Origin of the sequence: Reyranella sp., from assembly GCF_965279465.1 — a bacterium.
Lineage (GTDB): Bacteria > Pseudomonadota > Alphaproteobacteria > Reyranellales > Reyranellaceae > Reyranella.
In genome coordinates this window covers 5580979-5637082 of record NZ_OZ257242.1, presented here as the reverse complement: position 1 = coordinate 5637082, position 56104 = coordinate 5580979, and the positions used below count along the sequence as shown (strand labels likewise).

At 66.5% G+C, this 56104-nt stretch carries 50 protein-coding genes and 1 tRNA gene (2 of these 51 running past the window's edge); 27 read left to right on the top strand and 24 right to left on the bottom strand.

The window, feature by feature from the left end; all coding sequences use genetic code 11:
- Positions 1-1021 carry the 3' portion of a pyridoxal phosphate-dependent aminotransferase gene (locus ACQY8M_RS27555; RefSeq protein WP_428662535.1) on the top strand. Its footprint begins 131 nt before the window's first position, so only the last 1021 of its 1152 coding nucleotides appear in the window; its start codon lies beyond the left edge, outside the window; the stop codon is at positions 1019-1021.
- Positions 1018-2007, top strand: a complete 990-nt coding sequence (locus tag ACQY8M_RS27550; RefSeq protein ID WP_428662532.1) for a DUF3298 domain-containing protein — start codon at positions 1018-1020, stop codon at positions 2005-2007. Before ACQY8M_RS27555 ends, ACQY8M_RS27550 begins: the two co-directional genes overlap by 4 nt.
- Positions 2008-2144: 137 nt before the next feature.
- Here the strand turns inward: ACQY8M_RS27550 and ACQY8M_RS27545 are convergent, their stop codons facing one another.
- Complete coding sequence (locus ACQY8M_RS27545) at positions 2145-2618, bottom strand: nuclear transport factor 2 family protein (protein WP_428662529.1); 474 nt, start codon at positions 2616-2618, stop codon at positions 2145-2147.
- 77 nt (positions 2619-2695) lie between these two features.
- Here ACQY8M_RS27545 and ACQY8M_RS27540 point away from each other — a divergent pair, with 77 nt between their 5' ends.
- The 4 genes from ACQY8M_RS27540 to ACQY8M_RS27525 are packed head-to-tail and all read left to right on the top strand — an operon-like array spanning position 2696 to position 6630.
- Positions 2696-3853: an acyl-CoA dehydrogenase family protein gene (locus ACQY8M_RS27540; protein WP_428662526.1), complete on the top strand. Its 1158-nt coding sequence runs from the start codon at positions 2696-2698 to the stop codon at positions 3851-3853.
- Between the two features lie 55 nt (positions 3854-3908).
- Positions 3909-4964: an acyl-CoA dehydrogenase family protein gene (locus ACQY8M_RS27535; RefSeq protein ID WP_428662523.1), complete on the top strand. Its 1056-nt coding sequence runs from the start codon at positions 3909-3911 to the stop codon at positions 4962-4964.
- 20 nt (positions 4965-4984) lie between these two features.
- Positions 4985-5926 carry an isopenicillin N synthase family dioxygenase gene (locus ACQY8M_RS27530; RefSeq protein WP_428662520.1) on the top strand — a complete coding sequence of 314 codons (942 nt, stop codon included), beginning with the start codon at positions 4985-4987 and terminating at the stop codon, positions 5924-5926.
- Positions 5923-6630, top strand: coding sequence for an ABC transporter ATP-binding protein (locus tag ACQY8M_RS27525; protein WP_428662518.1), 708 nt, complete (start codon positions 5923-5925; stop codon positions 6628-6630). The genes ACQY8M_RS27530 and ACQY8M_RS27525 overlap by 4 nt, the downstream gene beginning before the upstream one ends.
- Positions 6631-6721: 91 nt before the next feature.
- Here ACQY8M_RS27525 and ACQY8M_RS27520 read toward each other — a convergent pair whose 3' ends face one another.
- From ACQY8M_RS27520 to ACQY8M_RS27500, 5 genes are all read right to left on the bottom strand, one after another.
- Entirely contained in the window at positions 6722-7444 is a 723-nt protein-coding gene (locus tag ACQY8M_RS27520; RefSeq protein WP_428662515.1) for an ABC transporter ATP-binding protein, read from the bottom strand.
- Positions 7441-8391 (bottom strand): branched-chain amino acid ABC transporter permease, encoded by a 951-nt coding sequence (locus tag ACQY8M_RS27515; RefSeq protein ID WP_428662512.1) that lies wholly within the window; start codon positions 8389-8391, stop codon positions 7441-7443. The genes ACQY8M_RS27520 and ACQY8M_RS27515 overlap by 4 nt, the downstream gene beginning before the upstream one ends.
- Complete coding sequence (locus ACQY8M_RS27510; RefSeq protein WP_428662509.1) at positions 8388-9263, bottom strand: branched-chain amino acid ABC transporter permease; 876 nt, start codon at positions 9261-9263, stop codon at positions 8388-8390. Before ACQY8M_RS27510 ends, ACQY8M_RS27515 begins: the two co-directional genes overlap by 4 nt.
- Positions 9264-9369: 106 nt before the next feature.
- Positions 9370-10596, bottom strand: coding sequence for an ABC transporter substrate-binding protein (locus ACQY8M_RS27505; protein ID WP_428662507.1), 1227 nt, complete (start codon positions 10594-10596; stop codon positions 9370-9372).
- A 153-nt stretch (positions 10597-10749) separates the two neighbouring features.
- On the bottom strand, positions 10750-11640 hold the full coding sequence (locus tag ACQY8M_RS27500) for an NAD(P)-dependent oxidoreductase (RefSeq protein ID WP_428662504.1): 891 nt from the start codon (positions 11638-11640) through the stop codon (positions 10750-10752).
- A gap of 50 nt (positions 11641-11690) precedes the next feature.
- On the opposite strand from ACQY8M_RS27500, the gene ACQY8M_RS27495 reads away from it, so the two are divergent.
- The 4 genes from ACQY8M_RS27495 (at position 11691) to ACQY8M_RS27480 (ending at position 14150) form a co-directional block, all read left to right on the top strand.
- A complete protein-coding gene (locus ACQY8M_RS27495; RefSeq protein WP_428662502.1) occupies positions 11691-12473 on the top strand; it encodes a 3-hydroxybutyrate dehydrogenase in 783 nt (260 codons plus the stop codon).
- Between the two features lie 32 nt (positions 12474-12505).
- On the top strand, positions 12506-13597 hold the full coding sequence (locus ACQY8M_RS27490) for a TRAP transporter substrate-binding protein (protein ID WP_428662499.1): 1092 nt from the start codon (positions 12506-12508) through the stop codon (positions 13595-13597).
- Positions 13598-13671: 74 nt separating this feature from the next.
- Positions 13672-13746, top strand: a tRNA-Val gene (locus ACQY8M_RS27485).
- Positions 13747-13859: 113 nt separating this feature from the next.
- Positions 13860-14150, top strand: coding sequence for a tripartite tricarboxylate transporter substrate-binding protein (locus ACQY8M_RS27480; protein ID WP_428662496.1), 291 nt, complete (start codon positions 13860-13862; stop codon positions 14148-14150).
- A gap of 56 nt (positions 14151-14206) precedes the next feature.
- Here the strand turns inward: ACQY8M_RS27480 and ACQY8M_RS27475 are convergent, their stop codons facing one another.
- Both ACQY8M_RS27475 and ACQY8M_RS27470 read right to left on the bottom strand, forming a co-directional pair.
- Complete coding sequence (locus tag ACQY8M_RS27475; RefSeq protein ID WP_428662493.1) at positions 14207-16132, bottom strand: alpha-amylase family glycosyl hydrolase; 1926 nt, start codon at positions 16130-16132, stop codon at positions 14207-14209.
- A 217-nt stretch (positions 16133-16349) separates the two neighbouring features.
- On the bottom strand, positions 16350-17249 hold the full coding sequence (locus ACQY8M_RS27470) for a LysR family transcriptional regulator (protein WP_428662490.1): 900 nt from the start codon (positions 17247-17249) through the stop codon (positions 16350-16352).
- 104 nt (positions 17250-17353) lie between these two features.
- Here ACQY8M_RS27470 and ACQY8M_RS27465 point away from each other — a divergent pair, with 104 nt between their 5' ends.
- The 3 genes from ACQY8M_RS27465 (at position 17354) to ACQY8M_RS27455 (ending at position 20791) form a co-directional block, all read left to right on the top strand.
- Complete coding sequence (locus ACQY8M_RS27465) at positions 17354-18973, top strand: FAD-dependent monooxygenase (protein WP_428662487.1); 1620 nt, start codon at positions 17354-17356, stop codon at positions 18971-18973.
- 8 nt (positions 18974-18981) lie between these two features.
- Positions 18982-19812 (top strand): alpha/beta fold hydrolase, encoded by an 831-nt coding sequence (locus ACQY8M_RS27460; protein WP_428662485.1) that lies wholly within the window; start codon positions 18982-18984, stop codon positions 19810-19812.
- Between the two features lie 97 nt (positions 19813-19909).
- Positions 19910-20791, top strand: a complete 882-nt coding sequence (locus ACQY8M_RS27455) for a Bug family tripartite tricarboxylate transporter substrate binding protein (RefSeq protein ID WP_428662482.1) — start codon at positions 19910-19912, stop codon at positions 20789-20791.
- A gap of 11 nt (positions 20792-20802) precedes the next feature.
- Here ACQY8M_RS27455 and ACQY8M_RS27450 read toward each other — a convergent pair whose 3' ends face one another.
- From ACQY8M_RS27450 to ACQY8M_RS27435, 4 genes are all read right to left on the bottom strand, one after another.
- Positions 20803-20967 (bottom strand): hypothetical protein, encoded by a 165-nt coding sequence (locus tag ACQY8M_RS27450; RefSeq protein WP_428662479.1) that lies wholly within the window; start codon positions 20965-20967, stop codon positions 20803-20805.
- Between the two features lie 77 nt (positions 20968-21044).
- The gene (locus tag ACQY8M_RS27445; RefSeq protein WP_428662476.1) at positions 21045-21341 is read right to left on the bottom strand and encodes a hypothetical protein; all 297 of its coding nucleotides are present in this window, start codon (positions 21339-21341) and stop codon (positions 21045-21047) included.
- Between the two features lie 91 nt (positions 21342-21432).
- Complete coding sequence (locus ACQY8M_RS27440) at positions 21433-21741, bottom strand: hypothetical protein (RefSeq protein ID WP_428662473.1); 309 nt, start codon at positions 21739-21741, stop codon at positions 21433-21435.
- Positions 21738-22739 carry a fatty acid desaturase gene (locus tag ACQY8M_RS27435; protein WP_428662470.1) on the bottom strand — a complete coding sequence of 334 codons (1002 nt, stop codon included), beginning with the start codon at positions 22737-22739 and terminating at the stop codon, positions 21738-21740. Before ACQY8M_RS27435 ends, ACQY8M_RS27440 begins: the two co-directional genes overlap by 4 nt.
- Positions 22740-22960: 221 nt before the next feature.
- Here ACQY8M_RS27435 and ACQY8M_RS27430 point away from each other — a divergent pair, with 221 nt between their 5' ends.
- From ACQY8M_RS27430 to ACQY8M_RS27420, 3 genes are all read left to right on the top strand, one after another.
- A complete protein-coding gene (locus ACQY8M_RS27430) occupies positions 22961-23173 on the top strand; it encodes a cold-shock protein (RefSeq protein ID WP_428662467.1) in 213 nt (70 codons plus the stop codon).
- Between the two features lie 111 nt (positions 23174-23284).
- A complete protein-coding gene (locus ACQY8M_RS27425) occupies positions 23285-23974 on the top strand; it encodes an alpha/beta fold hydrolase (RefSeq protein WP_428662464.1) in 690 nt (229 codons plus the stop codon).
- A 130-nt stretch (positions 23975-24104) separates the two neighbouring features.
- A complete protein-coding gene (locus ACQY8M_RS27420; protein ID WP_428662461.1) occupies positions 24105-26930 on the top strand; it encodes an autotransporter outer membrane beta-barrel domain-containing protein in 2826 nt (941 codons plus the stop codon).
- Positions 26931-26940: 10 nt separating this feature from the next.
- Here the strand turns inward: ACQY8M_RS27420 and ACQY8M_RS27415 are convergent, their stop codons facing one another.
- Entirely contained in the window at positions 26941-27903 is a 963-nt protein-coding gene (locus ACQY8M_RS27415) for a Bug family tripartite tricarboxylate transporter substrate binding protein (protein ID WP_428662458.1), read from the bottom strand.
- Positions 27904-27950: 47 nt separating this feature from the next.
- Between ACQY8M_RS27415 and ACQY8M_RS27410 the strand changes: the two genes are divergently transcribed.
- On the top strand, positions 27951-29144 hold the full coding sequence (locus ACQY8M_RS27410) for a pyridoxal-phosphate-dependent aminotransferase family protein (protein ID WP_428662456.1): 1194 nt from the start codon (positions 27951-27953) through the stop codon (positions 29142-29144).
- A 113-nt stretch (positions 29145-29257) separates the two neighbouring features.
- On the opposite strand, the gene ACQY8M_RS27405 is transcribed toward ACQY8M_RS27410, so the two are convergent.
- From ACQY8M_RS27405 to ACQY8M_RS27395, 3 genes are all read right to left on the bottom strand, one after another.
- Positions 29258-29617 (bottom strand): hypothetical protein, encoded by a 360-nt coding sequence (locus tag ACQY8M_RS27405; protein WP_428662453.1) that lies wholly within the window; start codon positions 29615-29617, stop codon positions 29258-29260.
- A 707-nt stretch (positions 29618-30324) separates the two neighbouring features.
- Positions 30325-31539, bottom strand: a complete 1215-nt coding sequence (locus tag ACQY8M_RS27400; protein ID WP_428662450.1) for a tetratricopeptide repeat protein — start codon at positions 31537-31539, stop codon at positions 30325-30327.
- Positions 31540-31774: 235 nt separating this feature from the next.
- Positions 31775-34879, bottom strand: a complete 3105-nt coding sequence (locus ACQY8M_RS27395) for an Rne/Rng family ribonuclease (protein WP_428662448.1) — start codon at positions 34877-34879, stop codon at positions 31775-31777.
- A 362-nt stretch (positions 34880-35241) separates the two neighbouring features.
- Here ACQY8M_RS27395 and ACQY8M_RS27390 point away from each other — a divergent pair, with 362 nt between their 5' ends.
- Positions 35242-36033: an N-acetylmuramoyl-L-alanine amidase family protein gene (locus ACQY8M_RS27390; protein ID WP_428662445.1), complete on the top strand. Its 792-nt coding sequence runs from the start codon at positions 35242-35244 to the stop codon at positions 36031-36033.
- A 3-nt stretch (positions 36034-36036) separates the two neighbouring features.
- On the opposite strand, the gene ACQY8M_RS27385 is transcribed toward ACQY8M_RS27390, so the two are convergent.
- Positions 36037-37455, bottom strand: coding sequence for a M20 family metallopeptidase (locus tag ACQY8M_RS27385; protein WP_428662443.1), 1419 nt, complete (start codon positions 37453-37455; stop codon positions 36037-36039).
- A 47-nt stretch (positions 37456-37502) separates the two neighbouring features.
- Here ACQY8M_RS27385 and ACQY8M_RS27380 point away from each other — a divergent pair, with 47 nt between their 5' ends.
- From ACQY8M_RS27380 to ACQY8M_RS27370, 3 genes are all read left to right on the top strand, one after another.
- Entirely contained in the window at positions 37503-40049 is a 2547-nt protein-coding gene (locus ACQY8M_RS27380) for a penicillin-binding protein 1A (RefSeq protein WP_428662440.1), read from the top strand.
- Between the two features lie 130 nt (positions 40050-40179).
- A protein-coding gene (prfB, locus tag ACQY8M_RS27375) for a peptide chain release factor 2 (protein WP_428662438.1) occupies positions 40180-41302 on the top strand; the annotation gives its coding sequence in 2 pieces (ribosomal slippage) (positions 40180-40248 and positions 40250-41302; 1122 coding nt in all).
- Positions 41303-41328: 26 nt separating this feature from the next.
- Positions 41329-41865: a dihydrofolate reductase family protein gene (locus ACQY8M_RS27370; protein WP_428662435.1), complete on the top strand. Its 537-nt coding sequence runs from the start codon at positions 41329-41331 to the stop codon at positions 41863-41865.
- 584 nt (positions 41866-42449) lie between these two features.
- Here the strand turns inward: ACQY8M_RS27370 and ACQY8M_RS27365 are convergent.
- Positions 42450-43484 (bottom strand): TIGR03617 family F420-dependent LLM class oxidoreductase, encoded by a 1035-nt coding sequence (locus tag ACQY8M_RS27365; protein ID WP_428662433.1) that lies wholly within the window; start codon positions 43482-43484, stop codon positions 42450-42452.
- Positions 43485-43888: 404 nt separating this feature from the next.
- Entirely contained in the window at positions 43889-44974 is a 1086-nt protein-coding gene (locus tag ACQY8M_RS27360) for a M23 family metallopeptidase (protein ID WP_428675506.1), read from the bottom strand.
- A 240-nt stretch (positions 44975-45214) separates the two neighbouring features.
- On the opposite strand from ACQY8M_RS27360, the gene ACQY8M_RS27355 reads away from it, so the two are divergent.
- Positions 45215-45682 carry a DUF4142 domain-containing protein gene (locus tag ACQY8M_RS27355; RefSeq protein WP_428662430.1) on the top strand — a complete coding sequence of 156 codons (468 nt, stop codon included), beginning with the start codon at positions 45215-45217 and terminating at the stop codon, positions 45680-45682.
- Between the two features lie 54 nt (positions 45683-45736).
- The gene (gene leuC / locus ACQY8M_RS27350) at positions 45737-47122 is read left to right on the top strand and encodes a 3-isopropylmalate dehydratase large subunit (protein WP_428662427.1); all 1386 of its coding nucleotides are present in this window, start codon (positions 45737-45739) and stop codon (positions 47120-47122) included.
- A 97-nt stretch (positions 47123-47219) separates the two neighbouring features.
- Here leuC and ACQY8M_RS27345 read toward each other — a convergent pair whose 3' ends face one another.
- From ACQY8M_RS27345 to ACQY8M_RS27335, 3 genes are all read right to left on the bottom strand, one after another.
- Positions 47220-47522, bottom strand: coding sequence for a hypothetical protein (locus ACQY8M_RS27345; protein ID WP_428662424.1), 303 nt, complete (start codon positions 47520-47522; stop codon positions 47220-47222).
- Between the two features lie 254 nt (positions 47523-47776).
- Positions 47777-50041, bottom strand: coding sequence for a xanthine dehydrogenase family protein molybdopterin-binding subunit (locus tag ACQY8M_RS27340; protein WP_428662421.1), 2265 nt, complete (start codon positions 50039-50041; stop codon positions 47777-47779).
- Between the two features lie 92 nt (positions 50042-50133).
- Complete coding sequence (locus ACQY8M_RS27335; RefSeq protein WP_428662418.1) at positions 50134-51738, bottom strand: GMC family oxidoreductase; 1605 nt, start codon at positions 51736-51738, stop codon at positions 50134-50136.
- Positions 51739-51798: 60 nt separating this feature from the next.
- On the opposite strand from ACQY8M_RS27335, the gene ACQY8M_RS27330 reads away from it, so the two are divergent.
- The 4 genes from ACQY8M_RS27330 to ACQY8M_RS27315 all read left to right on the top strand — a co-directional run bounded on the left by ACQY8M_RS27330 (position 51799) and on the right by ACQY8M_RS27315 (position 53829).
- Positions 51799-52077, top strand: a complete 279-nt coding sequence (locus ACQY8M_RS27330; protein ID WP_428662415.1) for a hypothetical protein — start codon at positions 51799-51801, stop codon at positions 52075-52077.
- 92 nt (positions 52078-52169) lie between these two features.
- The gene (locus ACQY8M_RS27325) at positions 52170-52454 is read left to right on the top strand and encodes an antitoxin (protein ID WP_428662412.1); all 285 of its coding nucleotides are present in this window, start codon (positions 52170-52172) and stop codon (positions 52452-52454) included.
- Positions 52455-52459: 5 nt separating this feature from the next.
- The gene (locus ACQY8M_RS27320) at positions 52460-52849 is read left to right on the top strand and encodes a PIN domain-containing protein (RefSeq protein WP_428675504.1); all 390 of its coding nucleotides are present in this window, start codon (positions 52460-52462) and stop codon (positions 52847-52849) included.
- Positions 52850-52857: 8 nt separating this feature from the next.
- Positions 52858-53829, top strand: coding sequence for an aldo/keto reductase (locus ACQY8M_RS27315; RefSeq protein WP_428662409.1), 972 nt, complete (start codon positions 52858-52860; stop codon positions 53827-53829).
- Positions 53830-53938: 109 nt separating this feature from the next.
- Here ACQY8M_RS27315 and ACQY8M_RS27310 read toward each other — a convergent pair whose 3' ends face one another.
- Both ACQY8M_RS27310 and ACQY8M_RS27305 read right to left on the bottom strand, forming a co-directional pair.
- Entirely contained in the window at positions 53939-54622 is a 684-nt protein-coding gene (locus tag ACQY8M_RS27310; protein WP_428662406.1) for a CBS domain-containing protein, read from the bottom strand.
- Between the two features lie 30 nt (positions 54623-54652).
- Positions 54653-56104, bottom strand: the 3' portion of a protein-coding gene (locus tag ACQY8M_RS27305) for an inorganic phosphate transporter (protein ID WP_428662403.1). Its footprint extends 174 nt past the window's final position; 1452 of the gene's 1626 nt are visible here — the last part of the coding sequence; the start codon falls outside the window, past its right edge; the stop codon is at positions 54653-54655.

Below are 56104 nucleotides of genomic sequence, written 5' to 3'. Positions count from 1 at the left end.
GCCTGCACCCAAAGCCGCATTGACCGCGGCGCATGCCGCGCTCGACAGCGACCGCATCGGCTATGTCGCCGCGCTCGGCATGCCGGCGTTGCGCGAGCGTATCGCACGGCACTATCGCGACACCTACGGTGCCAACGTGTCGCCCGAGCGCGTGATCGTCACGACCGGCTCTTCGGGTGGCTTTCCGCTCGCCTTCCTCGCAAGCTTCGACGCGGGCGACAGGGTAGCGCTCGCGGCACCGGGCTATCCGGCCTATCGCAACATCCTGGCGGCACTCAACCTCGAAGCCGTCGACCTGCCTACCTCCGCGGCCGATCGGTTCCAACCGACGGTCGCCGCGCTCGAGAAGGCAGGGCCGATCGCCGGGTTGATCGTGGCGAGCCCGTCCAATCCGACCGGCACGATGGTGAGCCGCGCGGAACTGAAAGCCCTGGCCGACTGGTGCGACACCCGGGGCGTGCGGCTGATCTCCGACGAGATCTATCACGGCATCGTGTACGAGGGCGAAACCACGTCGGCGGTCGAGGTCTCCGACCATGCCATCGTGGTCAACAGCTTCTCCAAGTATTTCTCGATGACCGGCTGGCGGGTCGGCTGGCTGATCGTGCCTGACGAGCTGGTACGGCCGATCGAGCGGCTGACCCAGAACTTCTTCATTTCGGTGCCGACACTCAGCCAGCATGCGGCGCTTGCGGCGTTCAACGGCCGCGACGAGCTGGACGGCCACGTGCGGCGCTACAAGGTCAATCGCGATCTGCTGATGGCGGGTCTGCCGGCGGCCGGTCTCGACCGGCTCACACCGCCGCAGGGCGCCTTCTATATCTATGCCGACGTCTCCCACCTGACCAACGACAGCCGCGACTTCTGCAAGCGAATGCTGGGCGAGGCGGGGGTGGCGACGACGCCCGGCGTCGATTTTGATCGGGCGCGCGGGGCGGGGACACTACGCATCTCCTTTGCCGGTTCGACGTTGGAGATGGAGGAGGCGGTTCGACGCCTGAAACAGTGGAGGCGCGTGTGATCGTTCGAATTGCGACCGCGGCCATCGTATTGCTCTGGTCCGCCGCCGCCGCCGAAGCGCAGCCGAGCTTCGACTGTGCAAAGGCATCCACTGCCGTCGAACGGGCGATCTGTGACGATGCCAGGCTGGCCCAGGCGGACCGTGAGATGGCAACGGTCTACGGCACCCTCTGGAACCGACTGTCCGGAACGGCCAGGGATCACCTGAGCCAGGACCAGCTGCGCTGGCTCGCCAACCGGGCGAAGGCCTGCACAGGTGGCGCGGAGGACGTTGCCCGCTGCGCGAGGCAGCGCTACGTCGCACGCATTGCGACACTGAAGGCCGAGAGCGAAGGACCGTATCCCTTCGTAAGCGAGCAGGCGCTGGTGCGGAGCGGCAAGGTCGGGACGACGCGCTACGAGATCGATGCCAGCTATCCGCAATTCGATGGTCCGAACGTCGATTTCTCGGCGGTCAACAGAGCCTTTGCCGCTGCGGCGGAAAAAGGCGCCCAGGATGCCGTACCGCCAAAAGATGCCGGGTATCACGGTATCAATCAGGTCTGGACGTATCTCCAGAGCTTCCAGCTTTTTCGCCCAAGCCCACATAGCATCTCGGTGGCGACGACCTTCTACATCTTCACCGGCGGCGCCCATGGATCGAGCGGCGTGACGGCAACGCTGGTCGACTTGCGCACCGGCCACCGCGTGCCGCCTGCCGGCGTCTTCGCCGCAGGTTCGGACTGGAAGCGCATCATCACCGACATCGCCCGTGCCGATCTCAAGCGGCAGTTCGTGGAGCGGCCGGGCTTCGCCGAAGCGCTCGAGCCCACCGCCTTCGACAAGCTCATGGCCGATCCCGATCGCTATCTCTTCAAGGCCGATTCCCTCGAGATCATCTTCAACCAGTACGACGTCGCTGCGTACGTGATGGGACGCTACACCGTCGAAATCCCTTACAGCCGCCTTAGCAGCTTGATCCGCAACGACGGCCCGCTTGGGCGCTGACTATCTTGATCTGAAACGGGAAAGAGCGGTTGTGTCGCTTTCTCCCACCCCGCCTTCTCCGTCTGACGGGGAAGGTGCCCGAAGGGCGGAGAGGGAAAGCCCCACTGAGCCACCGGCAAGCCTCAGATGATGATCTTTCAATGCAGCTTGCGGCGGTCCCGCGTCGGCGCGACGGCCGCTGCGGCCGTCGGCCTCCGGTCGACCGTCGGGACCGGGCCTGAGTGGTGGCCTACGATGTGCCAGCCGCTGGCCAGCCGCGCGAAGGTGTTGGTCGCCATGAGCTGGCCGTTGGCCAGAATCTCGCGGCAGACCACGATGGCGAGGCCGGATCGCCCGACCACCCATTCGTCGGTGCAGCGCACCTTGGGCGACTCGGGATGGCCCAGGATGCCCTGCCAGCTGCGCAGGATCTCAGACCTTTCATGCAGCGGCCCCTGGCCGGGATGCAGGCAGACCATGGCACCGGTCGGGGCCCAGAGCTGTTCCATGGCCTCGTAGTCGCGCTCGTTGAAGGCGCGATAGAAGGCGCGGTTGGCCGCGAGCACGGCTTCCCGCTCGTCGTCGTCGAATTCCGCCATCATCGGCGGCAGGCGGGGAGGACGGCGCGGCATTCGACCCTCGAAACTCCTCTGTTGCGCGGGCTAGGATTAGCCGACACAGAGGAAGCGTCCAACCGCCGAGAAGGCCAATGTCCATACCCAAGCTCGAGTTCCCGCCGTTCCATCTGCCGCCGGAAGCGGAAGAGTTGCGCGTCGAAGTCCGCGCATTTCTTCACGAGACGCTGCCCACGGTGAAGTCGGAGGACCGCTTCGCCAGCTGGAACACCTTCTCGCCGCAATTCAGCCGCGAGCTCGGCAAGCAGGGCTGGATCGGCATCACCTGGCCCAAGCAGTACGGCGGCTCGGAGAAGAGCTTCCTCGAGCGCTACGTCGTCACCGAGGAACTGCTCGGCAACAGCGCGCCCGCCGGCGCCCACTGGGTCGCCGACCGCCAGTCCGGCCCGCTGCTGCTGCGCTTCGGCAGCGAGGAGCAGCGCCAGGCGATCCTGCCGCGGATCACCGCGGGCGAGTGCTTTTTCTCGATCGGCATGAGCGAGCCCGACTCGGGCTCTGATCTTGCCTCTGTCCGCACCCGTGCCGAGCCCGTGCCGGGCGGCTTCCGCGTCAACGGCACCAAGGTCTGGACTTCGGGTGCCCATCGCAATCACTACTGCATTGCCCTGGTCCGCACATCGGGCCAGCACGGCGACCGTCACAAGGGGTTGAGCCAGATCCTGGTCGACCTCAAGACGCCGAACATCACGATCCGGCCGATCATCAATCTCGCGGGCCGGCACGACTGGAACGAGGTCACGTTCAGCGACACCTTCATTCCCGAGAGCTGCCTGATCGGCAATGAAGGCGACGGCTGGCTGCAGGTCACCAGCGAGCTGGCCTTCGAGCGCTCCGGTCCCGAGCGCTTCATGCAGAATTACTACATTCTCCGCGAGCTGGTTCGCGTGCTCGGCCGCCAGCCGGCGAAGCGCGCTGCGGCGATCCTGGGCCGCATCATCGCGCGGCTGTGGACCTTGCGGCAGATGTCGGTTGCCGTCGCGGGCATGATGCAGGGCGGCAAGTCGCCGGCGATCGAGGCGTCGCTGGTCAAGGACCTCGGCACGATCTACCAGCAGGACCTGCCGGAGATCGCACGCGTGCTCGCCGAGAGCGATGCCACGACGGAAGAGGACATGGCTGATTTCCTCGACGTGGCGCAGTACGCGACGATGATGGCGCCAAGCTACACCATCCAGGGTGGCACCACTCAGGTCCTGCGCGGCATCGTTGCCCGCGGGCTGGGGTTGAGGTGACAGCGCGCCAAGGACGACGGATCAGAAGACAGCCAGGATTGTGACGGAGAGTTCAATGGACCGCGAATCGCGCGAGATGCTGCTGGAGACTGCCGACCGCTTCTTCACCCAGCGCTGCGGCAAAGGCATCGTGAACGGTGTCGAGAAGGGCGTGTGGCCCGTCGATTTCTGGAAGGACATCGAGGAGATGGGCCTGCCGATGATCGCTGTCCCCGAGGACAAGGGTGGTGCGGGCGGGACCTTGGCCGACATGCTGGCGGTGCTGCGGCTCGCAGGCTCGCACGCCGTGCCAGTGCCGCTCGCCGAGACCGCGCTCGCCAACCTGCTGGTGTCCGCCGCCGACGGCGTGCCGGCGACCGGGACCAGCACGTTGGCGCTCGGCAAGGTGACGTTCAACGGCAATCGCCTCAGCGGCAAGGTGGACCGCGTGCCGTTCGCCGCGGTGGCCGACCGCTTCGTGACCGTGGCCAACGCCAACGGCAAGCCGATGGTCGCTGTCGTCGCGGCGGGCAACGTCAGCATCAACGAGGTTCCGACCCACGCCGGCGAGCCCTACGGCACGGTGACGTTCGACAACCCCGCGTGCGAGTTCGCGGCCGCCTCGCCGGTCAGCCTCGAGCGTGCGGTCGAGCTGGCCGCGCTGGTGCGCGCCATGCAGATGGCGGGCGCGGCCGACAAGGTGCTGGCGATCGCCGTCGAATATTCGAAGCAGCGCGTTCAGTTCGGCCGGCCGATCTCGACCTTCCAGGCGATCCAGCACATGCTGGCCGAGCTCGCGAGCTGCGTCGCGGCGACCATCGCTTCGGCCGAGGCGGCGGCGCGCGATGCCGACGAGGGCGGGCTGGCCGAGGGCGGCCGCTTCTCGATCGCCGCGGCCAAGAGCCAGGCGTCGGAATTCGCGCAGCGCATCGCCGCCATCGCCCATCAGTCGATGGGTGCGATGGGCTTCACCCACGAGCACATCCTGCATCACTACACGCGGCGGCTCTGGGTGTGGCGCCGAGACTTCGGCAGCGAGAGCTTCTGGGGCGAGAAGATCGGCACGGCGTTCGCCAAGGCCGGACCGCAGGCGCTGTGGCCGGCCCTCACGTCGAGCCAGTACGCGGCCTGAGTCTTGCTTGAGGTCGACTGATGAGTGCCCAGATGCTCCCGGTCATCGATTTTGCCGGCGCCACCGACGAGGCGCTGGCCCGCCAGCTCGACCAGGCCTTCACCGACATCGGCTTCTGCTATTTTCGCGGCATCGGCGTCGACCGGTCATTGGTCGACGGCGTGTTCGAGGCATCACGGCGCTTCCACGCCCAGCCGCGCGCGGCCAAGGACGCGATCGCGATGAACCGCTTTCATCGCGGCTACATGGCGCCCAAGACGTCGATCATCCAGACTTCGTCAGTCGCGAAGGTCACCAAGCCGAACGATTCGGAATCGTTCATGCTGATGCACGAGGTGGCGCCCGACGATCCGCGCTACGGCCGACCGCTCGACGGCCCGAACCTGTGGCCCGACCTGCCGGGTTTCCGCAAACCCGTCGAAGCCTACGAAAAGGCGATGCACGCCTTCTGCCTGCGCCTGCTGCCGCCGATGGCGCTCGCGCTCGGCCTCTCGCGCGACTGGTTCGCGCCGCATTTCGTGCAGCCGACGACGTTCCTGCGCCTGCTGCATTATCCGCCGCATGCCAAGGACGCGCCCGATGATGCCTTCGGCTCGGCGCCGCACACCGATTATGGCTTCGTCACCATCCTGGCCCAGGACAGGCAGGGCGGCCTCGAAGTGCGGCGCAAGGACGGCACCTGGCTGGCCGCGCCGCCGCTCGAGGGCACGTGGGTGGTGAACGTAGCCGACATGCTGTCGCGCTGGACCAATGGACGCTGGCAGTCGACACCGCACCGCGTGACGAACCTGTCGGGCAGCGACCGCTATTCGTGCCCGTACTTCTTCGACATGGCGATGGACAGCATCGTCGAGGTGCTGCCGACTTGCCGGCCGGCGAAGCATCCGGCCGTGCGCTACGGCGACTATCTGATGGAGCGGCTCGACAAGAACTACTCCTACCGGCAACAGTCCGCGGCATGAGCGCGCTCGAAGTCACGAGCCTGGCCTTCGCCTATGACGGTGCGCTGGCGGTGCGGGACGTCTCGATCAGCGTGCAGCCCGGCGAGATCGTGGCGCTGCTGGGCGCCAACGGCGCGGGGAAGTCAACCACGGTGCGCATGATCGCGGGCGTGCTCAGCCCGCAGAAGGGTGCCGTCCGCTTCGGCGGCGAGACGCTGACCGGAACGCCCAGCCATCATGTCGTGCGCCGCGGCATCACGCTGGTGCCGGAAGGCCGGCTGGTCTTCCCGCAGATGACGGTGATGGAGAATCTGCAGCTCGGCGCGCACATCAAGCAGCGCCATGAGGTCGCCGCGCTGGTCGAGCAGGCGTTCGCCCTGTTCCCGCGCCTTGCCGAGCGGCGCAGCCAGCTCGCGGGTTCGATGAGCGGCGGCGAGCAGCAGATGCTGGCGATCGCGCGCGGCCTGATGGCCGAGCCCCGGCTTATCATCCTCGACGAGCCGTCGCTCGGCCTGATGCCGATGGTCGTCCAGGAGGTGTTCAGGCTGATCGAGGCGGTCAACAAGCGCGGCATCAGCGTCCTGCTGGTCGAGCAGAACCTGCACCAGTCCCTGCGCATCGCCCATCGCGGCTACGTGCTGGAGAAGGGTGCCGTCGTGCTCGCCGGGACAGGTCAGGAGCTGCTGGCCAACGACTACGTCCGGCGGGCCTTCCTCGGGCATTGAGCTGGGAGCGCGGCTCTCCAGAGCCGCTCATGGGATGTGTCGATCTGAAGAAGAGCGGCTCTGGAGAGCCGCGCTCCCAGCATAAGAGAGATCAAGCCGCGTCGGGCGTGCCGAGATAGGCGGCAATGACCTTGGGGTCGTTGGCGACTACTTTCGGTGCGCCGTCGGCGATCAGGCGGCCAGCATCGAGCACCAGCACGCGATCGGAAACTTCCATCACCGAGGGCATGTCGTGCTCGACCAGCACGACCGTGACGCCGTTGGTGCGGACCTGGCGCAGCACGTCGATCATCGCCGCGGTTTCGGTCGGGTTGAGGCCGGCGCAAGGCTCGTCGGCGAGCAGCAGGTCGGCCCGCGTGGCGATGGCGCGGGCGACCTCGAGATGGCGGAGTTGACCGACGGTCAGGCTGCTCGCCGGCTGCTCGGCGAGCGAGGCGATCGCCGCCAGCTCCATGGCGCGGCGTGTCGTGGCGTCCACATCGCGCGGTCCGGCCTTGCCGAACAGCGCGCCGACGCGGACGTTCTCGAAGACGGTGAGATCGCGAAACGGACGGGCGATCTGGAAGGCGCGGGCGATGCCGAGCTCGGCGATGCGGTTGGTCGCCATGCCGGTGATGCGCTTTTCGCGGAACCTGATCTCGCCCGCCGTCAGCGGCAGGTAGCCGGTGATCAGGTTGAACATCGTCGACTTGCCGGCGCCGTTGGGGCCGATGATGCTGGTGATCGAGCCGGCCGCGATCGCGAACGAGACGTCGCTGATCGCCGCCAGTCCGCGGAAGTTCTTCGACAGGCGCTCGACCGTGAGGAGGCTCATGGTGCGGTCCGCTTTCGCTTCTTCAACAGTCCCGCGACGCCGCCCGGCGCGGAGAGCACCAGGACCACCAGCAGCAGGCCGGTCGCGAACAGGTGGAAGTCGAGCAGGCGGCCGAGGATCACCTGCGTGACGAAGACCAGCAGGAAGGCGCCGATCACCGGCCCGAACAGCGTGCCCATGCCGCCAAGTAGCGAATAGACAATCAGGCTGAGATTGGTGTCGTCGCGATAGACCGAATCGGTGGTGATGTAGCCCAGCGAATGGGCGTAGATCACGCCCATCACGCCGGTCAGCACCGCGCTCACCACGAAGGCCAGGCGCTTGTAGCGCTCGGTCGGCACGCCGAGCATGCGCGCGGTGTCCTCGTCCTCGCGGATGCTGAGCAGGCCCGCGCCGAAGCGGCTGCGGCGGATCTGCCAGGAGACCAGCAGGATGAAGAGCGCGGCCACGAGGTAGATCTCGTAGAAGAAATTGGCCGGATCCATGCCGGCCGGCGCGATCGGCGGGAAGTTGAGGCCCATCGAGCCCTGGAAGAAATCGATGTTGTTGGTGACCTCGGCGCAGACGTGGCTGACGCCGAGCATGGCGATGGCGAAGAAGGTGCCGCGCAGCCGCAGGATCGGATAGGCGAGCAGGGCCGCCAGGGCCGCGCAACAGGCCGCGCCGGTGAGCAGGCCGATCGGCAGCAGCAGGGCTGGCGACAGATGGGACAGCTTGTCCTCGACAAGGCCGGCGGTGAAGGCGCCGACCCCGATGAAGGCCGCATGGCCGAAGCTCGCATAGCCCGCGAAGCCGCCGAGGATCGCCCAGGCGAGGCCAAGCCCCGCCGAATAGAGCATCAGCTGGCCGACACGGACGTAGAACGGCGGCAGGAACAGGGGACCGGCCGCCAGCACGACGACGATGGCCGCGACCAGCAGGAAGATCAGCGTGGGATTGCGCTTCATCGGGACGGCGCGAAGGCGTTGCCGAGGAGACCGTTCGGCCGGACCAGCAGCAGGAGCACGAGCAGGAGAAACATAGTCACGTTGGGGAAAGCGGGACCGACATATTGCGCCGTGAGGGTGCTCACCAGGCCGAGCAGCAGGCCGCCGATCAGCGCCCCGGCGGGGCTGCCAACGCCGCCCAGCACGACCACGACGAAGGCGTTCAGCGTCCAGCCGCCTTCGTCCATGGGCGAGAAGGGCAGGATGATGCCGATCACGATGCCGGCCGCGCCGGCGAACGCGGCCGACACCGCGAAGGTCAGCGCATAGACATGCCGCACGTTCACGCCGCACAGCCGCGCGGCCATGGTCTGCTGCGCCGTCGCCCGGATGACGCGGCCAAGCGGCGAGAAGCGCAGCAGGGCGGCAAGGCAGGACAGGAGTATCAGGCTCGCCGCCAGCGCGCTGAGCCGCACCGCGTCGAGATTCACGGGACCGAGCTTCAAGGACGTGAAGGCATAGCTCGGCGTGATGCTCTTCATGTCGGGCGAGAAGACCCAGATCATGGCGTTCTGCAGCATCAGCGCGACGCCGAAGGTCAGCAGCATCGAATTGACCGAAGCGCGGTCGACGGCGTGCTGGATCAGGAAGCGCTGGTAGGCATAGCCGACGCAGAACAGCACCGCCATCACCGGCGGGATGCAGAGCAGCGGATCGATGTGCAGCGCCTCGGAGAAGATCAGCGCGAGGTAGGCACCCATCAGCACCAGGATGCCGTGGCTGAGGTTGATGACGTGCAGCACGCCGAAGATCAGCGAGAAGCCGACCGCGGCGAGCGCGTAGATGCCGCCGAGGACAAGGCCGTCGGCGAGCGTTTGCGCGATCAGGTTCATGTCACATTCATGATCTTCGCTGGGAGCGCGGCTCTCCAGAGCCACTCTTCCTCGCATTGCCCCACCCCATGAGCGGCTCTGGAGAGCCGCGCTCCCGGCAAACCGATCAAGCCTTCTTGTCCCAGGGCTGAGCCGGATAGATGGCCGCCGCGGACTTGGCCGCTTCCGGGAACACCGTCTCGAGCTTGCCCTTCTGGACCTGGCCGATCATCCCGCCCAGGGTCAGCGGATCGCCGTCGCCGTCGGGCGTGAATTTGATGCGCGCATAGAAGGTCTCGTAGTCGGCCGCGGCCAGCGCATCCCGCACGGCATCGGGCTTGATGCTCTTGGCAGCCTGCATGGCCATCACATAGGTCTCGATGCAGGCGGCGGCGCCGGCGACGTGATAGGCGATCGGGCGCGTGAACTTGCTGCGATAGTATTCGGTGAACTTCTTCGCATCGCCGAAGAACTTGTCCTTGTAGGGCACCGCTTCGTCCCAGTAGGTCGAGCACAGGATCGACTCGGAATACTTGCCCAGCGCCTCGCGATAGGAGGCGAGCTGCGGGCCGAGCCCCTGGTACAGCAGCTTCACGTTGGTGTTCGTCGCCACCATCTGGCGCGCGATCAGCAGCGAGTTCTGGTCGTGCACGACGCAGAGCAGCATGTCCGGCGTGTTGGCGCGCACCGAGGCAAGGACGCTCGAGACGTCGGTCACCTTCGCCGGCAGCTCGAAAGTGTCCAGCAGCTTGAAGCCGGCCTCGTTGCACGAGAGCTTCACACCCTCGGCCGCGGTCTTGGAGAAGGCGTCGTTGTTGTAGATCACGGAGTAGCTCGCGGGCGTCGGCTGCAGCGTCTTGAACAGCGCCGATGCGGCCGCGAACTGCCGGGTGGCGCGCGGGAACATGCCGAATACGTATTTGTAGCCGCGGGTGAAGATCGCGTCGGAGCCGCCGCCGGTCTGCACCATGGGCTTCTTGGCGCGCTCGGTGATCGCCACCGTCGGCAGCACGATGTTGGAGCCGAACGAGCCGAGGAAGAAATCCGTGCCCTCGTCGATCTGGCGCTGGATCAGCGTCGTGGCCCGCGCCGGGTCGCTCGCATCGTCGAACAGCTTCAGCTGGATCTTGTACTTGTCTCCGGCGATCTCGACCCCGCCCAGCACGTCGTTGATATAAGTTGCGGCGGTGATGTAGCCGTTGTTGACGTTGAGGCCGGTCTCCGCGGCGGCACCGGTGAGCGGCACCGAACCACCGATCGTCAGCGTCTTGGTCTGGGCCCGGCTCGACCGAAGAGCCGGGGCGGTGAGGGCGACCGCGCCCAGTCCTGCTGCCAACACATCACGACGCTTCATGAATTTCCCTCCAGTTTCCGTATAGCAGTCGGCCCCGGGCCGACCGATCGTCCCAAACGGCCATTGCGGTGCAAGATGCATGCCCTGCATAGCGGATGACGCTGCGGACATCTCATGAATTCTTCCCCGCGCGGCGCGAAGTTAGGAACATGATCAGCCCTTGATCTCTACGCCGGCCCATTCCTCCAGAACTTTCGCGATGTGGGTGAAGTCGGAGTCGGCGCCGAAGCGGGCTCGAGTGATGGCGAGCATCTCGCGCACCGCGCCGCCGACGACCATCGGCACGCCCATAGCCTCAGCTTCCTCGACGCAGAGACGGACGTCCTTGTAGGACAGGCCGGTCGCGAAGCCGAAATCGAAGGTGCGGGGCAGGATGGCGCGCGGGAACTTGTCCTGCGTGGCGCTGTTGCGGCCGCTCGAGGCATTGATGATGTCGATCAGCAGCTTGGGATCGAGGCCGGCCTTCACGGCCATCGCCATGACCTCGGACGTCGCGACCATCGCCGTCGCCGCCAGCAGGTTGTTGGCGAGCTTGGCGGTCTGCGCCATGCCGGGCTTCTCGCCGGCGAAGAACAGCTTGCCGAAGGTCTTCATCATCGGCTCGATCTCGCCGAAGATCTTCTTCGGGCAGGACACCATGACCGCGAGCGTGCCGGCCTTGGCGCCGGTCATGCCGCCGCTCACCGGCGAATCGACCCAGCCGATCTGGCGCTCGGCGAGCTTGCCGGCCACTTCCGCGGCGACGCCGGGCCCGGTGGTCGACAGGTCGATCATCTGGCGCACTTTCGAGCCGTTGATGATGCCAGCATTTCCGCCCAGCGCAACCTGGCGGACGATATCGGGCGTCGGCAGGCTGACCAGAACGATCTCGGCCTGCGAGGCGACTTCGGCAGGCGAGGCGGCGACCCGGGCTCCGCGCTCGGCAAAGGGCTTCAGCGCTTCCGGAGAGACGTCGTAGATACACAGTTCATAGCCTGCATCGAGCAGGCGCGAGGCCATCGGTCCACCCATCCGTCCCACGCCGACGAAGCCCACCACTGCCATTATTTCCTCCACATTCGCACCGGCTGCTAAGCTAGCATCCGGGAGGAACCATGCTGAAAGGCAAAACCGCACTCGTCACCGGCTCGACGCAGGGGCTCGGGCTCTCGACGATCGAGCGGCTCGCGTCGCACGGCTGCAACATCGTCATGAATGGCCTCGGCAATGCCGAGACGATCGAAGCCAATCGCCGGCGGATTGCCGACGCGCACGATGTGCGCGTGGTGCATCATGGTGCGGATCTCTCGAAGCCCGCCGAGGTAGCGTTGCTCGTCGAGGCAGCGCTGGCGGAATTCGGCGGCGTGGACATCCTGGTCAACAATGCGGTCGTCCGTCACTTCGCGCCGATCGAGGACTTCAAGACGGAGGACTGGGATCGTGCGCTCGCAGTCAATCTCTCCTCGGCTTTCCACACCACGCGCCTGATCCTGCCCGGAATGCGCCGGCGCGACTTCGGTCGCATCGTCAACGTCGCTTCGATCTTCGGCTTGCGCGCCGTGGTCAACCGGGTCGACTACGTGACGACCAAGACGGCGCTGATCGGATTCACCCGCGCCGTGGCACTGGAGACCGCTGCGCAAAACATCACCTGCAACGCCATCTGCCCCGGCTCGTCGCCGACACCGGCGATCGAGCAGCGTCTCGCCGACTTCATGGCCAGGGAGAAGCTGTCGCTGGACGAAGCCGTCAAGGCCTTCATGGGATCGCGTCAGCCGTCGGGCCGGTTCGTGTCGCCCGAGCGGGTGGCGGGCTTGGTCGCCTTCCTGTGCGGACCGGACGGCGATGACACCACAGGGTCGGCCATTTCCATCGACGGCGGTTGGAGCGCAGCGTAGTCTCCCCCCAACAATCTTGGAGGAGATGACCGATGACCGTTCGCCGCCGTAAATTCCTGCCTGCCGCCGCCGCTACCGTGGCTGCCAGCACGCTCGCTGCGCCCGCCATTGCGCAGACTGATCCCGTCATCAAGTGGCGCCTGACGGCCAGCTATCCCAAGAGCCTCGACACGCTGTTCGGCGCGGTCAACACCGTCGCCAAGACGGTGAGCGACCTGACCGATGGCAAGTTCGAGCTGCAGACGTTCGCTGCCGGCGAGATCGTGCCCGGCCTGCAGGTGCTCGACGCCGTGGCGAACGGCACGGTCGAGTGTGGCTTGACCTACATGGGCTACTACATCGGCAAGAATTCGGCGGCGATCTTCGATGCGTCCTTGCCGTTCGGTCTCACGCCGCGCCAACACGCCGCCTGGCTGAATTTCGGCGGCGGACGCGCGCTCGTCGACGAGGTCTACGATGGCTTCGGCGTCGTCGCGATCACTTCGGGAAATACCGGCGGCCAGATGTTCGGCTGGTTCCGCAAGGAACTGAAGACGCCCAAGGATCTCGAGGGGCTGAAGATGCGGACGGCCGGGTTTGGCGGCAAGGTCATGGCAAAGCTCGGCGTGGTCGCCCAGCAGATCGTCGGCGGCGAAATCTATCCCTCGCTCGAGCGCGGCACGATCGACGCCTGCGAATGGGTCGGCCCGTACGATGACGAGAAGCTCGGCTTCAACAAGGTCGCCAAATACTACTACACGCCGGGCGTTATGGAGCTCGAGGCGACCAACCAGCTCATGATCGGCAAGAAGGCCTGGGCGACGCTGCCGCCGCGTTACCAGGCCGCGATGCGGGCCGCCGGCGCCGTCGCGAACCAGGAGATGCTCGCCTCCTACGACGCCAAGAACGCCGAGGCGATCGCGCGCCTGGTCGCCGCGGGCACGCAGCTCTCGGTTCTGCCGGAGGAGATCATCAAGGCGCTACGGGTCGCGCTCGAGCAGGTGCTCGACGAGGAGGCGGCGGCGAACGAGCAGTTCAAGAAGATCCTGACCAACTGGCGTGCGTTCCGCGCCAACCAGCACCGCTGGTTCTCGATCGCCGACACCCGTGCGGAAAACGCGGTCTATCGGTCGACGCCGTCTTAGGGGTAGGAGGGCTGCTTCTGCCGTACTCCGCAAGAGTGCGAGCGATGCAACGGCCAATCCGCTACATCAGCCGTGGGCGCTTAGCTCAGCGGTAGAGCACACCCTATACATGGGTGAGGTCGCACGTTCGATCCGTGCGGCGCCCACCATCGCCCTTCCGGATGGGGACGAGAGTGAGATCCTTCTCGTCCCGCTCATCGACGACATGGTTTGCCCGGTCCACCGGCCAAGGCTCCGCGATAGGCCCAAAGTATTACTCAAAGTGCGCTTCCTCATCATGCAAGTCCCGACGGTGGCCGAGCAGGGCTTTCCGGGCTTCGAGGCCGTCGCCTGGTTCGGGCTGATCACAAGAAGTGGTGTCCAGGGCGAGCAAGTCGCCCGCGTTCATCAGGATGTGGCCAAGATCCTTGCGGACCCGACCTTCGTCGCGCGTCTGGAAGAGTTCGGCCTGATTCCGGTTGGATCGGGGCCGCAGGAGTTCGGAGAGTTGATTCCGAGGGAGATCGTTCGCGTGCAGGCTGTCCTGGGCACGCTCGGCTTGAAGGCTCGATGAGGTTGGGGATTTACGTCGGTTCGGCCTGACAGGACGCCATGGCCGGCTCATCTCGTTCAACCGTCATAGGTGAGCACGACGAAGCCGTTGGCCGGAAGGACGATCTCCGCCGATGTGGGGAGGCCATGCATCGCAGCGCCATCCGCGCGAACGCCGCCGCCGTTGCCTTGGACGTCGGGATTGACCCATTGCTCGTAGACATCGCTGTTGAAACGCTCTCGCCACTGACCGGCGCGTGGCATCCCGATGCGGTATGCGAAGTGGGTCGTCTCGCGCAGGTTGGCGACGATCAGCACATCCGATCCGACGCCCTCTATCCAGCGATGCTGCGCCAGCACCCGATCGGCATTGTTGACATGGAAGACGTTGAGCGAACCGCGCCGCAGCGCTCGCAGGTCACGGCGGAGCGAGATAAGCTCGCGCGTGAAGCGGAAGAAGTCGCGCATGGACCGGTCGGTGGCAAGGCCGTCCCACCAGATTAAGGAGGTCCGGAAGTAGGAGGGGTTGTCGCTCCAATATTTGTCCTCGTAGATCTCCTCACCCATGAACAGCATCGGAATGCCGGGCGCCGTCAGCAGCAAGCCGGTCGCAACGCGCGCGCGGCTGCGTGCAAACCATGAGCGCGAGTTGGAGGGATCCCCTGCCAGGGCGATCCGCGGCTGACGATCGGTCTCGTTGTCGACTCGCACGACGTCCTGGTTCTCGAGATGCTGGACCTTGCGATAGCCCGCATCGCCTGCGGCCCGCAGCGCCTGCGCGAGAGGCATGAGGTCGATCTTCGCATCGTTGCCAGCCGCGACCTGGCCGAGCAGGTTCCGGATCGCTCCGCGCAGATCCGCCGAAAGGGCGCTGTCGAAGCCGGCACCTCCCTCGGCGTGGGTGCGGATTACCGCCGATTGATCGGCCCAGTACTCGGCAATCAATAGCGCATCGCGACGTTGGCCGCGCAGCCTGTCGGTGAGCTCCTGCAGGAAGCTCCAGCCGCCGTGCCGGTCGATCACGGTGACTTCGTCGAACCGGAAACCGTCGACGTGATACTCGTCGAGGAAGAAGCTGGCATTGTCGATCAGGAATTGCCGAACCTCCGGCTTCCAATAGGCGAAGACCAGGCCACCGGCCCAGCCCTGGTCGGTGAAATAGAGGCTGCGGTTGTTGTCGCCGGGAACGTCGCGATCCAGGAAATACAGGCTCTTGTCGCCGAAATCGCCGCCGGCGTGGTTGTAGACGACATCGAGGATCACGGCGATGCCGTGCAGGTGGAGGATGTCGATGACGGCCTTCAGCTGCCGTGTCTGGCCATCGAGCGCATCCGGCGCGAGCGGAGCTTGGCCCTTGCGGGCGAGCAGGGCGTTCGCCTGGTCGACGTAGCGCGGATAGTCCGGGTCCGTCGGCGCCACGGTGTAGTCCATCTCGGGCGAGAAATAGTCGACGCCATTGTAGCCAAGCGAGCGCGGCCCGGCGAACTCCTGGACGGGCAACAGCTGCACCGCGGTGACGCCGAGCTCCACCAGGTGGTCCATGCGGAAGAGCAGATCCAGGAAGCGTCCCGGGCGATCGGCCCGACGGTCGCTACCATCACGATCGGTCGACCAATAAGCGCCGATGTGCAGCTGGTAGAGGATCAGGTCGCCGAATTGAGGGCGCACGAAGCCGGCGTCGTGCCACGAATAGGCGTCGGACCGCGTGACGATGCAGCGGCTGTCGGGGAAGGGCGGCTCGCGAGTCAGTTCACGCGCGCGGGGGTCGCGCTTCTCACCGCTGGTGCCGGGGCCGTGCACGAAGAAGATGTATTCGTCTCCCTCGCGGACACCATCGATCGAGGCGGACCAATAGCCGTTGCCCTCGCTTGCGAGCGGATGGTCGGATCCGCCGTCGAAGCTGCCGCGCACGCTCACGTCCCGGGCAAGGGGAGCCCAGACGCGAAAGGTGGCGCCTCCATCTGTCAATTGTGCGCCCAGCGGAGCGCCTGCGACCCCAGGCACGTCAGCCGTCCCGGCTGAACATCGCCAAAAGGGTCCGCCCGCCGGCCGTAACGCTATGGCCGTGAACGATGATGTCCATCGCTTCTTCCCACCAGCTGCCGAAGGCATGCCCGAGCGCATGCTGTGCTGCATATCAGTCTCGACGGGAATGCCGATCGTGGCAATCTTCGTTCCAGTCGGGGCGACGTACCGAGAGGCGAATTTGATTTTGCAGGTGTCAGACCCGGCCGGACCGCGTTGTCGTCAGGATCTTTCTGTTGGCGATGAGGCTGCGGCAGATCGATTTCAGCGCCGTCACCGTCTCGCGCGTGGCGCGGCTCACCGGGCGGCCGCGCGGCAGGGCGAGCACGCGATCGGCGCGCATCCAGGGCACCAGCGCGGCCGACAAGGTGCCGTTCGTGACCTCCTGATGGATGCCGGAGAAGGGTAGGAGGCCGTAGCCCAGCCCGTCCATCACCATCTGCTTGAGCGGCGTCATGCTCTCGACGCGGAAGGCCGACGGCGTCGTGAGCGGAAAGGGATTGCGGCTGAGCGGGCGGACAACCGCAGGCAACGCATTGAACGCCTTGCGCGTGATCGTGCCGGACCTGAGCAGCGGATCGCCCGGCGGCCCGATCACGAACACCTGCTCGACCACCAGCGTCTCGTAGTCGAGATGATCGTTGGGCCGCGGCGCCGAGACGAGGGCGACGTCGATCTCGCCGCGAAGCAGCCGGTCGGTCATCTCTTCGGTCAGCCCCTCGCTCAGCTCGAACTGCACGCGCGGGAAGCGCGCGGCGAACACGCGGGCGAGCGGCGCGTAGAAGATGTCGGCCAGGCTGGAGGGCGCGCCGAGCCGCACCGTGCCGCTCGGCTCGCGATTCTCGGTCTGCACCTCGGCCTTGATGTCGTCGAGGCTGCCGAGCAGCCAGCGGCTGCGGTCGAGCAGCACCTTGCCCGACTCGGTGACGGAGACGCCGCGCGTGCCGCGGACCAGCAGCGCGCCGCCGAGTTCCTCCTCCAGCACGCGGATGTGCCGGCTGAGCGCCGACTGCGCGACGTTGAGCGCGCTGGCAGCCGCGCCGAAGCCGCCGCGTTCGGCGACGGCCAAGAAGTAGCGGAGCTGGCGCAGATCCATCGAGCCCTCCCGATCTCGAAACGAGATCACGAACATATCAAACATATTCTGGTGAGATAGAGCGCGGGCGCGGAAAGTCTCCTCAACAAGGCAGGAGGAAGCGCATGGCCGAAGCCACGGACGTTCAGCGGCGCACGTCGGTCTTCATCGTCGGCGGCGGCCCGGTCGGATTGGCAATGGGCCTGCTGCTCGATCGCTTCGGCATCGATGCCGTGATCGTCGAGAAGAGCCCGACTACGACCGACCATCCCAAGTCGCGCGGCTGCTGGGTGCGCACCATGGAGATCTTTCGCCAATGGGGCATCGAGCAGCGCATCCGCGATCGCGGCCTGCAGGACAATTCCGACATGTTCGTCCAGGTCGAAAGCATCGCCGGACGGGAGATCGGCCGCTCGCGGCCGGAGCCCAATCTCGGGCAGACGCCGGCCTGGAAGTGCCTGGTGGCGCAGGATGCGGTCGAGGAGGAGATCTACCGCGTCATCGAGCATTCGAACCGCGTGCAGGTGCGCTTCTCGACCGAGTTCGTCGGCTTCGAGGAGACGGATGACGGCGTAGAATGCGAGATCCGCTCGGTCGAGACCGGTGAGACCGAGCGCTGGCACGCGAAATACCTTCTGGCGTGTGACGGCGCCGGCAGCCGGACGCGCCAGAAGGCGGGCATCGACATGGTCGGGCCAGCGTCGATGGCAGTGCTGCTCAACGAATATTGGCGCGCCGACCTGTCGCGCTTCCCGCTCGCCCGCGAGGCCGCGGGTTACCAAATCTATTCGGATACGCCGGGCGTGCCGCGCGCCGGCATCCTCAACACCAACGGCCGCGACCGCTGGCTCAGCATCATCCAGATCGGCCAGGAGAAGGACGACCGTCCGCGGCCCTGGACCGACGCGGAGACGATCGAGATGATCCGCCTGCACGTCGGCGTGCCCGACCTCGAGGTAACGCTGCTCAACCGCTCGATCTGGCGGATGAGCCGGCAGGTCGCGGCGACGTTCCGTAGGCGGCGCGTCTTCCTGGTTGGCGATGCCGCCCATCGCTTCCCGCCGACGGGAGGCTTCGGCCTGAACTCCGGCGTGCAGGATGCGCACAACCTGACCTGGAAGCTGGTCTATGTGCTGCGCGGCTGGGCGTCGGACAAGCTGCTCGACAGCTATGACGTCGAGCGCCGGCCGGTGGCACAGTCCAACGCCGACTTCAGCGTCGGCAACCGTACGCGCTTCCTGCGCATGGAACAGGCGATCCGCTCCGGCAACGAGGATCACATCGCCTTCTGGATCAACGACCTCGACAACCACCTGCACAGCATCGGCCAGGCGCTGGGCTTCACCTACGAGGAGGGCGCGGTGATCCCCGACGGGACGCCCAAGGGCGGCCACCTCACGCGCTACTACACGCCGAGCGACCGGCCGGGCGGGCGCTTCCCGCACCTCTGGCTCGATCCCGCGCGCAAGCACTCGACGCTCGACTGGTTCGATCAGGAGTTCACCGTGGTCACCGGGCCGCTGGGCAACGCCTGGCTCGAGGCCGGTCGCGACGTGTCGGCCAAGCTCGGCATGCCACTTGGACTGCGTCAACTGCCCAACGCTCATCCCGCCGATGGCATCGAGATGGGATTGCGCGGCGCCGTGCTGGTGCGGCCCGACGGGCACGTCGCCTGGCGCATGCCCTACATTCCGGCCGACCCGGCGCGCGAGCTGGCGGGCGCGGTCGGCGCGCTGCTGCAGTGAGTGCCGCCGTGCGCCGCATCGATGCCAACGGCACGTCGATCGCCTGCGAGGTGAGCGGCACGGGCGCGCCCGTCGTGCTGATCCACGGCGCGGAGGCCGACCATTCGATGTTCGACGCGTTCGGCGCGCTGCTTGCCGAGCACTTCACCGTCGTCGCCTACGACCAGCGGGATTCGGGCGGCACGCGCAATCCGCCGCTGTCGTACGGGCTTACCGAGATGGCCGACGATGCGGCTGCGCTCATCGCGGCGCTCGGCTACGAGCGTGCGCATGTCTTCGGCACGTCGCTCGGCGGCGTGATCGCGCAGGTTCTGGCCGTGCGCCATCCCGCCAGGATCGACCGGTTGGTGCTGTCGAGCACCTTCCGCGCCGGCGTGCCGCCGCTCTCGATCAATCCGGATGCTTTCCCCAGGCTCGCCGCCTTGCGCGCCGGCCTTCCCGGCACGGCGGCGGAGATCGCGACCTTCTTCTTCCCGGTCGCGCATATCGCGGCCCATCCCGAAGTGGTCGACATCTTCAACGGCACGAGTCGCACGGCCGAGCAGAGGCAACGCCGCGCCGGGATTCTTGCTCAGGCGGTCGCCTGCGATCTCGCGGCGATCACGGCGCCGACCCTGGTGCTGGTCGGCGCCGACGACCGGCTCATTCCGCCGGCGCACACGCTCTCCCTGGCGCGCGCCATCGCCCATGCGCAGACCGCGACCCTGCCGGGTCTCGGTCACGTCGCCACCTTGCAGGCGCCCGACGTGGTGGCGCGCGCAGTCATCGCGTTCCTGAAAACAAGAAGCGGAGGAAACGATCATGTGGATGCAATGGAGGGAATTGCGCGGGCGTCGTGATGCATCATCGCGACGGCGTGCGCTGGGCCTGATCGCTTCGGCACCGTTTCTGTTGCCAAAACGCGGTGAAACGCAGGCAGATTGGCCGTCGAAGCCGGTGCGCGTGGTGTCGCCGTCGACCGGCGGCATCACCGATACCCATTGCCGCATCGTGTTCGAGGCGCTGTCGGAGAGGCTCGGCCAGCGCTTCTATGTCGACGGCAAACCGGGCGCGGGCGGCGGCATCTCGGCACAGATCGCAGCGCGCTCGCCGGCCGACGGCTACACGCTGCTGTTCTGCATCGCCAGCCTGATTGTCACGAATCCGTTCGTTTACGCCAACAACCTGTACGACACCGACCGCGACTTCGATCCGGTCGCTCTCCTTGCGTGGGCACCGTTCGCGATCCTGGTGCGCGAGAGTCTGCCGGCACGTTCGATGCCGGAACTAGCCGACTACATCCGCGCCCATCCCGGCAAGGTGACCTTCGCCAACGTGTCGCCGGGCAGCCTGGCGCATCTCGTCGGCGAGCAGTGGTTGCAGACGATTGGCGGCCGCGCGGAGATGGTACCGTACCGCAGCGTGCCGCAGACCATCCTGGCTTTGTCGGGCGGCGAGATGGATGTGTTCGTGGCGCCGATCGGCGAGGCCAAGGCGGGCATCGCCGGTGGCAAGATCCGCGGCCTCGGTGTGACGACGGCAAAGCGGCTCGAGGTGTTGCCCGACGTGCCGACGCTGGAAGAGCAGGGCTTTCCCGGCTTCGACGTGGCGGGCTGGTACGGCGTCCTCGCGCCCAAAGGCACGCCGCGGCCGATCGTCGACAAGCTTAATCGCGAGCTCAATGCGGTGATCACCAATCCGGCCTACCGCGAGCGCGTAGCCGGTATGGGTGCCGTTGCGGCCGAACCGCTCTCTCCGGAGGCTTTTCGCGAGTCCTATCGCGCCGAGGCCGACCATTGGGCGGCATTGATCCGAAAAATCGGACTGAAGCTCGAATAGGTTGAAGCGGCTCAGTCCTTTCGCTCCCGGGCGTACTGCGGGCGCTGCAGTTGGCGCTCGATTGCGCTCAACAGGCGCATCACCGCCGCGTCGAGGTCAGGATCGGCGTCCAGCGGCTGGCGCCACTCGGCGAGTTGCCGGCCGAGGGCGGCGGGGTGTGTTTGCTCGATGCGCATACTGCACTAACACCGGACGGAGCCCGCAGTTGCATCGGTTAAAAAAGCCGAGCAACTTTTTGTTAAGAAGGGGAAAATCAGCGCTTTACGTCGCGTAGCGCATTGCTGAGCGCACCAATCAGGTCGTCCTGCTGTTTGTGCCGCACGGTGCCCAGGGCACGCGGCAAGCCCGCGTGATGGGCCTTTCCCCTAGCGGTCAGGACCGGTCCGTCCTTGCCGTCCTCGATCAGGCGCAGGGCGCGCAGATGGGTGAGATCGGCGGCGCGCAACGTATGCACCGGAGATTCGCCATAGGCGACACGGCGCAGGGTGACTTCCTCATCGCCGCTCAGCACGTCGACGCTGTTCTTCTTGTTGCTGCTGTCGTCGGTCATTGCATCTCCTGGGGACGTCGCAGCAGCGCGATCTCGTCGCGAAAGTCCACCTTAGATGGTGTCTGCGCCTTCCGCCCACAAGGCGCCATGGTTAGTGCCGCCATTCCTTGGCCGGAGGCAGGCCCTCCGTCACGTCGACGTGGGCGGCATCGGCGTGCGAGTCCGACGGCTTGCCGCTGAAGCGGACATGGAACACCTTGCCGTCGGAGGTCAGCAGCCGGAGGTCGCGCCGGCCGAAGGAGCGTTGGAGGTCAGCTGGCGGCATGCGCAGTTCGCCTGACGCCACCACCTCGCCGGGCCGCGTCGTGTAGCCGTCGAGATCGTAGTCTGCCGGACCGATCGTCTCGTCGCCGCACACCAGTGTGCCTTTGCCGCGCAGCTTGCCAAGGAAACGCATCACGCCAGGTTCCGGGCGTCGCGGAAGCGGACGAGGCGACCCGTGGCTTCGTCCCACAGGGTGAGCCAGGGCGCCGTCAGCGCGCGGCCGAGGTCGAGCGGCGGCGTTGCGCGCAGAGACTGCATCGCCTCGTGCGCGGCGCGGAGGCGATAGTTCGGCACGCGCGGATCGAGGTGGTGGACGTGATGGAAGCCGATATTGCCGGTGAGCCATTGCAGCGTCGCGGGCAGGCGCAGCCACGACGAACCGCTGAGCGCCGCGTCGACGAACTGCCAGTCGCTGCGCGGCGACCAATGCGCCGTCTCGAACCGATGCTGCACGGAGAACAGCCACACGCCCAGTACCGACGACACCGCGATCACCGGCACATGGATGAGCAGAACCTCCTGCCAGCCGAGCAGCGCGACCAGGGGGGCGAACAGAGCGAGCAGCGCGAGGTTGGTGAGATGCACCGAGAGGCGCTCCCGTCGCCACTCGCGCGGCGTGTCGAACGGCACGCGATAGAGCAGCAAGAACACCAGCGGCGGCAGGAGCAGGTTGGCGACCAGCGGGTGGCGCGGCAGGCGGTAGAGCAGGCGCTGCCAGGGTGACAGTGCCAGATACTCCTGCACGGTGAGGCAGGCGGAATAGATGTCGGCGCCGCCGCCGCTGCGGTCGAGATTGTTCCAGTCGCCGTGATGCCGTCCGTGCTGGCGGCTCCAGTTCGCGAACGGCGTCAGCGTGACGAGGCTGCACAGTCGACCGACCGCGACGTTGGCGCGCCGCGATGCGAAGAACGAGCCATGGCCGCAGTCGTGCTGAATGATGAACACGCGCACCAGCAGCGCACCGGTCGGTAGCGCGAGTGCGAGCGTGAGCCAAGGCGACAGCGGATAAACGAGATACATTGCCACGCACGCGGCGAGGAAGGGACCGAAGGAGGTCGCGAGCTGCACCACGCCGGAGCCCCACGACGACCGCGCAAATGTGGCGGCGGTGCGGCGAATCTCGGAGTCGGACACTTGCATTCCCTTACATGGTGCCGGTGCACCAGACTTGCAAATCTGCGGGCCGGGGCTCATACAGTCGCGGTCGATAGACGGATAGATGATTTGGCCGCGGCTTGCGTAAGTGGGCGCGGCCCCCGACTCCATCCCGAAAATCAATGCGCCTTCGACGATTGGCGTTCCGCCCCCCAAGCGGCACGCTGATCAGCATTTCTACGTTCGTGAAAGGTATTCCCATGACCACGGGAACCGTCAAATGGTTCAATGCCACCAAGGGCTTCGGCTTTATCCAGCCCGATAACGGCGGCAAGGACGCCTTCGTCCATATCAGCGCGATCGAGCGCGCGGGCCTCGGCACTCTCAGCGAAGGCCAGAAGGTCGAGTTCGAGCTCGTGACCGACCGCCGCAGCGGCAAGCAGTCCGCTGACAATCTGAAGGCCGTTGGCTGATCAGACGTGAAGACCCGCCCTGGCAGCAGGGCGGGTCGCTTCCGTCGCTTTGACGGCGCGCGCCCCGCGTAAGAGACTTCCTCCCAGACAAAATTGGGGGAAAGCGGGCAAATGAGCACATTCGTATTGGTACACGGCGCCTACCAGGGTGGCTGGATCTGGAAGCGGGTTGCTGCAGAGCTGACCGGCGCCGGTCATCGCGTGCTCGCGCCTACGCTCGATGGTTGCGCCGAGCATAAGGGCCAGGTGCGCGCGGGCATCACTACGGAGACGCATGCCGCCGAGATCGCGGAGCTGCTGTTCTACGAGGATCTGACCGACGTGGTGCTGGCCGGCACGAGCACCGGTGGCATGGTGATGGCCGCCGCTGCCGAACGGGCGCGCGAAAGGATCGCGCGGCTGGTATTCGCCGATGCGCTCGCGTTGCTCGACGGCGAGGCGTTGCCCGACATCGTCAAGCGTCCCACCGCAGTGAACACCGCGCTGACGAGCGGCCCGTCGCGCCAGGATTTCGAAACGCGCCTGTTCGCCGATCTCGATCCCGAGACGCGGCGCTGGGCGATCGAGCGCTGCACACCGCATCCGATTGCCGCCATGCAGGCACCGGTCCGGCTCGAGCGCTTCTGGGACCAGTCCTGGAATACCTCGGTGATCTGGTGCAAGCGCAGCTCGAACCCGCCTCAGGCCCATCAGCGCCGCACCGCCGACCGGCTGAAGGGCCGCTGGCACGAGCTCGATACCGGCCACTATCCGATGCTCACCGAACCGGCGGCCCTGGCGCGATTGATTGCGCAAGGGTGAGGGCCGCGCTCTGTCGCCGTACGAGACGAGATGTATCCTGCAAGGTCGAAACGTGTCACCCGAAATGCAGGAGCCAAGGTTCGAATCGATCATGTAAGCTTCCCGTCAATGGAACGCGTTGGAGGGGGCGATGGATCGATGGCGTTGCGGCGTGATCGTGAGGAGGTTCACGGCAAAGGCCTCGGGAACCTTGCTCACAGTGAGCCTCTCGACACTTTCGTTTCCGGCCGTCGCCCAGAGCACGGTCTGGGATAGCGTGTGGACGAACTCGAACTGGTACGTCGCGGTTCCGAACCTCATCGCCTACACGGCCAGCAGCCAGGACCTTTCGCAGGTCGTGCCGACCGGCGATCAGACGCTCTGGACGATCGGCACCTCCGATCACGGGCACTTCACCGGCGTCAGCAATGCGACGCTGAGCATCGGCCCGTTCGAAAGCTTTTCGACGACGAACATGAAGGGCTTCGTGTCGACGGCGGGGCAGGTCATCATCGTGTTCACGTCGGAGAGCGGCAGCAATCCGCCGATCATCGGCATTGGCCAGATGCGCGAGATCGGTGGCGTATCGCTGGCCGAGATGCAGATGATCACGCGTGGCGATACCCTGCTCACCCACTGGGCCTACATGGCTCCCTACAACCCCGCCACCTTCACGCCGCCGCCGCCGACGGACGTCGTCTATGCCGACGTGACGTCGCCGCAATGGCGCTGGACGGCAAGCACGACATGGTCGCTGGTCAGCCAGCCGATCTTCTCGTCGACCAGCCCCGGCACCTTCAAGATCACCAATTACAACAACGGCTACTTCTGGGGCATCGGCGTGGGACCGCAGGGCAGCGGCGTCGGCAACTTCACGCTGCTCGGCTCGATGACGCCGGAAGGCAACGTGCTGTTCAACACCGTAGCCGACGGCACGCTGGTCAGCCTGAGCGGGCTGATCACCGGCGATCCTGCAACCGGCGCGATGGGGTTGTTTCCGTACCTGGGATCGGGAACCTACGGACCGGTCAGCACGGCAAACGTGGTGGTCGCGCCTTCCGCGATCGCCGCGGGCTCGACCTACTTCCTGAGCGATGTGGGCACGATCGTCCTGCCGGCCTTCACCGGCGGCACGCTTCAGGTCGACGCAAATGGACAGATTTCCACGCAGAACTTCACGCTCGATGCGTCCGGCACCAATCGGATCGACCAGCGCGGTAACAGCGCGACGTTCGCGGGAGCGCTCTCCGACGCGGTTCCGGGCACACCGGGCGGCGTGACCATCGCCAACAGCGAAACCGGCGGCCGGATCGTGTTCAGCGGGGTGAGCAGCTACACCGGGATGACGACAGTCGATGCGGGAGCCACGCTCGCCGTCGATGGCGTGATCGTGTCGCCGGTCACGGTCGAAGGCACGCTTCGCGGCACTGGCTTGATCGGCGGCAGCACGACGATCGCGAACGGCGGCACGCTCGCGCCGGGCGACAGCCCCGGCACACTGACTTTTGCCGCGCCGATCGCGATGGCGCCGGGCGCCACGCTTCAGCTCGATATCGACGGCATGGGAACGGGCAACGGGGCCGGCAACTACAGCCGCGTCGTCGTGGTTGGTGCGGGCAACAGCTTCGCCGCCGACGGCACGCTGCTGCCGCTGCTGCGCGGCATCACGCCGCCCGCATCGAACAGCTTCACGCCGTCGCTCGGCCAGCAGTTCAACGTGATCGCCGCCGAGGGCGGTGTATTGGGCAGCTTCACCAGCCTGACCCAGCCGGCCGGGCTCGCCCAGGGTACTCGCTTCGATGCGCTTTACGCGCCGAACACGGTCAACCTCGTCGCGACGCCCGCGATGTTCGGCAATCTGGGCTTGGCCGGACTGCCGCAGACGGGCAACCAGTCGTCGGTCGGTCGCGCATTGGATGCGATCCGGCCCGCGGCGGGCCTTCGGATGAGCGGCGCGACGGCGGCATTGTTCACGCCGCTCTATGCGCTGCCTGCCGCGAGCATCCCGCAGGCCATGGAACAGCTCTCGGCGACGATCTATGGCGACATGCTGCTTGCCACGCGCACCACATGGCGGGGGTTCGCCGAACAGGTTACGGGGCAGCTCGACGCACGTCGCCGCGGCAGCGGGTCGGGCACCACTGCGCCGGGTCCGTATGGATCCACCGCATGGACCAGCGGCTTCGGCGAATTGCAGCAGGTCGCCTCTACTGACGTGCCCGGCTTTCAGTCCCGGGCGGGCGGAGTGATGGCCGGCATCGACACCTCGTTCGGCGGCTTCGCGCGTGCGGGTTTCGCCGTCGGTGGCGGCACCCTGAAGACCTGGGCCAACAATGGCGCTTCTGCGGACGGCGCGGCGCTGCAGCTCGCGCTCTATGGCGAGATCTCCGCCGGCGCGTTCTTCCTCGGCGGCCAAGCGTCCTACCTCGTGATCGACCAGACGATCACGCGACCTGTGAGCGCCTGGTCGACCGCCACGCGCGGCGCGGAGACGTTGAGCGGCGGAGGCGGACAGCTCTCTGCCGGGATGCGGCTCGCCTTCGGCGATTGGCAGATCGAGCCGACCGTCGGCACGAGCGTCCTGGCGCTCGGCTCGCGCGGAACGACGGAATGGGGCTCCGGCCCGACGCAGCAGATCAACGGCCAGTCGCTGACCAGCGTGCAGTCGCTTCTCGCGCTTCCGGTCGGCACGACGATCGCGCTGTCTCCGGAGCGATCGATCTACGCCCGTGGGCTCGTCGGCTGGTCGCACGAATTCGGCGACACGGTCGCGACCACCACCGGCGGATTCACCGCCGCGAGCAGCGCCCAGTTCTCGACCGTGACGGCGCCAGTCTCGCGCGATGCCCTGCTCATCGGTCTGTCGGGCGATGTCGAGCTGGCACAAAGCGTGTCGCTCTTCGCAAGCGCTCGCGCCTCGCTCAGCAGCCAATCCAATGCGCAGAGCGCGCGGATCGGCATTCGCGCGACCTGGTAGTGCGCGCCGGTCACTCCGGCTCGATCCCCGCCACCTTCATCATGTCGCGATAGAGCTGGATCTCGGCGACCTGGATCTGCCGCATCTCCTCCGGCGTGGTCGGCGCAATCTCCGAGCCGCCGACGGCCTGGCGCTCGACATAACCGGGCTCGGTAATGGTCTTCACGATCGCGTCGCGCAGCGTGTTGAATACCGGTTGCGGCATGCCCCTGGGAAAAAGGACTCCGGTCCAGGTCATCAGCTCGAAGTCGGGGATGCCCTGCTCGATCAGAGTCGGGATGTCGGGCGTGAGCTTGTAGCGGCCGCGATTGCCGACGCCGAGGCAGCGCACCGTGCCGGCCTTGACCTGCGGCAGTCCGGTGACCGGGTCGGTGAAGCACATCTGCACGTGGCCGCTCATCGTGTCCTGGAGTGCGAGCGGCGTGCTCTTGTACGGCACGTGCACCATGTCGATGCCGGCCTTGGTTTTCAGCAGCTCGCCCGATATGCGCGTCGAGGAACTGCCCGACCCGAAGTTGATCTTTCCTGGCTGGCGCTTGGCGAGCGCCACGAATTCCTGCGCCGTGCTGGCTTCGATCTTGGGGTTCACCATCATGAAGACCGGCGCCTTGCCAATGATGGTGACGGGGTCGAAATCGCGCAGTGGATCGTAGGGCAGGGATTTCATGAGCGCGACGTTGGAGGCGGCGGCGGTGTTGGAGCAGACGAAGATCGTCTGCCCGTCCGGCTTGCTCTTGGCCGCGAGGTCGGCGGCAATCGCGCCGTTGGCGCCCGGCTTGTTCTCGACCACGACTGGCACGCCGAAGGTTCTGTTCAGCCCGTCGGCGACGTTACGCGCGGCCTGATCGGTCGCCGAGCCCGGTCCGAACGGCACGAGAATGCGGATCGGTCCGTTGGGAAAGCTGTTGGCGCGCGCGAGGTTCGGCGCCGCAACGGCACTTGTGGCGGCCATGAGAAAACGTCGGGTGATCATGCCCGATTGTATCCATGCTAGGGTACGCGACGAAAGGAAAGACAAACATGAGCGTGCGTGCGGGACGAGAATTCCTGGCGATACCCGGCCCGACCACGGTGCCCGACGAGGTCCTGCGGGCGATGCATCGCCCGGCCGTCGACATCTATTCCGGTCCTCTGCTGGCCCTGACCGATGGCCTGCTGCGCGACATCGCGCGGGTCTTCAACACCAAGGGCCACGCCTACATCTACATCTCCAACGGCCATGGCGCGTGGGAAGCCTCGCTCACCAACGTGCTGAGCAAGGGTGACCGTGTCCTGGTGCTGGAGAGCGGTCGCTTCGCCATCGGCTGGGGTGAGGGCGCCCGCCGCATGGGTGCCGAGGTCGAGATCCTGAAGGGTGGCCTGCGCCGCGCCGTGCGGCCGGCCGAGGTCGAGGCGCATCTCAAGGCCGACAAGGCCAAGGGAGGAAAGACCATCAAGGCCGTGCTGGTCGCACAGGTCGACACCGCCTCCGGCGTGGTCAACGACATCGCGGCGATCGGCCAGGCGATCCGCGCCGCCGGGCACGATGCACTCCTGATGGTCGACGCCGTCGCCTCGCTGGGCTGCATGCCGTTCGAGATGGACGCGTGGGGTGTCGACGTGGCGATGTCGGGCTCCCAGAAGGGAATGATGACGCCGCCGGGTCTCGGCTTCGTCGTGGCCAACGACCGCGCGCGCGAGGTGCACAAGACTGCCGGACTGCGCACGCCCTATTGGGACTGGACCGATCGAGAGGGTGATCAGCACTACCAGAAATACGCCGGTACGCCGCCCGAGCACCTTCTTTTCGGCGTCCGTCAGGCGCTCGACATGCTGTTCGAGGAGGGACTCGAGAACGTCTATCTGCGCCATCGGCTGCTGGCCGAGGCAGTACGGCGCGCGGTCGGCGTATGGTCGGAAGGCCAGGCGATCGGCTTCAACATCGTCGAGGCGAGCGAGCGCGCCGATTCGATCACCTGCGTGCAGGTGAATGGCCACGATCCGGAGGCGCTACGCGCCTATGCCAACCACAAGTGTGGCGTGATCCTCGGGCAGGGGATCGGCGAGCTTTCCGGCAAGGCGTTCCGAGTGGCCCACATGGGCCACGTCAATGCGCCGATGATCCTCGGCACCTTGAGCGTGATCGAGATGGGCCTCGCCGCCCTTTCCATCCCGCATGCCAAGGGCGGCGCCCAGGCCGCGATCGACTGGCTGAGTGACCAGGTGAAAGTCTGACGTCGCCAGAAGAGCTACAACCTCGAGATGTTGAAAATCCGCGGACAGATGCCTTTCTGGCTTCGCCGGCCGAGGCGTTCCCGTATGTCTGCTTTTCTGTAGGCTGCTGTTGCTCAAACCTCGTTATCGTGCAGGACGTACAGCAACATATAGACTCGGGTTCGGCCCGCGAGGACTTCGCTGTTCGTTACGTCCACTTCGAACACATGCATCTCTTGCGGCTTGCCGGAAGGATGTCTTTTGCTGGGGTACAGATCGGCTACCGGCTTGCCGCTGAATGTCGTCCTCTCGCACACGCCCCGTGTTGCAAGGTGAGCCAGTAGCCTTTCTCCGAGAGCCGCTTCCTCGACGTATACAGTTGCCAGTTCGATGGCCAACTTCTGGTCGACGCAAACGATATGCGTCATGTTTTCGAACGGCCGCGGCAACACTTGCGCCTGGACACGGGGCGCAAGCAGGGCGGCGCACGTCATCACCGCTATCATCCAGCAAACGCGCCGAGCACAGGCAGCAGCATCGTGGCGCAATGTCGATGGCAGGCCACGGCGTGAGCGCGTTGCGCTCCGTAGAGCGACTTCACGCCATCGCGCCAGTGCGCTCGCAGTTTTGGTTGGGTGCAAAGATTCTTCTCCTCCCACACCATCCGGCGGCCTGCATGACAGCCAGGATGTGGCCGTTGCTGACGATGCCTGAAATCTCGCGACTCAACCAGCCGTACGCATAGGCGGCTCCCGCGTTGCAGATGCGATGAAAGTCAAGTGGGGTGCTCCGCCCGGAATTGGGAAAGGCGCGCTGGCATCGTGCGTGGAGAGCAGCGGCCAAATCGTCCCCCCGATTCTGCCATCGCCGGTCGCTTCTTGGGCTTAACTTCATGGTCGGACAAAGCTGGCGCCGAGGCCGGCCAGAAGGCGCCGTGTGGAACGGTCGCCTATTCGAATGCGGAACAAAAGTACGTCGGTATTCCCTGCCCACGTAAGTAACGCTGGTCAGGAGCATCCAGCGGAAGGGCTCACCCTTCACCGCAGATCTGGCGGCTCGCTGGCGGCCCGGCACTGGGAAGGCCGATTGGCCGCTAAAGAGCATAAGCATGGGGTACCGCGAGCTATCGCGGTGCCCCTTTGCTTGAGAGGCGAGCCTGGCTCCGGCGCGAGCCTTATCTCCCCGTCAACCCGAGGAACGCTCAGCGGCTCTTGCCGCGCCGGAACAGCATGGTGATGTTGCGGCGCCGGTTCTCGAAGCCCTCGGCGAAGCGGAAGCTCGAGGTCTCGTGGAACAGCATGCCCTTGAACAGGAGCCCGCGGTTCTCGGCGTAGGGATAGGATTTCTGCCGCGCGCCGATCCTGCTCAGATGCAGCCGGATGCGATAGCTGTCGGCATTGTAATTGTTGAAGGTCCACTCCGGCGGCGCCGTGACATTCCACATCTCCAGCCCGCCGCCATCGGGCGCCAGGTTGGCGCTGTCGGGCGTTATCCAGAAATTCAGGCTGATGTCGGACTGGTCGGCATGGATGTCGGTGCCCGGCCGCTGGTGCTGGCAGACGAACGACCACCAGTAAGTGAGATGATGCTCTCCCAGCAGCTCGGGCACTGCCGCCTTCAATTCGGCGGCAAGCTGCAGCAACAGGGGGCTCACGAAGCCCGATTCGGGATAGGCGCCGAGATAGCCTTGGCGGTAGGAACGCCGCCATACCGTCGACTCCAGGCAGAAGCGTTGGAGTTGCGCCAGCGCGGCCGGCGAGAGGAGATTGTCGACGCAGGCCACGCCGCCCGCCTCGTGAAAGGCTCGGGTGATCTCCCCGGCGTCGTTGCGCGGATTGAGGCAGCGCTCGGGGGCGGGCTCGTTGCGCCTCATGCGCGGCGGCTCGGCCAGCGCGCGGCCCCAGTCGCCGCTGAGCTTGATGCGCGGCGCGACGCTGCCGGCCTTGTCGAGGATGTCGTTGAACCAGCGGCGCGTCTCCTCGCGCTGCGCGGCCGGCATCGGGAGCAGCGTACCGGGCGGCAGGCCGTGCAGCTGCTCGAGGTAGGTGAGCTGCTCGAGGTTGTGCAGCGCGAGATGAACCGGCGTTCCGGCGGGATCGTCCGGCGGAGGAGGCGAGAGATCGAGAGCGGCGCCGAAATCCACCAACGCCTCCTCGCGCTCTTCGAGTGCGGCACGAATCCGGGCCAGCAGGGTCCGAGCCTCGCGATGATTGGGCGCCGCCTCGACCGCTTTCAGCACCTGCTCCTTGGCCGACTTCAGGTCGCCGAGCTGCAGATTGACAGCAGCAAGGGCCACGAGGACCGGCAACGACGGCCGCTCCGTCGCAAGCTTGTCGAGCGCCAGTGCAGCCTCGTCGTAACGACCCAACGCAATGCTTTTCTGGATGCTGTTGGGGACAGGGGTCTCGGGCAGCATGTACTCGGCGCAACCACGCGAAAAAGGGGCGCTACGCGTACTCTCCGGCTGGGAGCCAAGCCAGCGAACGGGGATGGAATCGAGAGATGTTGATTACGAATGGTTTTCGATCACGCTTACGTGATCGGTGCACTCGGATTCGGGATGGGAGGCGCTGTCTCGTCCCGGAGCGACACGGTCGAAATGAAAAGGGCGCCCCGTGAGAGGCGCCCATTTTCTCAATCTAGGAGATGGCTCAGCGCCGCCACCAGCCGCGCTTGGGCTTCTCCGGCGGCAGGTCGGCCGAGATGACCGGCACGACCGGCGGCGGTGGAGTCTGCTCGGCCTCCACCTCAGCTTGCAACGGGATCGGCTGCGGTGCCTGGGCGACCACAGGCTCGGGCGGAGGTGCGATTACTGCCGGCGGCGGCACGACGGGCGCGGCTTCTGCGATCATCGCGGGCCGCCATTCGGCAGGCGCAGCCTCGACCGGCATTTGACCGCCCGCCATCTGCTCGACAGGCTGACCATCGAATGGCACGGCGGGCTGGCCGTCAAGCGATGCAACAGGCTGATCCTCGAACGGCGCGGAAGGTGATGCATCGGCCGAAACGGGCTCGTCGGCGCGCGGCTCCCAGCCGCCGTTCGGCTCCTGGCCGTATTGATGCGCGTGCTCGCCGATCGGCTCGCTGCCGTCGCCATTCTCGCGTCGGCGGCGACGTCCGCCGCGGCGGCCCCGCCGACGGCGATTGGCGTCGCCGCCATCGCCATCAGCGGTATCCTCGCGCCCCTCGACACGGGGGCGATCGCCGGGCGACTCGCCGTCGGCCCGAGCTTCGCCCGAGGACTGGCCGTCGCCTTCTTCGTCACCGACGGGGTCGCGATCGGAGTCCATCGACGGCTCGTCGCCGGACGGCGTGACATCGTGTCCGTTGCCGACAGCAGCCTGTGGACGGTCTTCGCCTTCGCCTTGCGGACGATCGTCATCGCGGCGGCCGCTGCGCCGGCGCCGCCGCCGCCGCTTGCGGTTGCGGCCGTCTGCACCTTCCTCGTCGCCCGCCAGACGCTCGACCTCGGCCCCGGGCTCGGCAGCATCGTCGATTTCGCTGTCGTCGGCGGCGAGAGGCTCCTCGCCGGCGACCGCGTCATAGCTCGCGCGGGCGAGCTCCTGGGCCGGCCGCTGGTCGTCGCGGCGCGGACGTACGCGTTCGATCTCGCAATCGGCGGCATGCAGCTCGTCGTCGGCCTCGATCGTGACGTGGAAGGCGTAGCGCTGCTCGATCTCGCTCAGCCCGTGGCGCTTCTGGTTGAGGAGATAGAGCGCGACGTTGGGCGGCACGCTGACGACGATCTCGCTCGAGCGGCGGCGAACGCCTTCCTCCTCGATCGCGCGCAGCGCATGCAGCGCCGCCGATTCGATGGAACGCACCCGGCCGACGCCGGCGCAATGCGGGCAGATCTCTGTCGAATGCTCGAGCAGGCTCGGGCGCAGCCGCTGGCGCGACATCTCGAGCAGGCCGAAGGCGGAGATGCGGCCGATCTGGATGCGCGCACGATCGTTGCGCATCGCGTCCTTCATCTTGTGCTCGACCTGGCGCTGGTGGCGGTTCTCCTCCATGTCGATGAAGTCGACCACGATCAGGCCGGCGAGGTCGCGCAGGCGGACCTGGCGGGCGACCTCCTCGGCCGCCTCCAGGTTGGTGCGCAGCGCCGTCTCCTCGATGTTGCGCTCCTTGGTCGAGCGGCCGGAGTTGACGTCGATTGCGACCAGCGCCTCGGTCGGGTTGATCACGATGTAGCCACCCGAGCGGAGCTGCACGGTCGGCAGGTGCATGGCGTCGAACTGCGATTCGACCTGGTAGCGATGGAAGAGGGGGATCTGCTCGTTGTAGAGCTGGACCTTCTCCGCCTGGTGCGGAATGAGCTGGCGCATGAAGCCGCTGGCGGCCTGGAAGCCTGCCTCGCCCTCGACCAGCACCTGGGCAATGTCCGTGTCGTAGATGTCGCGCAGGGAGCGCTTGATGAGGTCGCCTTCCTCGTAGATCAGCGCCGGCGCGGTCGAGCGCATGGTGAGCTCGCGGATCGAGTCCCACAGGCGGCTGAGATATTCGTAGTCGCGCTTGATGTCGATGTTGGAGCGTTCCAGGCCGGCGGTGCGCAGGATCACGCCCATGCCCTGCGGCACGTCGAGCTCGGCCAGCATTTCCTTCATGCGCTTGCGGTCGGCCGGATTTGAGATCTTGCGGCTGATGCCGCCGCCGCGGCCGGCATTGGGCATCAGCACGCAGTAGCGGCCGGCCAGCGACAGGAAGGTGGTGAGTGCCGCGCCCTTGTTGCCGCGCTCTTCCTTGACGACCTGGACGAGCAGGATCTGGCGGCGCTTGATGACCTCTTGAATCTTGTACTGGCGGATCGGCTGGCGGCGGCGGCGCTCGCGGCTCTGCGGCTCCTCGCCGGCATCGTCTCCGCCGACCACCTCGACCGGGGCAGGGGCCGAGATGCTGTCGACTGCAATCTCCGCAGCCTGCGCCACCACTTCGCCTTCCGCTTCGGCCGGACGCTCGCTGGCCGTCTCGGGAGCGGCGATTGCTTCGCCAGCCGCATCCGCCACTGTGGCGGCGCCGGTCGGGGCGAGCGCTCCGGTTTCATCGACCGGCTTCTCGGCCGCGGCCTCGCTGATCGGCTCGACAGCCGTGGCTTCGCTGGTTGCCTCTGCGGCAGGTGCGGCGCTGGCGATTTCCGCGCCAGCGGCTTCCGCCGGTGCCGGCGCCGGAGCGGGCGCTGCCTCGGTCTCGCTCCCTGGTTCGGTTGCCGGTTCGGGCGCTGCCTCGTGAGGGGACGCCTCGTGACGCGATGCCTCGGCCGACGCTGGCTCTTCGTGGGCCGCGGGCGGTTGGATCGCCGCAGGCTCTTCCAGGGACCCTGCGACAGGCGACGCCTCTTCCGGCCTCTCGTTCTCCGGTCTCCCGTTCGTCGCCTCGGCGTCTTCTGCCGCGTCTGCCGCTTCTTCCCGTGCGTCCTCGATGTCCGTCCGGTCGAACCTCTCCGACCTGTGCTCGGGCTCCTCGTCCGCGAGCCGTTGCTGCTCGGCGATCAGCTTCTCGCGATCGGCCACCGGGATCTGGAAGTAGTCCGGATGTATTTCCGAGAAGGCCAGGAAGCCGTGGCGGTTTCCGCCGTACTCCACGAAGGCGGCCTGCAGCGAGGGTTCGATGCGAATGACCTTGGCGAGGTAGATGTTGCCCTTGAGCGGCTTGCGCGAGCCGGTCTCGAAGTCGAATTCGGTAAGCTTGGTCCCATCGACGACGACCACCCGGGTCTCTTCGGGATGGGAGGCATCGATCAACATGCGGCGGGCCATTGGCGCGCTCCTCGAGACGTTGGGGACCCGATCCGGCGCGAGCAACCGGCGGCCTTGCCGCCTCTCTGGCGCGAGGGGGGCGGTGCGTTTCGACCCGCCGAACGGCCCACTCAATCTGGCCAAGGCGGGGAAGCATCGCATCGCCGGACTACGGACGCAGCCCTGCCGACCTCGAGGTTCCTGATAAGTCGTCACCCGGAGCGCGGCCTCCGAAGAGGGCGCTACGACGGCGACGACTGCTCGCAGGACTCAACATACGGTGTTCGGGCAAACCCGACAAACAAAAAGTAGATCCTCAGGAAATTGCGTTAATTCATTGAAAATGCTAAAGAACAACAATGCTGAGGCGCTCCATCATTTCTTTGCCGCTGATCCTGTCAGCGCCTAGTGTGTGGGCTGCCCCCAAGAAGACGCCGATCAGGAACCCCGTTCCGAAGCCCTTTGTCGCTCCATCTCCCAAGCGTTTTCCCACACCTAGACTGATCGCTCTGGATCCCGGCCATGGGGGCAGAGACCCAGGGGCGCTCGGACGTAACGGCACGCAGGAAAAGAGCGTTGTAATCGCCGTCGCCCGCGAGCTTCGCAAGCAGCTGCTTGCGGGCAACAGCTATCGCGTCATCCTCACCCGCTCCATCGACACCTATGTACCTCTGCGTGAGCGGGTGGCACGGGCGCAGGAAGCGCGCGCCGACCTATTCCTGTCGATCCATGCCGACTCCCATTCGAACCCCGAGGTCCGAGGCGCCTCCGTCTATACACTGTCTGAATCAGCAAGCGACCGCGAGGCCGAGGCGCTGGCCGCCCGCGAGAATCTCGGCGACACGGCGGTCGTGCCCTCGAGCACGGTCGCCCGCACCCTGGTCGCGATGGCTCAGCGCGGCACGGTCAACGACTCTCGCCGCCTGGCCGAGACGATCGTCGGCACCTTCGGACAGGCCGGCATCCGCCTGCTGCCCCATACCCACCGCCAAGCAGGCTTCGCGGTGCTCACGTCACCAGACATCCCCGCCGCCCTGGTCGAGCTGGGCTATCTCAGCAACCCGCGCGACGAGACGCTGCTGACGGTGCGTCAGCACCAGATCGCGCTGGCCCGCGCGTTGCGAGCCTCCGTCGATGCCCACTTCGGGTCCAGCGGCAGGAGCCATAAGGCCTGAGCGTCAGCGCGGCCGCGCGTGATGCGCCACGATCAGCCGCGCCACGGCAGCCGTCACCCGCTTGCCGGTTGGAATGTGCAGGAACTCGTTGGGTCCGTGCGCGTTCGAGTGCGGACCCAGCACCCCGGTGATGACGAACTGCGTATCCGGAAACTTCTCGCCCAGCATTCCCATGAAGGGGATGGAACCGCCTTCGCCCATGTAGGCGGCCGGCTTGCCGAAAGCCTCCTGCGAGGCTTGCGCCACCGCCGCCTCGAGCCACGGCGCGAGCGCCGGCGCATGCCAACCCGACTGCCCGTCCTTGCCGCCGAACTCGACCGTCGCGCCGGAGGGAGGATCGGCCTCCAGCGCCGTCTTGACAGCGTCCATCGCCGCCTGGGCGTCGAGCGTCGGCGGCAGGCGCAGGCTGAGCTTGGTGGTCGAGAAGGGCAGCAGCACGTTGCCGGCATCCTGCGGCGTCGGATAGCCGTCCATGCCGACCACTGCGAGCTGAGGCCGCCATGTACGGTTCAGCACCATATCGGCCCGCTCCTCGGCCATCGGCCGCGTCGTGCCGGCGAAGGGGAACTTGGTATAGACCGAGTCGCCCAACACCTCGGCCGCCTGCTTGGCCTGCTCGATGCGCTGTGGCGGGATCTGCACATAGAGGTCCTGCAGCTTGATCGCGCCGGTCGCCTCGTCCTCGAGCCGCGACAGGAGCGCGCGGGTCAGCCTGAAGGAGGAGGGCACGATCCCGGACGCATCGCCCGAATGCACGCCTTCGGTCAGCACGCGCACCGTGAGCGTGCCGGCTGCGATGCCGCGCAACGAGGTGGTGAGCCACAGCCGCTCGTAATCGCCGCAGCCCGAATCGAGGCAGACCACGAGCGAGGGATTGCCGATCCGGTCCTTGAGATGGTCGACGTAGTAGGGCAGGTCGTAGCTGCCCGACTCCTCGCACGCCTCGATCATCACGACGCAGCGCGCGCGCGGCAGATTCTGCTCCTTGAGCGCCTGCAGCGCGCACAGGCAGGCATAGATCGCGTAGCCGTCGTCGGCGCCGCCGCGGCCGTAGAGCTTGTCGCCCTTCAGGACCGGCTGCCACGGTCCCAGCCCTTCCGACCAGCCTTTCATCTCGGGCTGCTTGTCGAGATGGCCGTAGAGCAGCACCGTGTCGTCCCCATCACCCGGCAGGTCCATGAGCAGGAGCGGCGTGCGGCCGGGCAGGCGGAAAACCTCGAGCGTGGCGCCCGGGAAGGCGCCGAGCTGCTGCCGTGCCCAGCCTTCCATCAGCGCGACGGCTTCTTCCATGTAGCCGTGCTCCACCCATTGCGGGTCGAAGGAGGGCGATTTGTTGGGTATGCGGATGTACTCGGTGATCGAGGGCAGGATCGAATCGTCCCAGAAGGAGTCGACGAAGTGGTGAAGCCGTTTTGTGTCCATGCCGGCAAATTAGGCCGCGCGGGCTGCCCAAGAAAAGGCATAAGTCCGTGCCAACCTTTGCTAAGACGGTGATCGTGCTCAATCTCATCAAAATCGGTATGGCCTTTGCCCTGGCCAGTATGATCGTGGGGCTCGGCATCGTGGCGGGCCTGTTCTGGCATTTCAGCCACGGCCTGCCCGACCACAAGCAGCTCGCCGACTACCAGCCTGCGACCGTTTCGCGTCTCTACGCCTCCGACGGCCGGCTTCTCGCAGAGTACGCGAAGGAAAAGCGCGTCTTCGTGCCCGTCGCCGCCATGCCCAAGCGCGTCCTGCAGGCCTTCGTCGCCGCCGAGGACCAGCGCTTCTTCACCCATCCCGGCATCGACTTCATCGGGCTCGGCCGCGCCGTCATTGCCAACCTCGCCAACCCGGGCAAGCGGCCCGAAGGGGCCTCGGGCATCACCCAACAGGTCGCCAAGAACTTCCTGCTCAACAACCAGGCCACGCTCGCCCGCAAGATCCGGGAAGCCATCCTCGCGTTCCGGATCGAGGAGACCTACTCCAAGGAGCGTATCCTCGAGCTCTATCTCAACGAGATCTATCTCGGCTCGGGCAACTATGGCGTCGCCACCGCCGCGCTCAACTACTTCGACGCCTCGCTCGGCCAGCTCACCCTGTCCGAGATCGCCTACCTCGCGGGGCTGCCCAAGGCGCCGAACCGCTACAACATCGTCAGGAACGAGAAGGAAGCCTACGCCCGGCGCGACTACGTGCTCGGCCGCATGCGCGATGACGGCTACATCAGCGCGGAGGAGGAGAAGGCCGCCAGGGCGGAGAAGCTCACCGTGCGCAAGCGCTCGGCCACCGAGGTCGTGCAGGCCGATTTCTTCGCCGAGGAGGTCCGCCGCAACCTGCTGGCGGCCTACGGCGAGAAGGGCCTCTACGAGTCGGGCCTGACGGTGATGACCACCCTCGATCCCGCCATCCAGGGAATTGCCGACCAGGCGCTGCGCGAGGGGCTTATCGCCTACGACCGCCGCCACGGCTGGCGCGGCCCCTATGCCAAGATCGCCGACGTGAAGGAAGGCAGCGGTTGGGAGGACGAATTCGCCCGCCTGGTGCAGCGCCGCCCGCTGTTCGGGCTGCCGACCTGGCAGCTCGCTGTCGTCACCAAGGTCGAGGCTCAGTCGGCCACGATCGCGGGCCTGCCGCCCTCTCCGGATGGTGGAGGAACCGAGGGGACCATCCCCTTCGCCGAGATGCGGTGGGCTCGCCCGACCTTGCCCGACCAGCGGGTCGGCGGCTCTCCCGGCCGCCCGGCCAACGTCGTGAGCGTCGGTGACGTCGTCGTGGTCGAGAACGTCGAGAAGCCGACCACCGGCCCGCTCGGCACCGCCTATCGGCCCGACGCCAAGCCCTATCCGCCGAAGAGCTATGCGCTGCGCCAGATCCCCAACGTCAACGGCGGCGTGGTGGTGATGGATCCTCAGACCGGCCGCGTGCTCGCCATGTCGGGCGGCTGGTCCTACGGCATGAGCCAGTTCAATCGCGCGGTGCAGGCCAACCGCCAGCCCGGCTCGTCGTTCAAGCCGTTCGTCTATCTCGCGGCGATGGACGCGGGCTTTACGCCCTCGACCATCGTCGAGGACGCGCCGTTCGAATATGCGCCGGGCTATGGCCAGCCGGTGTGGCGGCCGAGCAACTACGGCGGCGGCTTCCTCGGTCCGCTCACCGTGCGCAACGGCCTGGAGAAGTCGCGCAACCTGATGACGGTGCGCATGGCGGCGCAGATGGGCATGAAGCGCGTCGTCCAGGTCGCCAAGGAATTCGGCATCATGGACAACATGGGCGCCTACCTGCCGATGGCGCTCGGCGCGGGCGACACGACCCTGCTGCGCATGACCATGGGCCACGCCATGCTGGCCAACGGCGCGCGCGAGATCACGCCAAGCCTTGTCGACCGCGTGCAGGACCGCAACGGCAAGACCATCTACCGCCACGAGCCCCGCGAGTGCATCGGCTGCGGCGAGGCGTCCGCCGGCGGCAGGCCGCCGCCGCCGCAGATCGTCGACAGACGGCAGCCGTTCCACGATCCGGCCAGCGTTTACCAGGTCGTGAACATGATGCTGGGCGTCACCACGCGCGGCACGGCGGGCCAGCTCGCGGTGCTGGGCCGCCCGATCGCCGGCAAGACCGGCACGACCAACGACAGCCGCGACAACTGGTTCATCGGCTCGACGCCCGACTACACGATCGGCATCTATGTCGGCTTCGACGAGCCGCGCACCTTGGGCGATCAGGAGACCGGCGGCGGCACCTCCGCGCCGGTATACGAGCGCATTGCCCGCGTGATCTTCAAGGACAAGCCGCCGGTGCCGTTCCGCATCCCGCCCGGCCTGCGCATCGTGAAGGTCAATCACGACAGCGGTCTGCCGGCCTATCCCGGTGACCCGAACGCGATCGACGAGGCGTTCAAGCCCGGCACCGAGCCCAACGAATACGGAGCCCAGGGCCCGAACACCGCGGGCGCAGCGTCCGGCGATTCGGCCGACTCAATGGGGGCGGGCGGCATCCGGAGATCGACCCTGAGCGGGACGGGCGAGACGTACTAAGTTCTGTCCGTGCCGCTTGAGGCAACGGCCTGAGTTCGGATATCAACCCCTCACAAGACGCAACTTCCTTGTCCTCTCCCCGCTGGGGGGAGAGGAATATGAAAGCTGCAAAGAATAGCGAGTAGGACCAATGCGCGCCGAAGCCCAGGCCATGGTGACCGAAATCGAGGAGTCGCTCGAACTCCTCAGGAGGCGTCTTTGACTACGACCGTGCGGTCGTCCGTCTCGACGAGCTGAACGCGCGCGCCGAGGATCCGGCGTTGTGGAACGACCAGAAGCAGGCCCAGGCGGTCATGCAGGAGCGCACGAAGCTCGAGGGGGCGATCGCCACCATCAAGCGCCTGCGCGCCGCGATCGACGATAATGCCGGGCTGATCGAGATGGCCGAGGCCGAGAAGGACGAGGCGATGATCGCCGACGCCGAGGCCGCCCTGCGCGAGGCGGGCGCCGAGGCCCGCGCCGCCCGGCTCGAGACGCTGCTGGCGGGCGAAGCCGACGCCAACAACGCCTATGTCGAGATCAACGCCGGCGCCGGCGGCACCGAGGCGCAGGACTGGGCCGAGATGCTGTCGCGTATGTACGTCCGCTGGGCCGAGCGGCGCGGCTTCAAGGTCAGCTGGCTGGAGGAGAGCGCCGGTGAAGAGGCCGGCATCAAGAGCTGCGCCTTCAAGGTCGAGGGCCGCAACGCCTATGGCTGGCTGAAGACCGAATCGGGCGTGCACCGGCTGGTGCGCATCAGCCCGTTCGACGGCAACGCGCGGCGCCAGACGTCCTTCGCCAGCGTCTGGGTCTATCCCGAGGTCGACGACAACATCGAGATCGAGCTGATCGACAAGGAGCTGCGGGTCGACACCTACCGCGCCTCCGGTTCGGGCGGCCAGCACGTCAACAAGACCGATTCGGCGGTGCGCATCACCCATCTGCCGACCGGCATCGCCGTTGCCGTGCAGCAGGAGCGCAGCCAGCATCAGAACCGCGCCAAGGCGATCCAGATGCTGAAGGCCCGCCTCTACGAGGTCGAGCTGCAGAAGCGCGAGGCCGAGCGGGCCGAGACCGAGGCGAACAAGACCGACATCGGCTGGGGCCACCAGATCCGGTCGTATGTCCTGCAGCCATACCAGATGGTGAAGGACCTGAGGACGGGGGTAGAGCGAAGCGATCCGCAGAAGGTGCTGGACGGGGATCTGGACGAGTTCATGGCGGCGAGCCTGGCGGCGCGGGTCGGCGAGGGCGGGGACAAGAAAGCGGCTTAAGCGACGACCCGAAGGAGCCGGAACGAATGGCGAGAATTCTCGGCTATATTGCGTCGAGCCTCGACGGCTTCATTGCGACCGACGACGACAAGCTGGACTGGCTCTTCCAGTACGACGACATGGACCTGGGAGAGCACGATTACAGGTCGTTCCTGAAGCGCGTCCGGACGCTCGTCATGGGACGCGGCACCTACGATTTCCTCGCCAACGATCCCGCTCCTTGGGGCTATGACGAGCACAGGGTCATTGTCGTCACGTCTGGGCCGATCGATCATCCGAAAGGCAAGCTCGAGGTGCGCTGCGACGTCGACGCTCTCATTGCCGAGTTGCGCGCCCTCGAAGACGGCAACGTCTGGATGATGGGAGGCGGGCAACTGCAAATGGCTTTCATGGAAAAGGGCGCCCTCGACGAGATCGAGATCTACGTCATTCCCGAGCTGCTGGGCGGTGGCCGGCCCCTGTTCCCCCCGACGGGTCATCGCGCGAGTCCGACGCTGATCAGTGCTCAGGCGCTGGATAAAGGATGCGTCCGTCTTCACTATCGCTTCGACCGTTCCGAGTGAGCCTTCGCGATCGACGCCGTTGAAGGCACTCTGTAGGTATCAGGCCTCAGAGGGCACTTCGTAGCGGAGGAAGGTAATCTGGTCGTCGGTATCGATGGAAATTTCCAGGACCTTATCGACGAGGTCGACGTGCAAGCGAAGTGCAAGAGCACTTCGTCGAATAGGTAAGGTTGCATGTCGAGGTCCCTGCGCTGGGGGCGGGCGAGCACATCTGGCCAGCGTGAATGGCAACATCCGCGTATTCGCCGCGCTCAAAGCTGAGGAGTTGCACGAGCTCACGGTTCAAATGTCTATGAACACCCCGTTTGTAAGTTCCTTCACCATTCCTTCAAACCCAGTCTCCTTTAAATCCCATGCCTTCGTAGTAACTGACTACTTTCTTCTCAAAGTCGTCGCCGACTTTTTGAGAGCTCAACTTTGTCATCTACTCGCCCTCGCCGAAAACCACGCGAGTTACTTGCACGGCTTTGGAAGTATAGGTAGCAGCCAGCGCGGTGGCAAAGAGATCGTAGTTTCTCTCGAAGATAGTAGGATTTTTCTCGAGAGAGGTTCTGAGGAGTCGACGACAACAATAGAAACGGCCATCACCCTGCCTTCCTCACCGCCCGCGCCACCTCGCCCCAGCGGTCCAGCGTCTTGCCGTCGATCTCGCGCCAGTGCGAGGCGAGGTAGATCACCAGCCTCGACGCAATTCCCTTATATCGCGCGATCATCCGGTCGGCGACGTCGTCCCAGCGCGCGACCACGGCGAACTGGTCGAGGATCTCGTCGGTGATCAGTGTTTGGACGCGCGCGTCGTCGCCGGTCTTGAGGCAGTCGCGCAGCTTGTCGCGCATCCCGGTGTAACCGAGGTCGTCGAACTGGAAGGCGTAGTTGGGCGTGGCGCCGTAGAAGCCGATGGTCGTCTTCGCCTCCACGATCGGGTTGGCGCGCTCTTCCGGCGTGTCGCCGGCGGCGACGATCACCGGGATGATCAGGTCGATCGCCTTGGGATCGCGGCCCGCCCGTTGCGCGCCCTCGGCGACGCCGGGCAGCAGGCGGTTGTTGATGTAATGCATCGAATGCATCGGGTGCACATGCACGCCGTCGGCGACCTCGCCCGCGACCCGGACCATGATCGGGCCGACGGCCGAGATGTCGACCTTGACGTCCTCGTGGTCGTGGCGCGGCGGCGTCCACTGCTCGGGCAGCAGGCTCATCTTGTAGTAGGGGCCGTCGTGCTTCAGCGGCGCCTCGCGGCGGAAGGCCTTCAGGGCGGCCTTCACCGCCAGCACATAGTCCTTCATCTGCGGCGCGGGCTTGTCCCACTGGCTGGCATAGCGCCGCTCGATATGGGCCTTCACCTGGCTGCCGAGGCCGAGGCGGAATTTGCCGTTGGTGTTCTGCGCCAGCTCCCAGGCGATCTCGGCCGAGACCATTGGGCTGCGCGCGAAGGCGATCGCGATGCCGGTCGAGAAATGCAGCGACGGCGCGGCCAGCGACGCCGCGGCGATGTTCATCCACGGCACCTGGTGGCCCTCGGTGAACAGCATGCCGGAGAAGCCCGCGGCCTCCACCCGGCGGGCGAGGTCGGCCACGTTGTTCCACGTGGTCGCGCGCGTCATGACGTCGAATTCCATGCTCTTCCTCCCGTTGGGGCGAGTGTGGCGTGGTTTGGCGGGCGGTCAAACCCCTCCGTCATCCCGACCGGAGCGAAGCGGAGTGGAGGGATCTTTTCATGTGCTGCTGGCGACATGAACAGTTCCCTCGACTACGCTTCGCTCCGCTCGGGATGACGAACTACGCCGACAGGAGCGCGGCGGCGGCGAGCTTGGCGATCGGGTAGCCGGTCGTAGTCGGACGCCGTGCGCTGAACGGCCTGGTTGGTGGCGGAGTCCAGTCGGGTGCTCATCGACCGATGCTGCCACAATCCGACGAGGGCTCATCGTCTTCCGGACCGCGAGCCTCCAGCTCGCTCATGGGTCCGAGCGAGGCGGAGGCTCGCGGTCCGGAAGACGATGAGAAGACGTGAGAGACGAAAGGGTCAGTCCGTCGTGACGGACTCGCTCTCCCGTTCGCGTTCTTCCGCCGCGACCTGCTTGGCGAAGCGTTCGAGGTCGGTGCCGGCGAGCTGGGCCATGCCCGCGTGAGTGAGGGGATCGACCGGCTGTCCGTCGGCGATCACCTCGAAGTGCAGGTGCGGGCCGGTCGAGCGGCCGGTGTTGCCGGAAAAACCCAGCAGCTCGCCGCGCGCGACCCTCACACCCGGCTTGATGCGCGGCGCGAAGCGCGAGAGGTGGCCGTAGGCGGTGGCGACGCCGTCGGCATGATCGACTCGGACCCAGTTGCCGTAGCCGCCGTTCGGCCGCGCGCCGACCACGACGCCCTCGGACGCCGCATACACCGGCGTGCCCCGCGGCACGGCCAGGTCGACGCCTTCGTGCATCAGGATGCGCGGGGCGAACCCCGAGAAGAACCGATTCTTCCGCCGTGCCGCTGCGGCGGCCTGTCGTGCCGCGCGCGGGTTGGGCAGGGGCCCGCCCATGGCCTCGCCTGCCACCGGGCCGAAGGCCGAGAAGCGGGCGAGCGGATCGGAACGCCGGCCGAAGCGCGACGTGACATTCACCTCGTCGAGCGGCAGGGCGATCGCGGGCGGCGTCGCGGCCTCGCCGCTGGTGCGGAAGAACTGCTCGCCGCCCTCGCGCGGCCGGAAGCGATGGATGGCGACGGTGCTGCCGTCCGCCGTGCGCAGCTCGGCCCACAGCACGCGGCCGACGCCGATCGGACGGTCCTCGATGCTGTAGGTCTGCTCCCAGCGCACGAAGAAGGCGTTGCCGTCCTGCGGCTGGCGCGGGCCGGGCGCGCCATCGAGCGCCCGTAACGCCTCCAGCATGGCCGCGGGCGGGACGCCGACGGCCGCGGTCGATTCGGCGAGGGAGCCCGCGACGGTGCCGCTGGCGCTGTGCGCGCGTGTGAAGGGCAACAGGGCCTGTGCCCGATCCTCCTCATCGGCGGCGCCGAGCAGCTGCTCCTCTGCGATGGTCGCTTCGGCGGTTGGCGCCGTTTGCGCATTGCCGGGCGACCCGGTGCCCAGCCACAAAAAGGCGGCAAGGGCCGCGTGCAGTGACATTTTGATCACGGGGGATTTTTACAGGGAACGAAATCGAGGGGGTGTGACCAGCCCATGCTGTGCGCAATTGGCGCACGAGCGGCCGATCTCAGCGCGGCCCGTCACAACAGCGCCTTAATGTGGTATGTTATAGGCGACTCGACCCATGTCGAAAGGGGAGATGCGGCCTTGGCACAAGGGATATGGCGCTCGCTATCCTGCCTCCTCGCTGCTCTCCTGTTGATGCCTGCAGCCCAGGCGGTGACTCCCCCCGACGCCGCGGCGCGCGGGCCGCAGACCGCGATCACCACCGAGGCCTTCCTGCGGCAGGCCGTGGCCATGCTCAAGTTCGAGGTCGCGAGCAGCCAGCTCGCGCTGCGCAAGACCAAGGCGGAGGTCGTCCAGAACTTCGCTCGCCAGCTGATCCTCGATTACTCGGCGGCCGGCATGAAATTCAGGCAGGCGGTGGCCGAGACGAAACTGAAGCCGCCCCGCGACGCACTCGATGAGAGCCACAAGGCGCTGTCCGACGAGCTTGCCCACACGCCGCCCGGCAAGGCGTTCGCCAAGGCTTATATCGAGGTGCAGATCAAGGGGCTGCGCGACGACCTCGCGTTTTTCGAGGCCTATGCCCAGAACGGCGACGACGAGCGCATGAAGTTCTTCGCGCAGGAGATGGTGCCCGTGCTGCGCGGCCATCTCGAGCAGGCGGAGAAGCTGCGGCGGTAAGCAGGTCTCGCGTCGAGGCCGATTGCGCGCCGGCCGCTGGACTGCGAGGCTTCCATGATGAAACCCCGCACCCTCATCGACAAGATCTGGGAGAGCCACGTCGTCGAGCGGATCGGCGACGACACCTGCGTGCTTTACATCGATCGCCATCTGCTCGACGAGCACGGCAGCCCCCAGGCATTCGACGGGTTGCGGCGGGCGGGCCTTGCGGTGCGCCGGCCCGAGGCGACGCTCGCGGTCGCCGACCACAACATCCCGACCGAGGACCGGCGAGCCGGGATCGAGGACGCCGCCTCGCGGCTGCAGGTCGAGACGCTGGAGGCCAATGTCGCCGCGTTCGGCGTGCCTTATATCCCGGTACTCGACGTTCGCCAGGGGATCGGCCACGTCGTCGGGCCGGAGCTCGGCTTCACGCTGCCGGGCCAGACGATCGTCAGCGGCGATTCGCACGCCTCGACCCATGGTGCGCTGGGCGCGCTCGGCTTCGGCATCGGCGCGTCGGAGGTCGAGCATGTGCTGGCGACGCAGACGCTGCTGCAGAAGCAGCCGAAGACGATGAAGGTCGAGGTGAACGGCGGGCTGCCGTTCGGCACCTCGGCGAAGGATCTCGCGCTGGCGATCGTCGGCCGGCTCGGCGCTGCCGGCGCCAACGGGCACCTGATCGAGTTCTGCGGCGACACAATCCGCAGTCTCGACATGGCGGGCCGCATGACCGTCAGCAACATGTCGGTCGAATGCGGCGCGCGCGCCGGCCTGATCGCGCCGGACGAGACAACCTTCGATTATGTGCGCGGCCGCGAGCAGGCGCCGGCGGGCGAGGCGCTCGAACGGGCGATCGCCTTCTGGCGGACGTTGCCGTCCGATGCCGGCGCGATCCATGACCGGAGCGTCGCGCTCGATGCCACGGAGATCGCGCCGATGGTGACCTGGGGCACCAATCCCGAGGCGGTCATACCGATCACGGGCTGCGTACCCGAGTCGCTCGACGCGCAGGACGAGCACATGTCCGACTACATGGGGCTCGTGCCGGGGCAAAGGATGATCGGGCTAGCGATCGACGTGGTGTTCATCGGCTCGTGCAGCAACGGCCGCCTCGAGGACATCCGTGCGGCCGCCGCGGTCGCAAGAGGGCGGCGGGTGCCGGACGGCGTGCGGGCGCTGGTGGTGCCGGGCTCGGGCCTCGTGAAGCGCCAGGCAGAGGAGGAGGGGCTCGACCGAATCCTCCGGGAGAGTGGCTTCGAATGGCGCGAGCCGGGGTGCTCGATGTGCATTGCGATGAATCCGGACAAGGTGCCGCCGGGCAGGCGCTGCGCCAGCACCTCCAACCGCAATTTCGAGGGCCGCCAGGGCCCGGGCGCGCGCACGCACCTGATGTCGCCGGCGATGGCTGCCGCCGCCGCCGTGACCGGCTGGCTAACCGACGTGCGCGAGCTGGGGTGAGATTGGCTGGAGATCAAGTTCTGCCGGACCGCGAGCATCCCGCTCGCTCATGCGCGATGAGCGAGCGGGACGCTCGCGGTCCGGAAGATGATGAACCCTATCCGACCAGCTCGTATTCTTTCCGCGCCTGATCGAGCAGCTCGACCATGCGGCCGAAGCCGCCAGACGGCAGGCCGGGGAAGCCATCGACGGTCCAGTTCGGCGCACCGTCCATCCGCGCGTACGAGGGGCGCGGGCGCGACGCGGTGCAGCCGCGGAACTTCTCGTCGCGCGCGGCGAGGCGGTCAATGCGTTCCTGCAGGTCGACCTGGATCTTGTCGGCCGTCGCGCGTTTCTTGGTCGTGGCCGGCGGCGCGGCAAACGCGGCGGCATTCTGGACGAACATTGTGGACATCGCCATGGCTCCTCGGCGTGGGGCGGCCTCCCGGGGGAAGGAGGTCCAGCCCATGTACGAACCAAATGCGCCGAATGTGCCTCGTTCACAAGGGCGAGGTGTCGCAGGCTTTCACGCATGAACAGTGTGATGGGCGCGCGGTCTGCAAGACAGGAGCATGGGCTGCTGCAGCATACCATCAGCCGGTTCGACGCCTCATGTTCCTCTCCCCCTTCGGGGAGAGGTTAGGTGAGTCGTCGCGATTCGCGTTGCGAAGCGCGCTAATCTGCCGCCAGCTTGTGCGGCTCGGGCTCGAGCGCTTCGAGCACCTTCGGCGGCGACATCGGCAGGTGCGCGAAGCGAATGCCGAGGGCCTTGTACATGGCGTTCGCGATGGCGGCCATGCCCGGCACCAGCGGGACCTCGCCGACACCCTTCACGCCCTGCGGATGCTTCGGATTGGGAATCTCGATGATGCCGCATTCGAGCATCGGCAGGTCCGAGGCCACCGGCATGCGGTAGTCGAGGAAGCCCGCGTTATCGAGCTGGCCACGCTTGTTGTAGATATATTCCTCGGTCAGCGCCCAGCCGATCGCCTGCGCCATGGCGCCCTGCAGCTGGCCCTCGACATAGTCGGGATGGATGGCGCGGCCGACGTCCTGGAAGCAGGTCATGCGGATCACCCGCGTGCAGCCCGTGGCCGGATCGACCTCGACGTCGGCGATGTGGGTGGAGAAGCCGCCCTCGGCGCCGATCGTGTTGAGCTGCGTGCCGGCGCCGATCGGGCCGCCGGTCTCCGTCGCCTTGGCCGCAATCTGCGCGAGCGACAGCGGCTCGAACTTGCCGGCATTGTCGCCGGCAGGTTTGGCGTAGCCGTTCTCCCACGTGACCGCGTCCTCTTCGATCTTCCAGATCTTCGCCGCGCGTGAGCAAAGCTGCTTGATGACCGTTTCGGCGGACTGCGTGACCACCATGGCCGAGGCGAAAGTGACGCGGCTGCCGCCGGTCAAATTCGAAAATCCGACAGTCGCGGTGTCGCCGATAAGCACGTTGACCCGGCTGGGATGGATGCCCAGCAGCTCGGCCGCGATGTTCGCGGTCGAGGCGCGCGAGCCGCCGATGTCGGGATGGCCGGTCATCACCGTGACGTTGCCGTCCTCGGTGATGTTGACCTGCGCACTCGATTCGCCGCCGGCGTTGAACCAGTAGCCGGAGGCAACGCCGCGACCCTGGTTCTTGCCGAGCGGGGACTTGTAGTGCTCGCTGGCCAGGGCCTGACGCAGCGTTTCCTCATAGCCGATCACCGGATAGACCGGCCCGTGCGCGGCCTTGGTGCCCTGCTTGGCGGCGTTCTTCAGGCGCAGCTCGATCGGATCCATCCCGAGCTTTTCGGCCAGCTCGTCCATCACGCTTTCGACCGAGAAGGCGCCGATCGGGGCGCCTGGCGCGCGGTAGGCTGCGACCTTCGAGCGGTTGGAGACGACGTCGTAGCCCTTCGAGTGGACGTTAGGGATGTTGTAGGGCGCGAAGGCGCAGCCCGCGGCGCCGCGGATCGGCGAGCCGGGGAACGCGCCGGCCTGCAGGTACCAGGTGCCCTGGCCGGCGACGATGGTGCCGTCCTTCTTGGCGCCGATCTTCACGGTGGAGGAAGAGCCCGAGGTCGGGCCCGAGGCGCGCATCACCTCCTCGCGCGTCATCACCATCTTGACCGGCTTGCCCGACTTCCGCGAGAGCGCCAGCGCAACCGGCTCGAGATAGACGATGGTCTTGCCGCCGAAGCCGCCGCCGATCTCAGCCGGGATCGCGCGGATGTTGCTCTGCGGGATGCCCGACATCAGCGAGCACATGGCGCGGACCATGAATTGGCCCTGGCTCGAGCTCCATACCGTGACCTTGCCGTCGACATGGCTGACCAGGCAGGCATGCGGCTCGATATAGCCCTGGTGCACCGCCTCGGTCTTGAAGCTGCGCTCGACGATCACGTCGGCCTCGGCGAAGCCCGCCTCGACGTCGCCCAGCTTGTGCTCGAGCGTGCCGGCGATGTTCGAGGGCTTGCCGTCGAACTTGACGTGGTCGAACAGGATGGGGGCGCCGTCCTTCTTGGCCTCGTCGACGTCGATGACGAACGGCAGCACCTCGTAGTCGACCTCGATCAGCTTGCAGGCTTCGGCCGCGATCGCCTGGGTGTCGGCCGCGACGGCGGCGACGGGATGGCCGTGGAACAGCGCCTTGTCGCGCGCCATGACGTTGCGGCACATCCAGCGCATGTCCTGGATGCCGAGCATCACCGGACCCTTCTCGATCGGGAAGTCGAGGATGTCCTTGGACGTGACGACCGCCTTCACGCCGGGCAGCTTCTCGGCCTTCGAGGTGTCGATCGACTTGATGACGGCATGCGGATGGGGGCTGCGCAGGACCTTGCCCCAGATCATGCCGGGCATGGTCGTGTCGGCGGCATAGGCGGCGCGGCCGGTCACCTTGTCGGCGCCGTCCGGGCGCGGGGTGCGTTTGCCGATCCACTTGTTGTCAGGGTTCTCGTCGGTCATGCGCGCTGTCCTTTATGGGGGAGACGCGCCATCAAACCCCATTGGGCCGGTGGGCTCAAGGGCCAGCCGTGCTCCCCGGCCCGCGGAACTGGCTACCGCACCGCCTGCCGGACCATGTCGGCGCATTTTTCGCCGATCATGATCGACGGGGCGTTGGTGTTGCCCGCGACGATCGACGGCATGACGGAGGCGTCAGCGATGCGCAGCCCCTCGACACCATAGACCCGAAGCTGCGGATCGACGACGGCATCGACCTCGCGGCCCATGCGGCAGGTCCCGACCGGGTGCAGGTTGGAGACGCCGCGGGCGCGGATGTCGGCCTTGAGGTCGGCTTCCTCGGTGATCTGAGGGCCGGGCAGGATCTCCTCGACGACGAACGGCTTGAGCGCCGGCTGCCTGGCGATCTCGCGGCAGATGCGCATGCCCTGGATCAGAGCGTTGTAGTCGTTGGCGCTTTTCAGGAAGTTGAAGCGGATCTCCGGCGCTGCCAGCGGATCGGGCGACTTCAACCGCACCGTGCCGCGCCCGTCGGGCCTCAGATGCACCGGGCTCAAGCCGAACGCCGAGAACGGCTGGGCGATGACGCCGTTGCGATTGCGGTCCTTGATCGCCCACGCGGTCATGTTGATCTGCAGGTCGGGCCGCTCGAATCGCTTGTCGCTGCGCACCATCGCGCCGACATAGAGGCCCATGCTGGCGAGCGGGCCGGTGCGGCCGAAGGCATATTGCGCCGCCGCCAGGATGCGACGCGGCAGGCTGTTGACGAGGTCGTTCATGGTCACCGGCTGGGAGCACCTGTAGGCGACGTAGGTGTTGAAGTGGTCGTGAAGGTGGCTGCCCACGCCCGGCATATCGCGCACAACCTCGATGCCGTGCTTCCTGAGATGCTCGGCCGGTCCCAGCCCTGACAGCATCAGGAGCTGTGGCGAGCCGTAGACGCCGCCCGACACGATCACCTCCCGCTTCGCGCGCGCCTGCACGAGACCGTCGGGAGTTCGGTATTCGACCCCGACGCAGCGTCCGTTCTCGATCAGCAGCCGGGTCGCGTGCGCCGAGGTGGCGATCGTCAGGTTCTTGCGCTGCTTGGCGCCGGAGAGGTACGCACGGGCGCTCGACCAGCGCCGCGAGCGGTTGATCGTGGTCTGGTAGTAGCCCACGCCCTCCTGGTTGGCGCCGTTGAAGTCGGGATTGTCGGGAATGCCGGCCTCGACGGCGGCATCGTGCATCGCCCGGGCGAGCGTCGGCTGCCAGGCATGGTCGGAGACCTTGAGCGGCCCGCCGGTGCCGTGGAATTCGTTGCCGCCGCGGACATTGTCCTCGGCCTTCTTGAAGTAGGGCAGCACCGAATCATAGTCCCAGCCCTCGCAGCCGCGCTGGCGCCATTCGTCGTAGTCGGCGGCGTTGCCGCGCATGTAGACCATGCCGTTGATCGAGCTGGTGCCGCCCAGCACCTTGCCGCGCGGCTGGTACATGACGCGGTTGTTGAGCTCGGGCTCGGGCTCCGAGTCGAACATCCAGTTCACCTTCGGATTGTTGAAGGTCTTGTGGTAGCCGAGCGGAACGTGGATCCAGGGATAGCTGTCGCGCGGCCCGGCCTCGAGCAGCAGAACGCGGAAACGGCCATCTTCGGAGAGGCGGCCGGCGACGGCACAACCGGCCGAGCCCGCGCCGGTGACGATGAAATCGTAAGGGTCCATGCACGGAGCGTAGAGCGATTTGACCGGACGCGCGAGCCGGTAGGCTCCTATACTTTCGCAATGGCAAACTCTCCGTCCAGCCCATCGCCAAGCCCGGGGCAGTTCCTGCTCGCCCTGCTGACCGCCGTGCATGAACTCACGGGGCGTCGGCCGCCGCCGACCTGGACGCACGTCGACAAGGTCCAGACCAAGCTGGGTACCGACAACCGCGACGCGCTCGATGCCGCGATCCGCCTCGCCGTCGCGCGCCGCTGGCTGCGTTCCGACGGCGACCCGCCGGTGTCGATCACGCTGACCGGCGACGGAGTGAAATTCCTGGCGGTGGCAAAGCCGACATAGCCATGGCGAAGCGGAAAATCCGGCCGGCCGGAGCGTTGAGGGAGGAAGGCGCGCGGTATATACCAGATGGTATAGACCAGCCGGAAAAGCCGATGCAGACAGCCAAGCTCTTCAAGAACGGCCGCAGCCAGGCTGTGCGCCTGCCCAAGGAGTTCCGCTTCGAGGGCGAGGAGGTCTATATCCGTCGTGAAGGCCAGTCGGTCGTGCTGAGCCCGAAGGGTGAGGTGAACGACAATCCCTGGCAGGACTTCTTCGATGCGCTCGACATGATCGACCCAGGTTTCACCTTCGAACGTCATCAACCCACGGAACAGCAGGTGCGCAAGTCCTTGGGCACGGGTGAACAACCTCGGCGCAGGAGGAAACGCTCGACGTGAAGGTGATGCTCGACACGGACATCACGTCCTACATCTTTACCCATCGGACCGAAAAGGTTCGGCGTCGCTTCCTGGCCTTTTCGGTGGGGGATATCGCGATTTCGGCGATTACGGCCGGAGAGCTGATGTTCGGGTTCCAGATCGCTCCCTCCCAGCGCATTCGACGAGCGGTGGAACGCGCCTTGGGTGCCTTGATAGTCGTGCCGTTCGATCGCGCCGCATCCAATGTCTATGGCGAAGTGAGGTCGAGCCTTCAGCGGAGCGGTACCCTGATCGGCCCTCTCGATATGCTTATTGCCGCGCACGCGATTTCGCTCGACATGCCCCTCGCAACCAACAATCTGCGCGAGTTCCGCCGTGTGCCGGGCTTGCGGGTGGAGAACTGGCTGGCCTAGAACAGGCCATGAAACACAAGCTTCTCGGCCGCACCGGCGTTCAGGTTTCCCAGCTCTGCTTCGGCACCATGTCGTTCGGCGGTGATGCCGATGAGGCGACGTCGGCGGCCATGTACAAGGTGGTGCGCGACGCCGGCATCAATTTCTTCGACACCGCCAACGAGTACAACAAGGGCGTGTCCGAGGAGATCCTCGGCCGGCTGGCGAAGGAGCACCGCAACGACCTGGTGATCACCACCAAGGTCAACGCCCAGATCCGCCCCGACCTCAACGCGCGCGGCACCTCGCGGCGGCACATGGTCGAGGCGATCGAGGGCTGCCTGCGGCGCCTGCAGACCGATCGCATCGACGTGCTGTTCCTGCACCGCTACGACGCGCTGGTGCCGATCGAGGAGTCGATGCGCGGGCTGGAGGACCTGGTGCGCGCGGGCAAGGTGATCTATCCCGCCGTCAGCAACTGGTCGGCCTGGCAGACCCAGCGCGCGGTCGACCTCCAGGAGCGCAACAACTGGGCGCGCCTGCAGGTCATCCAGCCGATGTACAGCCTGGTCAAGCGCCAGGCCGAGGTCGAAATCCTGCCGATGGCCGAGCACAACGGCATCGGCGTCATCCCCTACAGCCCGGCCGCGGCCGGGCTGCTGTCGGGCAAGTATTTCGGCCAGGCCTCGGGCCGGCTCAAGACCAACAAGATGTACGAGGCGCGCTACGGCGAGGAGTGGGCGTTCGAGACGGCGGAAAAATACGTCGCTCTGTGCAAGGCGAAGGGGCTGCATCCGGTGAGCGCGGCGATCGCCTGGGTGGCGGCGCATCCCGCGATCACCGCGCCGATCATCGGGGCCCGCAATCTCGACCAGCTCAAGGATTCGCTCGCGTCGGTCGACGTCGCGATGACCCCGGAGTTGCGCAAGGAAATCGCCGACCTCTCGCGCACGCCGCCGCCGGCGACGGACCGGCTGGAGGAGCAGAAGGCGGCGCGGTAGGCGTGGGCCTCAGCTCTCGACCTCGCTGCCGAGCTCGACCATCAGCAGAGCGCGCCGAGTGCCAGGCTCATGTTCGGCCGCGCCGTCGGAACAGGAACCGGCAGGACCGTCATTCATACGCGGCGAAGGTCTCGTCGCAAACGCTCTTCACGCCCGGTACCTCCTCGGCAAGGGCAACCAGCGCCTTGCGCTCTTCGTCGGAGCCGACGAGGCCCCAGAGATGGACGACCCCGTCCTTGACGATGATGTTGCGCGAGCCGAAGTCGGTCCACGGCTGCGCAGCGATGCGAGAGAGCAATTCGAGCCGAATACCGCGATCGCCGATACCGTTCGGCGAGGCGGCAGCCTGAGCCTGGGAGACGGCCAGAGCCTGGATGAGGTTCGCCCGGCTGACGATGCCGACCAGCTTGCCGTCGCGCAGAACCGGCACCCGCTTGATGCGATGCTTCTCCAGCAGAGCAGCAATCTCGCCGAGCGGCGTCTCCTCGGATGCCGATATGACGGTATCCGACATCAGCTCTTGGACCTTGTGGCCATGTTCCTTGGCGAAATCCGTCGCCAGCGTGACGCCGGGCGTTATGGCCTCGAGCCACCACGAGCGGTGCTTTTCCGTGCCGATCTCCCGCCGCCGCATCAAATCGGCCTCGCTCAGGACTCCGACCACCGTACCACTGTCGTCGACGACCGGCAGCGCACTGACGTCGTGCTCGGCCAGCAGCTCGATGGCGTGCGCGACATCGTCGTCGGGCCGCACGGTGACCACGTTGCGGACCATCACGTCTATTGCCTTCATGAGCCCCTCCTGCCGGTCCCGAAGCGGCCGCTAGAAGATGTTGACGAACAGGACAAACAGGCCGGCGGACATCATCATTGCCATCGGCAAGGTGAGGATCCACGCCATCGCGAGGTTACGCACGGTCTCCCATTGCAGGCCCGAGCCGTTCGCCGCCATGGTGCCGGCGACGCCCGACGACAGGACGTGGGTGGTCGAGACCGGCAGGCCGAAGACATCGGCGGCGCCGATCGTGCCCATGGCCACAATCTCCGCTGCGGCGCCTTGGGCGTAGGTCAGGTGGCTCTTGCCGATCTTCTCGCCGACCGTGACGACGATGCGCCGCCAGCCGATCATTGTGCCCAGCCCGAGTGCGACGGCGACCGCGACCTTGACCCACAGCGGGATGAACTTGGTCGAGTTGTCGAGCGACTTCTTGTAGGCGTTGAGCTTGGCGGCCTCGTCCTTGGAAAGCTCGTTCTCCTTGTCCTTCATCAGGAAGCGGATTGCCTCCGACGCGATGTACATGTCGTTGCGGGTGTTGCCGACGGCGGCGGCGGGCACCTTGGCGAGCGAGCCGTACTGGTCGACCTGGCTCGCAATGTCGCGCACCAGCACTGCGAGCGACGGATAGGTGCCCTCGTTGATCTTGCGCTTCGACACGTACAGCGTCACGGCCGGTCGCGGGTCGCCGAGGATGCCGTGACCCGCCGCCTTGCTCTGGATCACTTCGGAGGCGGCGATCGATGCCTTGCGGAAGTCCTCCATCTGCGACACCGGCATCGCGCGGTTGAGCGCGTAGGCCGTCGGCACGGTGCCGATCAGGATCAGCATGATCAGGCCCATGCCCTTCTGGCCGTCGTTCGAGCCGTGGGCGAAGGAGACGCCGGTGCAGGTCAGCACAAGGATGCCGCGGATCCACAACGGCGGCGGCTGGTTGCCCTTGGGTGCGGCGTAGAGGTCGGGATTGCGCACCGCCAGCTTGAGCAGCAGCAGCAGGCCGGCGGCGGCGCAGAAGCCGAACACCGGCGACAGCAGCAGGGCGTAGCCGATCTCCGTCGCCTTGGTCCAGTCCACGCCGGATGTGCCTTCCTGGCCGTTCATCAACGCGTTGGCGACGCCGACCCCGATGATCGACCCGATCAGGGTGTGCGAGCTCGACGCCGGCAGGCCGAGCCACCAGGTGCCGAGGTTCCACAGGATGGCGGCGATCAGCAGGGCGAACACCATGGCGAAGCCGGCCCCCGTGCCGACCTGCAGAATCAGCTCGACGGGCAACAGCGCGATGATGCCGAAGGCGACAGCGCCGCTCGAGGCCAGCACCCCGAGAAAGTTGAACATGCCTGACCACGCGACCGCGACATTGGCCGGCAGCGAATGCGTGTAGATGACAGTCGCGACGGCATTGGCGGTATCGTGGAAGCCGTTCACGAACTCGAACCCGAGCGCGATCAGCAGCGCCACGAAGAGCAGCAGGAAGGGCAGGAAGGTCGTTGCGGACGC

Excerpts from the sequence above, each read along its gene's own strand:
- ACQY8M_RS27545 (WP_428662529.1), bottom strand. The coding sequence starts at position 2,618 with ATGCCGCGCCGTCCTCCCCGCCTGCCGCCGATGATGGCGGAATTCGAC.
- ACQY8M_RS27540 (WP_428662526.1), top strand. The coding sequence starts at position 2,696 with ATGTCCATACCCAAGCTCGAGTTCCCGCCGTTCCATCTGCCGCCGGAA.
- ACQY8M_RS27535 (WP_428662523.1), top strand. The coding sequence starts at position 3,909 with ATGGACCGCGAATCGCGCGAGATGCTGCTGGAGACTGCCGACCGCTTC.
- ACQY8M_RS27530 (WP_428662520.1), top strand. The coding sequence starts at position 4,985 with ATGAGTGCCCAGATGCTCCCGGTCATCGATTTTGCCGGCGCCACCGAC.
- ACQY8M_RS27525 (WP_428662518.1), top strand. The coding sequence starts at position 5,923 with ATGAGCGCGCTCGAAGTCACGAGCCTGGCCTTCGCCTATGACGGTGCG.
- ACQY8M_RS27520 (WP_428662515.1), bottom strand. The coding sequence starts at position 7,444 with ATGAGCCTCCTCACGGTCGAGCGCCTGTCGAAGAACTTCCGCGGACTG.
- ACQY8M_RS27515 (WP_428662512.1), bottom strand. The coding sequence starts at position 8,391 with ATGAAGCGCAATCCCACGCTGATCTTCCTGCTGGTCGCGGCCATCGTC.
- ACQY8M_RS27510 (WP_428662509.1), bottom strand. The coding sequence starts at position 9,263 with ATGAACCTGATCGCGCAAACGCTCGCCGACGGCCTTGTCCTCGGCGGC.
- ACQY8M_RS27505 (WP_428662507.1), bottom strand. The coding sequence starts at position 10,596 with ATGAAGCGTCGTGATGTGTTGGCAGCAGGACTGGGCGCGGTCGCCCTC.
- ACQY8M_RS27500 (WP_428662504.1), bottom strand. The coding sequence starts at position 11,640 with ATGGCAGTGGTGGGCTTCGTCGGCGTGGGACGGATGGGTGGACCGATG.
- ACQY8M_RS27495 (WP_428662502.1), top strand. The coding sequence starts at position 11,691 with ATGCTGAAAGGCAAAACCGCACTCGTCACCGGCTCGACGCAGGGGCTC.
- ACQY8M_RS27490 (WP_428662499.1), top strand. The coding sequence starts at position 12,506 with ATGACCGTTCGCCGCCGTAAATTCCTGCCTGCCGCCGCCGCTACCGTG.
- ACQY8M_RS27470 (WP_428662490.1), bottom strand. The coding sequence starts at position 17,249 with ATGGATCTGCGCCAGCTCCGCTACTTCTTGGCCGTCGCCGAACGCGGC.
- ACQY8M_RS27465 (WP_428662487.1), top strand. The coding sequence starts at position 17,354 with ATGGCCGAAGCCACGGACGTTCAGCGGCGCACGTCGGTCTTCATCGTC.
- ACQY8M_RS27450 (WP_428662479.1), bottom strand. The coding sequence starts at position 20,967 with ATGCGCATCGAGCAAACACACCCCGCCGCCCTCGGCCGGCAACTCGCC.
- ACQY8M_RS27445 (WP_428662476.1), bottom strand. The coding sequence starts at position 21,341 with ATGACCGACGACAGCAGCAACAAGAAGAACAGCGTCGACGTGCTGAGC.
- ACQY8M_RS27430 (WP_428662467.1), top strand. The coding sequence starts at position 22,961 with ATGACCACGGGAACCGTCAAATGGTTCAATGCCACCAAGGGCTTCGGC.
- ACQY8M_RS27425 (WP_428662464.1), top strand. The coding sequence starts at position 23,285 with ATGAGCACATTCGTATTGGTACACGGCGCCTACCAGGGTGGCTGGATC.
- ACQY8M_RS27420 (WP_428662461.1), top strand. The coding sequence starts at position 24,105 with ATGGATCGATGGCGTTGCGGCGTGATCGTGAGGAGGTTCACGGCAAAG.
- ACQY8M_RS27415 (WP_428662458.1), bottom strand. The coding sequence starts at position 27,903 with ATGATCACCCGACGTTTTCTCATGGCCGCCACAAGTGCCGTTGCGGCG.
- ACQY8M_RS27410 (WP_428662456.1), top strand. The coding sequence starts at position 27,951 with ATGAGCGTGCGTGCGGGACGAGAATTCCTGGCGATACCCGGCCCGACC.
- ACQY8M_RS27405 (WP_428662453.1), bottom strand. The coding sequence starts at position 29,617 with ATGACGTGCGCCGCCCTGCTTGCGCCCCGTGTCCAGGCGCAAGTGTTG.
- ACQY8M_RS27400 (WP_428662450.1), bottom strand. The coding sequence starts at position 31,539 with ATGCTGCCCGAGACCCCTGTCCCCAACAGCATCCAGAAAAGCATTGCG.
- ACQY8M_RS27395 (WP_428662448.1), bottom strand. The coding sequence starts at position 34,879 with ATGGCCCGCCGCATGTTGATCGATGCCTCCCATCCCGAAGAGACCCGG.
- ACQY8M_RS27385 (WP_428662443.1), bottom strand. The coding sequence starts at position 37,455 with ATGGACACAAAACGGCTTCACCACTTCGTCGACTCCTTCTGGGACGAT.
- ACQY8M_RS27370 (WP_428662435.1), top strand. The coding sequence starts at position 41,329 with ATGGCGAGAATTCTCGGCTATATTGCGTCGAGCCTCGACGGCTTCATT.
- ACQY8M_RS27365 (WP_428662433.1), bottom strand. The coding sequence starts at position 43,484 with ATGGAATTCGACGTCATGACGCGCGCGACCACGTGGAACAACGTGGCC.
- ACQY8M_RS27360 (WP_428675506.1), bottom strand. The coding sequence starts at position 44,974 with ATGTCACTGCACGCGGCCCTTGCCGCCTTTTTGTGGCTGGGCACCGGG.
- leuC (WP_428662427.1), top strand. The coding sequence starts at position 45,737 with ATGATGAAACCCCGCACCCTCATCGACAAGATCTGGGAGAGCCACGTC.
- ACQY8M_RS27345 (WP_428662424.1), bottom strand. The coding sequence starts at position 47,522 with ATGGCGATGTCCACAATGTTCGTCCAGAATGCCGCCGCGTTTGCCGCG.
- ACQY8M_RS27340 (WP_428662421.1), bottom strand. The coding sequence starts at position 50,041 with ATGACCGACGAGAACCCTGACAACAAGTGGATCGGCAAACGCACCCCG.
- ACQY8M_RS27335 (WP_428662418.1), bottom strand. The coding sequence starts at position 51,738 with ATGGACCCTTACGATTTCATCGTCACCGGCGCGGGCTCGGCCGGTTGT.
- ACQY8M_RS27330 (WP_428662415.1), top strand. The coding sequence starts at position 51,799 with ATGGCAAACTCTCCGTCCAGCCCATCGCCAAGCCCGGGGCAGTTCCTG.
- ACQY8M_RS27325 (WP_428662412.1), top strand. The coding sequence starts at position 52,170 with ATGCAGACAGCCAAGCTCTTCAAGAACGGCCGCAGCCAGGCTGTGCGC.
- ACQY8M_RS27320 (WP_428675504.1), top strand. The coding sequence starts at position 52,460 with ATGCTCGACACGGACATCACGTCCTACATCTTTACCCATCGGACCGAA.
- ACQY8M_RS27315 (WP_428662409.1), top strand. The coding sequence starts at position 52,858 with ATGAAACACAAGCTTCTCGGCCGCACCGGCGTTCAGGTTTCCCAGCTC.
- ACQY8M_RS27310 (WP_428662406.1), bottom strand. The coding sequence starts at position 54,622 with ATGAAGGCAATAGACGTGATGGTCCGCAACGTGGTCACCGTGCGGCCC.